At 66.3% G+C, this 57,086-nt stretch carries 52 protein-coding genes (2 of these 52 only partly in view); 24 read left to right on the top strand and 28 right to left on the bottom strand.

Annotation, left to right across the window (positions count from 1 at the left end; translation table 11 throughout):
* From ATJ93_RS14535 to ATJ93_RS14550, 4 genes are all read right to left on the bottom strand, one after another.
* On the bottom strand, positions 1–267 hold the start of the coding sequence (locus ATJ93_RS14535) for a chlorite dismutase family protein (RefSeq protein ID WP_120245385.1). The gene continues 471 nt to the left of window position 1, outside the view; only the first 267 of its 738 coding nucleotides appear in the window; its start codon is at positions 265–267; its stop codon lies off the left edge, out of view.
* A gap of 90 nt (positions 268–357) precedes the next feature.
* On the bottom strand, positions 358–1,509 hold the full coding sequence (locus tag ATJ93_RS14540) for a nicotinate phosphoribosyltransferase (RefSeq protein ID WP_120245386.1): 1,152 nt from the start codon (positions 1,507–1,509) through the stop codon (positions 358–360).
* Between the two features lie 105 nt (positions 1,510–1,614).
* Positions 1,615–3,132: an Hvo_1808 family surface protein gene (locus ATJ93_RS14545; protein ID WP_120245387.1), complete on the bottom strand. Its 1,518-nt coding sequence runs from the start codon at positions 3,130–3,132 to the stop codon at positions 1,615–1,617.
* Between the two features lie 7 nt (positions 3,133–3,139).
* On the bottom strand, positions 3,140–4,957 hold the full coding sequence (locus ATJ93_RS14550; protein ID WP_120245388.1) for an Hvo_1808 family surface protein: 1,818 nt from the start codon (positions 4,955–4,957) through the stop codon (positions 3,140–3,142).
* Positions 4,958–5,125: 168 nt separating this feature from the next.
* On the opposite strand from ATJ93_RS14550, the gene ATJ93_RS14555 reads away from it, so the two are divergent.
* The 3 genes from ATJ93_RS14555 (at position 5,126) to ATJ93_RS23715 (ending at position 6,228) form a co-directional block, all read left to right on the top strand.
* Positions 5,126–5,704 carry a cysteine hydrolase family protein gene (locus ATJ93_RS14555; RefSeq protein WP_120245389.1) on the top strand — a complete coding sequence of 193 codons (579 nt, stop codon included), beginning with the start codon at positions 5,126–5,128 and terminating at the stop codon, positions 5,702–5,704.
* Positions 5,705–5,802: 98 nt separating this feature from the next.
* The gene (locus ATJ93_RS23710) at positions 5,803–5,964 is read left to right on the top strand and encodes a hypothetical protein (protein WP_170155583.1); all 162 of its coding nucleotides are present in this window, start codon (positions 5,803–5,805) and stop codon (positions 5,962–5,964) included.
* A gap of 102 nt (positions 5,965–6,066) precedes the next feature.
* The gene (locus ATJ93_RS23715; RefSeq protein WP_170155587.1) at positions 6,067–6,228 is read left to right on the top strand and encodes a hypothetical protein; all 162 of its coding nucleotides are present in this window, start codon (positions 6,067–6,069) and stop codon (positions 6,226–6,228) included.
* Between the two features lie 67 nt (positions 6,229–6,295).
* Here ATJ93_RS23715 and ATJ93_RS14560 read toward each other — a convergent pair whose 3' ends face one another.
* The 7 genes from ATJ93_RS14560 to ATJ93_RS14590 all read right to left on the bottom strand — a co-directional run bounded on the left by ATJ93_RS14560 (position 6,296) and on the right by ATJ93_RS14590 (position 13,703).
* Complete coding sequence (locus ATJ93_RS14560) at positions 6,296–6,907, bottom strand: nitrous oxide reductase accessory protein NosL (protein WP_120245390.1); 612 nt, start codon at positions 6,905–6,907, stop codon at positions 6,296–6,298.
* Positions 6,904–7,851 carry an ABC transporter permease gene (locus ATJ93_RS14565; RefSeq protein WP_120245391.1) on the bottom strand — a complete coding sequence of 316 codons (948 nt, stop codon included), beginning with the start codon at positions 7,849–7,851 and terminating at the stop codon, positions 6,904–6,906. Before ATJ93_RS14565 ends, ATJ93_RS14560 begins: the two co-directional genes overlap by 4 nt.
* The gene (locus ATJ93_RS14570; RefSeq protein WP_120245392.1) at positions 7,851–8,834 is read right to left on the bottom strand and encodes an ABC transporter ATP-binding protein; all 984 of its coding nucleotides are present in this window, start codon (positions 8,832–8,834) and stop codon (positions 7,851–7,853) included. Before ATJ93_RS14570 ends, ATJ93_RS14565 begins: the two co-directional genes overlap by 1 nt.
* The gene (gene nosD / locus ATJ93_RS14575; RefSeq protein WP_120245393.1) at positions 8,815–10,194 is read right to left on the bottom strand and encodes a nitrous oxide reductase family maturation protein NosD; all 1,380 of its coding nucleotides are present in this window, start codon (positions 10,192–10,194) and stop codon (positions 8,815–8,817) included. Before nosD ends, ATJ93_RS14570 begins: the two co-directional genes overlap by 20 nt.
* On the bottom strand, positions 10,191–11,072 hold the full coding sequence (locus ATJ93_RS14580; protein ID WP_120245394.1) for a hypothetical protein: 882 nt from the start codon (positions 11,070–11,072) through the stop codon (positions 10,191–10,193). The genes nosD and ATJ93_RS14580 overlap by 4 nt, the downstream gene beginning before the upstream one ends.
* Positions 11,073–11,079: 7 nt before the next feature.
* Positions 11,080–12,984, bottom strand: a complete 1,905-nt coding sequence (gene nosZ / locus ATJ93_RS14585) for a TAT-dependent nitrous-oxide reductase (RefSeq protein WP_120245395.1) — start codon at positions 12,982–12,984, stop codon at positions 11,080–11,082.
* A gap of 248 nt (positions 12,985–13,232) precedes the next feature.
* Entirely contained in the window at positions 13,233–13,703 is a 471-nt protein-coding gene (locus tag ATJ93_RS14590) for a PaaI family thioesterase (protein WP_120246013.1), read from the bottom strand.
* A gap of 198 nt (positions 13,704–13,901) precedes the next feature.
* Between ATJ93_RS14590 and ATJ93_RS14595 the strand changes: the two genes are divergently transcribed.
* On the top strand, positions 13,902–15,284 hold the full coding sequence (locus tag ATJ93_RS14595; RefSeq protein WP_120245396.1) for a cytochrome P450: 1,383 nt from the start codon (positions 13,902–13,904) through the stop codon (positions 15,282–15,284).
* Positions 15,285–15,349: 65 nt separating this feature from the next.
* Here ATJ93_RS14595 and ATJ93_RS14600 read toward each other — a convergent pair whose 3' ends face one another.
* Entirely contained in the window at positions 15,350–16,288 is a 939-nt protein-coding gene (locus ATJ93_RS14600) for a hypothetical protein (RefSeq protein ID WP_120246014.1), read from the bottom strand.
* A 63-nt stretch (positions 16,289–16,351) separates the two neighbouring features.
* Between ATJ93_RS14600 and ATJ93_RS14605 the strand changes: the two genes are divergently transcribed.
* Both ATJ93_RS14605 and ATJ93_RS14610 read left to right on the top strand, forming a co-directional pair.
* Positions 16,352–17,083, top strand: coding sequence for a lipoyl protein ligase domain-containing protein (locus ATJ93_RS14605; protein WP_120245397.1), 732 nt, complete (start codon positions 16,352–16,354; stop codon positions 17,081–17,083).
* 139 nt (positions 17,084–17,222) lie between these two features.
* Positions 17,223–17,798 (top strand): DUF7529 family protein, encoded by a 576-nt coding sequence (locus ATJ93_RS14610; protein WP_120245398.1) that lies wholly within the window; start codon positions 17,223–17,225, stop codon positions 17,796–17,798.
* A 30-nt stretch (positions 17,799–17,828) separates the two neighbouring features.
* Here the strand turns inward: ATJ93_RS14610 and ATJ93_RS14615 are convergent, their stop codons facing one another.
* Positions 17,829–18,563 carry a DUF5806 family protein gene (locus tag ATJ93_RS14615; protein WP_120245399.1) on the bottom strand — a complete coding sequence of 245 codons (735 nt, stop codon included), beginning with the start codon at positions 18,561–18,563 and terminating at the stop codon, positions 17,829–17,831.
* A gap of 166 nt (positions 18,564–18,729) precedes the next feature.
* On the opposite strand from ATJ93_RS14615, the gene ATJ93_RS14620 reads away from it, so the two are divergent.
* The 6 genes from ATJ93_RS14620 (at position 18,730) to ATJ93_RS14645 (ending at position 25,045) form a co-directional block, all read left to right on the top strand.
* Complete coding sequence (locus ATJ93_RS14620; RefSeq protein ID WP_120245400.1) at positions 18,730–19,866, top strand: thiolase family protein; 1,137 nt, start codon at positions 18,730–18,732, stop codon at positions 19,864–19,866.
* A gap of 101 nt (positions 19,867–19,967) precedes the next feature.
* Positions 19,968–20,330 (top strand): hypothetical protein, encoded by a 363-nt coding sequence (locus tag ATJ93_RS14625; RefSeq protein WP_120245401.1) that lies wholly within the window; start codon positions 19,968–19,970, stop codon positions 20,328–20,330.
* Positions 20,331–20,635: 305 nt separating this feature from the next.
* Complete coding sequence (locus ATJ93_RS14630) at positions 20,636–21,868, top strand: ABC transporter substrate-binding protein (protein ID WP_211334069.1); 1,233 nt, start codon at positions 20,636–20,638, stop codon at positions 21,866–21,868.
* Positions 21,869–22,178: 310 nt separating this feature from the next.
* Complete coding sequence (locus tag ATJ93_RS14635) at positions 22,179–23,357, top strand: inorganic phosphate transporter (protein ID WP_120245402.1); 1,179 nt, start codon at positions 22,179–22,181, stop codon at positions 23,355–23,357.
* A gap of 38 nt (positions 23,358–23,395) precedes the next feature.
* Positions 23,396–23,824, top strand: coding sequence for a universal stress protein (locus tag ATJ93_RS14640; RefSeq protein WP_120245403.1), 429 nt, complete (start codon positions 23,396–23,398; stop codon positions 23,822–23,824).
* A 648-nt stretch (positions 23,825–24,472) separates the two neighbouring features.
* A complete protein-coding gene (locus ATJ93_RS14645) occupies positions 24,473–25,045 on the top strand; it encodes a DUF2391 domain-containing protein (protein ID WP_120245404.1) in 573 nt (190 codons plus the stop codon).
* A gap of 48 nt (positions 25,046–25,093) precedes the next feature.
* On the opposite strand, the gene ATJ93_RS14650 is transcribed toward ATJ93_RS14645, so the two are convergent.
* Complete coding sequence (locus ATJ93_RS14650) at positions 25,094–25,363, bottom strand: hypothetical protein (protein WP_120245405.1); 270 nt, start codon at positions 25,361–25,363, stop codon at positions 25,094–25,096.
* 138 nt (positions 25,364–25,501) lie between these two features.
* On the opposite strand from ATJ93_RS14650, the gene ATJ93_RS14655 reads away from it, so the two are divergent.
* Both ATJ93_RS14655 and ATJ93_RS14660 read left to right on the top strand, forming a co-directional pair.
* Positions 25,502–26,074 (top strand): magnesium transporter, encoded by a 573-nt coding sequence (locus ATJ93_RS14655; RefSeq protein WP_120245406.1) that lies wholly within the window; start codon positions 25,502–25,504, stop codon positions 26,072–26,074.
* A 2-nt stretch (positions 26,075–26,076) separates the two neighbouring features.
* Complete coding sequence (locus tag ATJ93_RS14660; RefSeq protein WP_120245407.1) at positions 26,077–26,679, top strand: magnesium transporter; 603 nt, start codon at positions 26,077–26,079, stop codon at positions 26,677–26,679.
* A gap of 82 nt (positions 26,680–26,761) precedes the next feature.
* Here ATJ93_RS14660 and ATJ93_RS14665 read toward each other — a convergent pair whose 3' ends face one another.
* The 4 genes from ATJ93_RS14665 to ATJ93_RS14680 form a co-directional block, all read right to left on the bottom strand.
* Positions 26,762–28,645 (bottom strand): cation:proton antiporter domain-containing protein, encoded by a 1,884-nt coding sequence (locus tag ATJ93_RS14665; protein WP_120245408.1) that lies wholly within the window; start codon positions 28,643–28,645, stop codon positions 26,762–26,764.
* Between the two features lie 152 nt (positions 28,646–28,797).
* On the bottom strand, positions 28,798–30,810 hold the full coding sequence (locus tag ATJ93_RS14670; RefSeq protein ID WP_120245409.1) for an AMP-dependent synthetase/ligase: 2,013 nt from the start codon (positions 30,808–30,810) through the stop codon (positions 28,798–28,800).
* 125 nt (positions 30,811–30,935) lie between these two features.
* Positions 30,936–31,886, bottom strand: a complete 951-nt coding sequence (locus ATJ93_RS14675; protein ID WP_120245410.1) for an MBL fold metallo-hydrolase — start codon at positions 31,884–31,886, stop codon at positions 30,936–30,938.
* A gap of 60 nt (positions 31,887–31,946) precedes the next feature.
* Positions 31,947–32,864 (bottom strand): cation diffusion facilitator family transporter, encoded by a 918-nt coding sequence (locus ATJ93_RS14680; RefSeq protein ID WP_120245411.1) that lies wholly within the window; start codon positions 32,862–32,864, stop codon positions 31,947–31,949.
* Positions 32,865–33,155: 291 nt separating this feature from the next.
* On the opposite strand from ATJ93_RS14680, the gene ATJ93_RS14685 reads away from it, so the two are divergent.
* From ATJ93_RS14685 to ATJ93_RS14695, 3 genes are all read left to right on the top strand, one after another.
* Positions 33,156–33,599: a fluoride efflux transporter FluC gene (locus ATJ93_RS14685; protein ID WP_120245412.1), complete on the top strand. Its 444-nt coding sequence runs from the start codon at positions 33,156–33,158 to the stop codon at positions 33,597–33,599.
* Positions 33,596–33,988, top strand: a complete 393-nt coding sequence (locus ATJ93_RS14690; RefSeq protein ID WP_120245413.1) for a fluoride efflux transporter FluC — start codon at positions 33,596–33,598, stop codon at positions 33,986–33,988. Before ATJ93_RS14685 ends, ATJ93_RS14690 begins: the two co-directional genes overlap by 4 nt.
* A gap of 351 nt (positions 33,989–34,339) precedes the next feature.
* A complete protein-coding gene (locus ATJ93_RS14695; RefSeq protein WP_120245414.1) occupies positions 34,340–34,573 on the top strand; it encodes a hypothetical protein in 234 nt (77 codons plus the stop codon).
* Positions 34,574–34,613: 40 nt separating this feature from the next.
* Here the strand turns inward: ATJ93_RS14695 and ATJ93_RS14700 are convergent, their stop codons facing one another.
* A complete protein-coding gene (locus ATJ93_RS14700) occupies positions 34,614–35,822 on the bottom strand; it encodes a potassium channel family protein (protein WP_120245415.1) in 1,209 nt (402 codons plus the stop codon).
* A gap of 161 nt (positions 35,823–35,983) precedes the next feature.
* Positions 35,984–36,433, bottom strand: coding sequence for a hypothetical protein (locus ATJ93_RS14705; protein ID WP_120245416.1), 450 nt, complete (start codon positions 36,431–36,433; stop codon positions 35,984–35,986).
* Between the two features lie 365 nt (positions 36,434–36,798).
* Between ATJ93_RS14705 and serS the strand changes: the two genes are divergently transcribed.
* On the top strand, positions 36,799–38,178 hold the full coding sequence (gene serS / locus ATJ93_RS14710; protein ID WP_120245417.1) for a serine--tRNA ligase: 1,380 nt from the start codon (positions 36,799–36,801) through the stop codon (positions 38,176–38,178).
* A gap of 482 nt (positions 38,179–38,660) precedes the next feature.
* Here serS and ATJ93_RS14715 read toward each other — a convergent pair whose 3' ends face one another.
* Complete coding sequence (locus ATJ93_RS14715; RefSeq protein WP_120245418.1) at positions 38,661–40,847, bottom strand: elongation factor EF-2; 2,187 nt, start codon at positions 40,845–40,847, stop codon at positions 38,661–38,663.
* 224 nt (positions 40,848–41,071) lie between these two features.
* Here ATJ93_RS14715 and ATJ93_RS14720 point away from each other — a divergent pair, with 224 nt between their 5' ends.
* Positions 41,072–41,836 (top strand): DUF5781 family protein, encoded by a 765-nt coding sequence (locus tag ATJ93_RS14720; RefSeq protein ID WP_120245419.1) that lies wholly within the window; start codon positions 41,072–41,074, stop codon positions 41,834–41,836.
* A 162-nt stretch (positions 41,837–41,998) separates the two neighbouring features.
* On the opposite strand, the gene ATJ93_RS14725 is transcribed toward ATJ93_RS14720, so the two are convergent.
* Positions 41,999–42,607, bottom strand: a complete 609-nt coding sequence (locus ATJ93_RS14725; protein ID WP_120245420.1) for a 30S ribosomal protein S7 — start codon at positions 42,605–42,607, stop codon at positions 41,999–42,001.
* Positions 42,608–42,609: 2 nt separating this feature from the next.
* Positions 42,610–43,038: a 30S ribosomal protein S12 gene (locus tag ATJ93_RS14730; RefSeq protein WP_006671958.1), complete on the bottom strand. Its 429-nt coding sequence runs from the start codon at positions 43,036–43,038 to the stop codon at positions 42,610–42,612.
* 311 nt (positions 43,039–43,349) lie between these two features.
* On the opposite strand from ATJ93_RS14730, the gene ATJ93_RS14735 reads away from it, so the two are divergent.
* A complete protein-coding gene (locus ATJ93_RS14735; protein ID WP_120245421.1) occupies positions 43,350–44,000 on the top strand; it encodes a 4-vinyl reductase in 651 nt (216 codons plus the stop codon).
* Positions 44,001–44,072: 72 nt separating this feature from the next.
* Here ATJ93_RS14735 and ATJ93_RS14740 read toward each other — a convergent pair whose 3' ends face one another.
* Positions 44,073–45,590, bottom strand: coding sequence for an aldehyde dehydrogenase family protein (locus ATJ93_RS14740; RefSeq protein ID WP_120245422.1), 1,518 nt, complete (start codon positions 45,588–45,590; stop codon positions 44,073–44,075).
* A 296-nt stretch (positions 45,591–45,886) separates the two neighbouring features.
* Here ATJ93_RS14740 and ATJ93_RS14745 point away from each other — a divergent pair, with 296 nt between their 5' ends.
* From ATJ93_RS14745 to ATJ93_RS14760, 4 genes are all read left to right on the top strand, one after another.
* A complete protein-coding gene (locus ATJ93_RS14745; protein ID WP_120245423.1) occupies positions 45,887–47,092 on the top strand; it encodes a P-loop NTPase in 1,206 nt (401 codons plus the stop codon).
* 294 nt (positions 47,093–47,386) lie between these two features.
* Entirely contained in the window at positions 47,387–50,917 is a 3,531-nt protein-coding gene (locus ATJ93_RS14750; RefSeq protein WP_120245424.1) for a molybdopterin-dependent oxidoreductase, read from the top strand.
* 6 nt (positions 50,918–50,923) lie between these two features.
* Positions 50,924–52,129 (top strand): 4Fe-4S dicluster domain-containing protein, encoded by a 1,206-nt coding sequence (locus tag ATJ93_RS14755; RefSeq protein WP_120245425.1) that lies wholly within the window; start codon positions 50,924–50,926, stop codon positions 52,127–52,129.
* Between the two features lie 2 nt (positions 52,130–52,131).
* Positions 52,132–53,130, top strand: coding sequence for a TorD/DmsD family molecular chaperone (locus tag ATJ93_RS14760; RefSeq protein WP_120245426.1), 999 nt, complete (start codon positions 52,132–52,134; stop codon positions 53,128–53,130).
* 108 nt (positions 53,131–53,238) lie between these two features.
* Here the strand turns inward: ATJ93_RS14760 and ATJ93_RS14765 are convergent, their stop codons facing one another.
* The 4 genes from ATJ93_RS14765 to ATJ93_RS14780 form a co-directional block, all read right to left on the bottom strand.
* Entirely contained in the window at positions 53,239–54,423 is a 1,185-nt protein-coding gene (locus ATJ93_RS14765; RefSeq protein WP_120245427.1) for a lactate 2-monooxygenase, read from the bottom strand.
* 149 nt (positions 54,424–54,572) lie between these two features.
* Complete coding sequence (locus ATJ93_RS14770) at positions 54,573–55,037, bottom strand: NusA-like transcription termination signal-binding factor (protein WP_120245428.1); 465 nt, start codon at positions 55,035–55,037, stop codon at positions 54,573–54,575.
* A gap of 3 nt (positions 55,038–55,040) precedes the next feature.
* The gene (rpoA2, locus tag ATJ93_RS14775; protein WP_120245429.1) at positions 55,041–56,264 is read right to left on the bottom strand and encodes a DNA-directed RNA polymerase subunit A''; all 1,224 of its coding nucleotides are present in this window, start codon (positions 56,262–56,264) and stop codon (positions 55,041–55,043) included.
* On the bottom strand, positions 56,257–57,086 hold the 3' portion of the coding sequence (locus ATJ93_RS14780; RefSeq protein WP_120245430.1) for a DNA-directed RNA polymerase subunit A'. It continues 2,098 nt past the right edge of the window; the window shows 830 of its 2,928 coding nt (coding positions 2,099–2,928); its start codon lies beyond the right edge, outside the window — the gene reads right to left on this strand; the stop codon is at positions 56,257–56,259. The genes rpoA2 and ATJ93_RS14780 overlap by 8 nt, the downstream gene beginning before the upstream one ends.

The raw sequence follows: 57,086 nt of genomic DNA on the forward strand, positions 1-57,086 counted from the left end.
AAACTCGCGCAGTACTTCCTGTGCGGTCGCCAGATCGCGCGCGTGGAGGCGAACGAGGTAATCCACGTCCGGCGTGAGACCCTGCGTGAGATAGGTATCCGCGAGGACCGGTTCCGTCCCGTTCCGATCCTTGAGAACGGCCTCGACGTCGTCGGCGGAGACCGCACTAGCGTCGACAGTTCGGGAGCGATCGAGTTCGAACGCGGCGAACAGTCCGTACGCGCCCGCCGCTTCGAGCGGGTCCGAATCGCGGCTCGGTGTCCCCATGTTGCAACGCGTCTTCGCTCGGCGGGATATATCTACGGCGTGGCAACGTCACGCGCGGTAGTCCGGACCTCGGCACGCGCGACGGTACAGTCACCTAGCGAATCCGACCGCCTCGGCGTCCTCGAGACAGCGCTCGCCGGCGTCCTCGAGGTCGAACTCCCGGACGATCTCGCCGTCGCGGACGAGCGGCTCGAGCAGCGCGTCGCCGTCCTCGGGGCCGTCGCGGTCGGCGAGCGCGACGTGGTGGCCCCCGTCGGGGGTGCGGTAGACCTGCTTGACGCCCGAGAGCTTGCCGCGCTTGGAGATCGGTTCGCCGTCGATTTCGACGATGTCGAGGCTGAAGTCCACCGAGTCGGCGCCCGTGATGTGGCTGCCGACGCCGAACCCGTCGGCGACGTCCCGAAGCTCACGAATAGCGTCGGGGTCGAGCCCGCCGCTGCAGAAGATGTCGACGTCCTCGTGGCCGCGCGCGTCGAGTTCCCAGCGGACCTCGCGGATGATGTGGCGGAAGTTGCCGCGTCGGGATCCGGTGGTGTCGATGCGAACGCCGTCGAGATCGTCGCCCAGCGTCTCGGCGGCTAGCAGGCTCTCGCTTTTCTCGTCCCAGAAGGTGTCGACCAGCGCGATGCGGGGGACCGCTTCGGGGACCGCCTCGTCGAATGCCGTCCACGCCTCGGCCTGGTTCCCCTCGCCGAAGCAGAACATCAGCGCGTGGGGCATCGTCCCGCTCGCCTCCCGGTCGAGGAGTTCGCCCGCGGCAACGTGGGAGAACCCGTCGAGTCCGGCGAGCAGGGCGGCCCGTTCGACCGTCGCGGCGATCGAGGGGTGGACGTGGCGCGCGCCGAAGGAGAGGACGAGCGACTCCGGCGCGGCCAGGCGCGCCTCGAGCGCGGCCGTCGCGAAGCCGCTGGGCTGTGACAGAAAGCCGAGCAGGGAGGTCTCGAGTTCGGCGAACTCGAGGTACGGCCCCTCGATCCGCAGGACGGGGCCGCCGTCGAACAGTTGCCCGTCCGGCAGCGCGTCGACGTCTACGTTGTGCCCCTCGAACAGCGTCGCGACGTCTTTCACGCCGGTGAAGACGTCGAACTCGCCGGTCGGAAACTGGTCGGCGGTCACTTCGGCGACGACGGTCGGGTTCTTCTCCGCGTGCTCGAGCGTCGCCCGGGTGCGCTCGAAGTAGGCGTCGGTCGCGGTCCCCTCGAGAATGGCCTCCGGGGTGACGGTGCCGAACGGGTTTGACATATCGGCGACTTTCGGCGGGACACAAAAAAGCTACCCGTCTGCGGCCGCGTCGGCGGCTGCTTCGGGTCCTCAATCGATGCGAGCAGACGGCCGATCGCCGACCGGCTACGCTGGTGCTGCTGACGGGGGCGACGGGGCCGACGAGCCGCCGGCGACGGCAGCCGACGGCGTCGGCGCCGCGTGTTCGGCGTGAATCGCCTCGAGGGCGTCGACGGTCGGCGCACCGACGATTTCGACGGTATCGCCGGTCACAGTAAGGCGGTACGCACCGGCGAACGGTTCGTCGTCGGAGATGCGGTACATTTCGCCCGCGGTCGCTCCGTCGGATTCGACCCGCTCGCCGCCGTGGGTCTCGAGCAGCGACCGGTAGGCGGTCGCGAACTCGTCGGCGTCGGTCTCGCTCTCCCAGGCGAGGCGCCAGACGTGGCCGGTCCGATTCTCGTCGTTCGCGTCCCGGTAGACGTGGAACGTGTCGCCGGCCCAGCCCGCCGTCGCGGGAGCTGAATAGTTGTACGGCGATCGGTTCGTTCCGCCCTGCGTGAGCGGGCGGTCGATGACGCCGTCGGCCCAGAGGCTCGCGAACAGGGTCGCCTCGCCGACCGTTTCGGCGCGGGGGTCGGCGCTCTCGTTACTGTCACCGTCGCCGCCGCTACCCTCGAGAACCGGCTCCCACGCGTCGCTCGAGCGATCCTCGATTTCGACGTCGACGGGACGGTCGTCGGGGTAGTGGTCGGGGTGGATCAACTGCGCGGTGCTCGCCGGCCGCCGGTCGTGAGCGCGGTCGACGGCGGTCCAGCCGTCGCGCTCGTACAGGGCGTCGACGAACGTCGGCCCCTCCGAGTAGGGCGCGTAGATCGAGAGGAAGAGCCCGACGTTGTACGGTCGCTGCTCGAGGGCGCCGGTCGCAGTCTCGGTCGTCGCGTTCGCGTCCGCATCCGTCGCGGACTCGCCGGGTCGGGAGAGACACTGCCACTCCGCGCCGCAGCGCTCGGCGTACAACTGCGGGAGATAGCTGGCTTCGCCCTCGATCAGCCCGGTCTCGGCGCGCTGTCCGTCGAGCGTCTCGCCGCGGCGCTCGAGGCCGAACCGTTGGTCCTGCAGCGCGTGGACCAACTCGTGGACCAGCGTGCGTCGGTCGATCCGAATGTCGTCGCCGTCCTCGGTGACGATGACGATCCGATCGTTGATGTAGTACCCCTGCACGGACGTTCCGTAGAGGTCGTCCATCGCCCGATTGACGTCCGTCTGCCCGTCGACGACGAACGCGCCGCGCCAGAGTTCGTTCCGGAAGGCGGAGGCCGGGCCGCGGCCGGACCGTTGCTCCCGGAACTCCGAGCGGTCGATCACCTCGAGTTGCACGTCGCGTTCGAACTTCAATCCGCGGAGCACCTCGATCCGCGCCATCGAGCGGTACTTGAGGTCGCGAAGCTCCGATTCGGTGAGTCCGTCGCTGGCGTTGAACGCGAACTCGTCGTCGTGAGCGTAGTCGCCGATCCGGCCGAGTTCGCGGTCGGTGTCGAACTCGTCCGGCGAACTCGGCACCGTACAGCCCGCCAGCAGGACGAGCACAATGACGGCGATCAGTTGGAGCTTCAGCCCGCGTCCGGGTCGGACTCGTCCCATTGGCGGCTTATTCGCGAGCGGGTGCAAAGGCCCGTCGGTTGCCTGACGGCACCGGGTCCGCGACGGTGCCAGTGGTCGCGGCCGCGTTGCGGCTCCGGAGGGTGGCTATCGAGACGCCGATCACGATCAAGAGCCCAACAGCGAACGCGAGCAGCGCCGGCGCCGCGCCGATCCGACCGAGTGCGGCGAGGACGCCGTCGTCACGGTCCGTATTCGTCTCGGCGCTCGCGGGTTCGGCAGTGCTCTCCGACTCCTCGTCACCGAACGCGAGCGTATCCTCCCCGCTCGGGGCGGCACCCGCCTCGAGCGCGTCGAGGTCGTCGACCGAGGGCGCGCGGACGATCGTCACGGTCTCGCCGTCGTGGTCGACGTAGTAGGCGCCGGGGTAGTCGGCCCCGTCGATCGCGTAGGTGTTCCGTCGGTCCTCGACCGGCTCGGCGCCGTACCCCTCGAGCAACTCGAGGTAGGCGTCGGCGAACTCCCGGCCCTCCTCGCTCGAGACCCACTCGCTCCGCCAGACGTAGCCGGCGTGGTCGACGGCCTCCATCGTGGCGTTCGCGTTCACGTCCCGGCTCTCATTGACGTAGGTGACCAGCGTGTCGCCGGCCCAGCCGTCCGTCTGGGGCTGGTCGTAGTCGTAGCCGGGATCGCCCGACTCGAGGAGCGCGTTCCGGTCGATCACCGACGGCTCGCCGGACTCGAAGGCGCCGCCGGCGAACATCGCGACCATGCCCGCCTCGCCGACGGTTTCGGTCGCGGGCTGGCCCTCAACCCGGTACTGCGTCCAGTCGTCGTTCGATCGGTCCGGCACGTCGACGGCGGCCGGTTCGCGCTCCGAGTCGGGATGGATCACCGCGGAACTGGTGGTCGGCGGATCGTCGTAGGCGGCGTTGAGCCGCTCCCAGCCGCCTTCCTCGTAGAGGAAGTCGACGTACTCGGGCCCCTCGTCGTAGGGCAGGTAGATGGAGAGGTAGAGTCCCCAGTTCGGCTCGAGAGCACCGTCGCTGCTCGAGCCGGCGTTCTGCCCGCCGTTCGCGGGGAGCACGCAGTCCCACTCGCTGCCGCACTCGCGCTCGTACCGGGATTCGATCCACGAGGCGTCGCCTTCGATGAGGCCGTTCTTGGCGTTGTCCGCGTCGATGGTCGGGCGCTCGTAGCTCGTCAGATCGAACTGCTGGTCCTGTAGCGCGTGGACCAGTTCGTGGCCCAAGATGACTTCGTTCAGCTCCGGCGTTTCGGGCGTGTTGGAGACGATGACGATCCGATCCTCGGTCGGCTCGTAGTAGCCGCCGACCGAATCGCCGTAGAGGGCCTCGGCCTCGTCGATCGCGTCGGTGTCCCGATCGACGGTAAAGAGCGCCTCGTAGTTGACGTTCTCTTGGAGGCGCTGCTCGGCGGTCACGTTGACGAAGAGGTCGTCGTTCCCCTCCTGAAACTCCGCGCGGGAGACCACGTCGACGGGGACCTCCTCGTCGAAGGTCGTGTTCCGCAGTCGCTCGACGCGGGCCATCGAGCGGTAGACGACCGGCTCGAGTTCGTCCTCCTCGAGGGCGGCGTCGTCGCGGTCGTCGGCGGGGAGGGAGTCGTCGTACCAGTAGCCCTCGACGTAGCCGATCGTGTCGTTCGTCGAGGGATCGTCGGGGCGGTCGTCGGGGGCAGTGGCGTCAGATGTCCCGTTGCGGTCGATCTCGGTCGAGTCAGCGGCGTTGTCGTCGGATAGCGGACCGAAAACGCCGAGTCCGGCTCCGACTGCGAGTCCTGCGACCGTCAAGAGAGCAAGCGCGACGACGACCACACCGGCGGCGCGCGTTCGCGATGGCGTCATTCGAACTGAATACGGAGCCGTACGGAGGCGCCTGCAAAAAGGACGGCGGTCAACGGGACGGGGTGCGACGGGGGCGCGGCACCTTGCGCCGGTCGCGATTCCGAGGCAGCCGCACCGCCTCGCGTCGCTCGCACGAACGTTTTTACTGCCGCCTTCGTAGGATGGCACATGAGCGTCGAACTCGAGCCAGACAGCACCGCGGTCGTGGTCGTGGACATGCAAAACGGCTTCTGCCACCCCGACGGCTCGCTGTACGCGCCGGGCAGCGAGGAAGTTATCGAGCCGATCGCAGCCCTCGTCGAGCGCGCTCGCGAGGCGGGCGCCTCCCTGCTGTTCACGCAGGACGTTCACCCGCCCGAGCAGTTCGAGGACGCCCACTACTACGACGAGTTCGAGCAGTGGGGCGAACACGTCCTCGAGGGCTCGTGGGAGGCCGAAATCGTCGACGAACTCCCCGTCGAGGCCGCCGACAACGTCGTCGAGAAACACACCTACGACGCCTTCCACCAGACGGAACTCGAGGGATGGCTAAATGCTCGCGGCATCAAAGACCTCGTACTCTGTGGCACTCTCGCGAACGTCTGCGTGCTGCATACGGGCGGCAGCGCCGGGCTGCGTGACTTCCGACCGATCCTCGTCGAGGACTGCATCGGCGCGATCGAGGACGACCACAAGGAGTACGCCCTCGAACACGCGGAGTGGCTGTTCGGCGAGGTCGTCGACAGCGACGACCTCGAGTTCGCGTGAAGCGGTCGAGCCGAGAGGATTTTTACGGGCTCCTCCGAAGGGAGGCGTATGCACCGAGATCTGAGCGGAAGTACCGACCGCGCGGCGAGTGATCGCGCGTGAACCAGCAGCACCTTCGCTGGCTGTACGTCGTCGGCATTGCGTTCAACCTCGTCGCGCTGGCGAGTGCGGCCTCGACCGGTGCGATGCTGTACGCCGTCACCTTCGGACTGATCACGGTCTATCTGGGAGCGCGGTACTGGATGATCGCGCGGTCCTGAGTGCAGGCGCTCGAGCACTCGAGAGTCAGGATTCGGCCACCGATTTGAACCGTGAACTAGGACAGCCCGGAGCGTATCCGCTGCGCCCGCAACGTGGCGCGTATGGAACCGGGTGCCATCCCGCCGTACGTCGAGGTCGTCATCTATCTCTACTTCGTGGCGGTCGCCGCGATCGGCTGTTACCTCCACGGTCGGCTCTGGTTCGGCGCTCGCAACGTGGCTGATCGGTCCGGCGACGGCTCGGTCCCGAGGCAAAATCCGTAGTCAGTGGCGTCGCGGTCGTCCTCGGTATCCCATTACGGTACGCTCCTCGGCCTCGAGCCGACCATCGCTACGCCGATTCGCCCGAGGAGAGGGCTTCCCACGTGTCTACCGTCCCACCGTGCTCGTCGGCGAACGCCTCGGCGTCGTCGGCGTTCGAGAACGGGACGATATCCTCGCCCATCGCGCCTTCGATCCCGCTGTCGACGACGAACGACGCCGCCGTCGCGTCGGTGAAGTCCTCGGCTCCTACGTGACTCGAGATGTACGTCGCCCCCTCGCGTTCGTCGAGGTCGTAGTCGACGCGCGAGTAGTCGGTGACGAAGGCCGCACGGAGGTCGCGGCCCCGCCGGTCGTGGTCGGCGCGGGCAGTGACGAGTTCGCGGACGCTGTCGAACCACGCGGGCCCGTCCCGATCCTCGGGGTAGTCCGCGTAGAACAACTGGCCGGCAGGGCCGTAGTGGTCGGCGATGGTCATGCCGCAGGCGTCGCAGGCCTGTCCGTCGGTCAGCGCGATCGCCTCGGCCGGCTCAGTCGCCGTTTCCTCGCTTCCGCCACCGAGGCAGCCGGCGAGTCCGCCGACGGCGGTGAGACCGACGCCGGCGAGGACGCGACGGCGCGAGGGGCGGTCTCGAGGTCGGGGCGACGGTCGAGTACCGGATCGCGGCCGTAGCGGCGTCACAGTCGTCGCCTCCGGATCGCAAGGGCAGCGATCCCGATCGGAACGATGATCCAGGCGAGCAGCGCCCCGATCAGGACGCCCGTCGAGAGTCCCGACTGGGCCAGCACCGACGCGAATCCGGCGTTGCCGCCGGCCCCTAGCGATCCCAGCACGAGCGCCCGGAAGACCCCGGTCGGATTCGCCAGCAACATCGCCGAGACGGCCGTCTCCGAGAGCTCGAGCGCGCCGATCAGCCCGAGCGCGAGCAGGTCGTGGACGAGGACGAACCACGCCCACGCCAGCAGCGAGACCCCGAGCGCGTGGGTCTTCTCGCGGGCCAGCGTCGAGACGAGGACGCCGACCGCGAGGAAGGTCAGGCCGAGTCCGACGGTCCCCAGCATGAAGGTCGCGTAGGCGTCGAACCCGTCAAGGCCGTACTCGCGCAGCAGGAAGCCGCCGGCGACGCCGAAGCCGATGATCGTCGCGCTCGCGAGCACGACGGCGCGGCCGACGGCGGCGCCGACGACGATCCAGGCGCGGTCGACCGGCAGGGAGAACAGGGTGTGGAGCCACCCGCTCTCCTTCCGGCCGACGATGACGTCGTAGCTGAAGGCCAGTGCGACCAGCGGCACGAGGTAGACCGCGAGCACGGCTAGACTCCCGACGGTTCGTTCGAACCCCTCGGGGCTTACGCTCGCGCCGCTGAAGGTCGTCAGCCCGAGCGCGAAGGCGGCGAAGATCGCGGTCAGCGCGATCGCCCAGCGGCCCCGCACCGCGAGGCGGTACTCGGTTTCGGCGACGACCAGCAGCTGGCGGTACCACGCGCCGGACGCGAAGTCGTCGGTCTCTGCCTCGTGGACGGTTTCGGCGTCCGTATCCGGTGCCATCGCGGTGGTGTACCCGCCGTCGGGCGCGGGTTCGGGAGTCGATCGATCCCGGTCGGTGTCGTATTCAGCGTCGGTCATCACGCGCTCACCTCCTCGGTCGCTCGAGTCGGGTCCGAATCCGGCTCCCGATCGGCGTCGTCGGATTCGTCGTCGGTGCCCGCCAGCACGTCCCGGAACACCGCCTCGAGGCCCGGCTCTCGAACCTCGAAACCGTCCAGCAGCGACGAGTCGAGATCACCGCAGAGGTCGAACGCGGCGTCGCGCTCGCAGGCGACCGCGATCGTCTCGCGGGTTTCGGTCACGTCGCCGCGGTCCTGGACCGCCTCGAGCAAGTCCGGTCGAACCCCCTCGCCCGCCGGCCGGAGCGAGACGGTGACGCGGTCGTCCGCGCCCGTTTCCGACCGCAGGTCGTCGATCGGGCCGGCCGCGCGCAGGTGGCCGTCCTCGAGGATCGCGACGTCGTCGCAGAGCCGCTCGACCTCGCTCAGCACGTGCGAGGAGAGGACGATCGTCGTCTCCGTCTCGCGGCCGAGGCGCTCGATGGTCCGGTGGAACGCCGCGACGCCCCGCGGGTCGAGGCCGGCGGTCGGTTCGTCGAGGACGAGCACCGGCGGATCGGCGATCAGCGCCGCCGCGAGGCCGAGCCGGCGGCCCATCCCGTTGGAGTAGCCCTCGACGGCGCGGTCGGCGGCGTCGGTGAGCCCGACGGTCTCGAGGGCTTCGTGGATGCGCCGATCGCGGTCCTCGAGGCCGCGGATGCGGGCGTGGACGTCGAGCACCTCCCGGCCGGTCATCGCCGGCGGGAAGCCGGCGTGTTCGGGCAAGAAGGCGACGCGCTCGCGGACGCGGTGGCCGGCCTCGGCGACGTCGATGCCGCCGACTTCGATCCGCCCCTCGTCGGGCCGGTCGTGGCCGACCAGCAGTTCGAAGAGCGTCGTCTTTCCCGCACCGTTCGTCCCGAGGACGCCGAACGTCGATCCGGACGGAATCTCGAAGGATGGGCCGTCCAGGGCGACGACGTCGCCGTAGCGTTTGTGTACGTCAGTGATCGTGATCTGCATAGTAGTCCCTCCAGTTGTCGTGGGCCGGTTCGGCGAGCGGTCGGTGATCGACGATGCCGGGCGATTCGACGACCGGGAACGAGCTCTCGGCCATCCGGACGGCGTCGAAGGCGGGGCTCTCGGCGAAGGCCGCCGCCTGCGGTCGTTCGTGAACCAACTGCTCGACGGCGCCGGCGGGCTGGTGGCGAAGCTCGCTGATGCCGTCCTCGTCGAGGTCGGTCGTGCGGGCGTCCGCCCAGTAGTTGCCCCGGTCGGTGGCGTTCCAGTGGGCCTGCGAGGTCGTCTCCGCGAACGCCGCCTGGTCGTTGGCGACGAAGCTGTTGCCCGCCACGACGGCGTTGGTGCTGCCGGCCGTGACGTGGACGCCGACCTCGTTCTCGAGGACGAGGTTGTCCGCCAAGCGGTTGTCCTGCGCGTTGGTGACGTACAGGCCGTTCCCGTTGCCGACGAGTTCGTTGCCGACGACCGCGCTGTCCTCGACGTCTTTGAGCAGGACGCCGTGGCCGCTCGTGCCGTCGTTGTTCACCGCGGTGTTGTTCTCGAGGGTCAACCCCTTCGAGACCATCAGCGCGAAGCCGACGTCGTTGTCGAAGGCGGTGTTGTTCTCGAGGTGGTTGTCGTTCGAGTACATGTAGTGGACGCCGTAGCGCATGTCCCACATCCGGTTGCCCTCGGCGTGGACGCCCTCGGCCCACTGGTAGTAGATGCCGTCGCGGACGGTCGTGATCGAGTTGTTGCGGATCTCGGCGTCCGTCGACTCCCAGAGGTGGATCCCGTTGCCGCGCTGGACCGTCTGGACGTCCTCCCGTCCCGCGATCAGACTGTCCTCGACGGTCACGTCGTCGACGCTCCCGATCCAGATCCCGAAGGCGTTCTCCGTCAGCCGAAGCTCCGAGAGCGTCGCGCTCGAGCCGTTTACGAGCACGCCGCTGTCGTCGGTGTTCTTGTCGAGTCCGGAGTTGCGGACCCAGACGCCCTCGAGGGTCACGTCGTCCGCGGTGATCTCGACGACCGTTCCCTCCTCGCCGCCGTCGATCACGGCCGCGTCGCGCTCGACGGCCGCGACGGTCACGTTCGGCGTGTCGACGGTGACGCGCTCGTCGAAGCGGCCCTCGAGCAGGATCTCGTCGCCGGGTTCGGCGGCGTCGACGGCTGCTTGCAGGGAGTCGTATTCCTGGCCCTCGAGCGTCGCCGTGCCGTCGGCTTCGGGGGCGTCGGCGTCGTGGACGTCCGGCACGTCCGCGCGCCAGTCGTCGACGCTCTCGTCGCTGCTCGAGCCGTCCGTCGCGGCGACGGCGGCACCGGCCAGCGAGGCGACGAGCACGACCGCAGCGAGGACGGCGAAGTAGCGCTCGGTCACGGTCCATCACCGTCCGGTCGAGTATCGCCGTCAGTTCGGGCACGGGGACCGCCGTCCGTCCGCGGGCTGTGGCCGTCAGTTGCGACCGACTCGGTCGTCTGGCCGGTCGCGCCGGGCTGCTCGCCGGTCGGCTGGTCGTCTGTCGGGTGGTTGCCGTCGCTCGAGTCCTCGCGCTCGCCTCGATCGCCGATTCGATCCCGGAACCGCTCCCAACCGCCGCGGACGAGCGCCGGCGCGTCGTCGATCGTCGCCTGGGAGTGTCGCAACACGGCGGCGACCGCCAGCAGGGCGACCGCGACGACCAGCAGGTAGCCGCCGGGGCCGAGCCAGGCGGTGCCGTCGATGTTGGCGACCGCGTAGTCGCCAAGCAGCGGCGGGGTAAAGCCGTCGACGCCGTTGAGCGGCGCCGCCGGATCGAGGGTGTGGCCGGCCTGGTAGAGCCGGTACTGGATGATCGCGGCCATCGTCCCGAAGATGGCAACCGTCCCGCCCAGCAACGCGACCAGTCCGCGCTCGAGTTTCCCGCTCGGGAGCAGGGAGACGACCGCGGACGCACCGGCCAACCCGACGAACGCGACCGGGCCGAGGATCCACTCGGGGGCGGCGATCGCCTTCTCGTGGACGTCGTAGTTGGGGTCGACGTACACCGGGTCCGGGTAGTAGAACCCGACGTACTTGTTGAGCGCGTGGACCTCCTGGAAGTCGCCGCCGATCCGCGGGTAGGCGTACAGTTCGACGACGAGCGTCTCGACGTACTGTGGCGCCTCGAACGTGATCCGCCACACTGGCAACGCCAGTGCGAGCAGGAACAGCCCCGCCGCTGTCAACGGGAGGGCGCGCCGGAGTTCGGTCAGTCGCGTGAGGCGGGACGTAGTCATGGGTGGATCACTCCGCGGGTTCGACGATCAGTCGCGAGCGCATCTCGAGGTGCAGTGCGCTACAGAAGAACGCACAGTACATCCAGTAGACGCCGGGCTCGTCGGCGGTGAAGGTGACCTCGCGGGTTTCCTGTGGCGCGAGCTTCAGGTTGATGTCGTGTTCGGGGATCGCCAGCGAGTGGAGGATGTCGGGCGTCTGCTCGATGTTGGTGACGGTCATCGTCACCTCGTCGCCCTCCTGGACGGTCACCTCCTGGAAGCCGAACTCGTTGCGCGTCGAGTACATCTTCACGTGGACCTGCCCGTCCTCGCGGACGATGTCGGACTCGCCGTGGTCGACGAACTCCTCGTCGTAGTCTTCGGGGTCGTAGATGTCCGCGGGTTCGATCTTGTCCGCGCTGACGATCGAGGCGTCGTGGGGCTCGGCGTAGGACGGCGTGTCCTTCACGAGTTGCATCCCCGCCTCGTCGTCGCCGATGTAGATCAGCTGGTCGTTTTCGGGCTTCATCGGCCCGACGTTGAGGAACCGATCCTTCGAGAGCTTGTTCAGCGAGATCAGCCAGTCGCCCTGCGGATCGGCGGTGTACGACTCGGCGGCGATCAGGTGGCCGGGGTTGTAGTGGACGTCGATCTTCTCGACGACCGGATCCTCGGACTGAGCCTCCGCCTCGACGGCGGCTTCGATGTCCCACTTGACGACCTGCGAGTCGATGAACAGCGTCGTGTAGGCGTGGCCGCGGCCGTCGTAGGCGGTGTGCAGCGGCCCCATCCCGAGGCTCGGCCGGCCGACGATCGCGTCGTTGGGGTCGTCGACCTCGGCGAGTTGCTCGATGTCGATCACTGAGGCGGTCGGGTCGAGCTTCCCGCTGGCGATCGCGTACTGGTTGTCCGGTGTGACGCTGACCCCGTGGGGGCTCTTGGCCACGTCGATGTAGCGGACGATCGGCCGGTCGCCGCCGTTCAGGTCGCTGTCGCGGGTACCGTCGACGACCGGGACGCCGCCGATCTCCTCGTACTGGCCGTTCTCGACGGCCTCCTCGATGGCGGGCACGTCGAAGGCCTTCAGCCAGTCGGTGTCGGTCGAGGACATCTCGCTCTCGGTGGTGGCGTGCTCGCTGTTGTAGCCGGTCGCGAAGAACCACCGGCCCTCCTTGCTGCCGTCGCCGTTGTCCATGTTGCCGTCGACCAGCACCTCCCACTCGACGTTCATCGTCTCGGGGTCGATCGCGGCGATGGTCGACGTGTAGCTGTCGGGGTCGGTGAGGTCCTGTCCGTCGTTTGGCATCGGGACGCGGAACTCGCCGACGCCGAAGACGTACTTCGTGTCCGGCAGCAGACAGCAGGCGCCGTGGGTCCCCTGCTGGTTGGGAATGTCGACGATGGCGTCCGTCTCGAAGTATTTGAGGTTGATCCGGGCCATCCGGCCGTTCGCCTTGTCGTTGACGAACGCCCAGCGGCCGTCGTAGTCGTTGTCGGTCTGGCTCACGCGCGGGTGGTGCGTGTCACCCCACGAGTAGCCGCCCGACTCATCTAACATCTCGCTCGTACGATCGTCGTAGCCGTAGCCGCGGGCGCTCTCCCGGCCGAACACCGGGATTCGCATCAGCTGACGCATCGACGGCACGCCGTAGACGCGGATCTCGCCGGAGTGACCCCCGGAGAGGAACGCGTAGTAGTCGTCGTGCTCGCCCGGCGGGACGCTCGCATCGACGTCGCCGGCCGCGGCGAGCCCGTCGTCCTGATCGTTGAGCAGGCCCGTACAGCCGGCCAGCGAGCCCATCGCACCGGCGGCTGCACCCGCCTTCATGAAGTCGCGGCGCGGAATGCGATCGAACAGCGGTTCTCGCTCGGTGCCCGCGTCGATCTCGCTCTCGCTCGAGTCCTGCGTCGGGGAAGTGGATTCGTCGGTCATGGTCCTGAACGATGTCGGGGTGGCGCCCGACGGTGGGCGCCCCCGATCATCACAGATGATTCTCGGAACTCCGGGGTATTAGAGCAGGAGAGCTATTCCTACGGGGTGAGAGCAATTCCTACCGCGTAGGAAGTCACGCGAACCGGTTCGGCACAACAGTGGTTACGGGACGATGAGTCTCGGTTGCGGGTACTGTTCCGGGCAGCCCGGACCGGCCACCGGACCGTCACTGAACCGTCGACCGCCGCTCAGACGTCCCGGAAGATCCGGTACGCGCCCTGGCCGATCGCCACCTCGCGCGTCTCGCCGTCGGGCGTCGTACTCTCGACGAGGATCTCGCTGACGCCGACGCTCGAGCCGGCTCGGACCACGTTCGCCGTCGCCGCCAGATCCCCCGTCGCGGGCCGCAGGTAGTTGACGTTGAGGTTGATCGTCGCGATGCTCGCGGCGAAGGGGTCCTCGAGTTCGGTCCGCAGCGCCAGGCCGCCGGCCGTATCGAGCAGGGTGGCGGCGATACCGCCGTGGATGTCCGCCCGGCGGCCGTCCGGGCCGTGCGGGCGCGTGTTGGTCAGTTTCTCGTCGTAGGGCACCGAGAGCGTCATCGTTCCCGGGCCCACGTTGTCGACGCTGGTACCGATCCACGAGAGGAACTCCTGGTGTTCGTCGATGAAGTGCTGGACGAACCCCTCGAGGTCGCCGGTCGACTCGAACTCGTCCATCGCCGCGCTGAACTCGTCGGCGTCGGCGTCGGCGTCGGTGTCGGTGTCGGTCATGCACCCCCGTCCGACGGGGACGCCCTTTATCGCTGCGTTTCACGGTCGTTCGGTTGTCGTGCGTTTGTTTCCGGATCGGGTCTCGAGTGCGGGGCGAGCCGTTTCACGCGTACAACGAAGTGCCCGACGACCGTACGATCGCGTATGGCCGACCGATCGACTCCCCGAACTCGAGCGCGATCTCTACCCGCCCACGAGGCGGATCCGCCGACGCACGAGGGCCTGCCCGTCATCGGCAACACGCACCAACTCGTTCGCGAGCAAGGCGGGCTGTACGAGGACGCAGCCGAGCGCGGCGACGTCGTGGAGCTTCGGATTCTCGGCTTCGGCGAGTTCTACCAGGTGAACCACCCCGACTTGGCCGAGCGGATCCTCGTCGACGACCGCGACCGGTTCCGGAAGGCCAGCCTGAGCCGAGACGACCTCGGCGACCTCCTCGGGCAGGGACTGGTCTTGAGCGAGGGCGACCTGTGGGAGCGACAGCGCGCGCGGATCCAGCCGGCCTTCTACATGGATCAGATCGCGGACTACGCCGACGTGATGACCGCGGAGACTCGGGCAGTAGCCGACCAGTGGGCCGAGAAGCCGATCGTGAACGTCGAGCGCGAGATGAAAGCGCTCACGCTGCGGATCCTCGTGAAAGCGATGTTTGGATCCGAGATCGACTACGAGGCCGCGGGAATCCCCGAGACCGTGCGCAAGCTCCAGGAACCCGGCAAGCCGACCAAGCAGCCCATCGCGCGGCTGGTACCGAAGTGGGTCCCGATCCCGATGTGGCGCCGGTACAAGGAGGGGATCCGCGAGATGGAGACGCTCATCGAGACGTTCGTCGAACGGCGCCGGGAGGCGGGCCTCGAGGGGCGCGACGACCTCCTCTCGAGGCTCCTGACCGCCACCGACGAGTCGGGTGAGACGATGTCCGAACGGTTGCTCCGGGACGAACTGATGACGTTCCTGTTCGCCGGCCACGAGACGACGGCGACGGCGCTGACCTTTACTTGGCTGTTACTCGCTCAGCATCCGGCCGTCGAACGGCGACTCGTCGACGAACTCGAGGCGGTGCTGGACGGCGACCGCGCGACCTTCGCGGACGTTCCCGAACTCGAGTACACCGAGGCGGTGCTACGCGAAGCGATGCGGCTCTATCCGCCCGTACCGTCGATTCCGCGGGAGACGACGGAAGCGCTCACCCTCGGCGGGTACTCGATCCCCGAGGGCGCGACTGTGGCGCCGATGCAGTGGACGATCCACCGCGACGACCGCTTCTGGGACGAGCCGCTGACGTTCGATCCCGGACGGTTCCTGGGAGACGAGGCCGAGCGGCCGGACCTGGCGTACTTCCCGTTCGGCGCCGGCCCGCGGCGGTGTATCGGCCAGCAGTTCGCGCTCGTGGAGGGCACGCTGATCCTCGCGACGCTGGCCCGGCGGTACCACCCCGAGCTCGTCTCCGATCCGGACGTCGACCTCTCCGTGAGCATCACGACGCGGCCGCTCGAGCCGATCGAGTTGCGCGTCGAACCGCGCTGATAGACGTCACCGTCCGTCGTTGACGGGCGCATTCCTCGCGGCCGCCGCCGTGCGAGCGACCGCGCTCACTCGCTCGGTTCGCCGCGCTCGACCCGGTCGCGGGCCCGCACTCGCACCCGAACGCGCTCGCCGAGCGCGAACGACCGATCGGGACAGATCAGCTTGGCGCCGAACTCCGCGTCTCGAGCGCAAAACAGCGACAGCCCGGTGATCGGGTCCCCGTCGACGGTTACGACCACGTCGTCCCATTCGATCGTTCGCGTTCGCCCCTCGAGCCGCCCGAGCCGATCGCCGTTCAACGAGACGGTGTCGCGTCCGTTCTCGCCAAGATCGCCGGCAGCCAGCAGGCCGCCGCCGTCGTAGTGCGGCAAACCGCCGTCGAGGATACCCCCGTCGTCGGCCCCGATCCCGACGAACGCTTTTCCGGGCGCCGGATGGACCGGCGAGTCCAGGACCGCGTACGTCTCGCCCGTCGCGACGACGGTGCCGGTCCCGTCCCACTCGAGCGGTCGGAGTTCGGCGCCGACCTCGAGCGGCAGCGATCCCGACGCGCGGTAGGGGTTCTGCTCGGGCCCGCGGAAGCCCAGGTGGAGGTGGTTGTCGACCCAGGGGGCGAAAAAGCCCGCCCGGACGAGCCGACCCAGCGACTCGCCGCGCTCGACGCGGTCGCCGGCCTCGACGGCGGGGTCGACGTGGAGGATGCGGGCCGTAAGCCCGTCGAACGCGGGTGCGTCGGGCTCGAGGAGGATCAGATGGTCGTGCTCGGGCGCGTAGGGCTTCGGCGGCGCGCGGACGGTCCGTGTGTCGCGGACGACGCCGGCGAAGGGACTGGGTGCAGCGGTCGTCCGGCCGTCCCGAAGCGTGCCGGGATACAGGTCGACGGCACAACCCGCGTCGTGGGCCGGGTACGGCGAGTTGTACAGCGAGAACCGGGCGTACTGCGAGAGCAGCGACTCGGAAAGCGTGACGCGCTCGGGTTCGGGCGTGGTATCGGAGCCGGCCATCGATTCGCCTCGCATCCGTCTGTGCGGCGGGAGCGTTTAGGTCCGTCGCCACGAACCCCGGCTATGCGCGTGTTCCGCGGCCGCGCGTCGACGATCGACGCCGACCGCGCGGCCAGCGAGCGACTGCTCGAGGTCGCCGCCGACGGCGAGCCCGCGGTACGGGTCTGGCGCCCGCACCGCCAGATCGCGTTCGGCCGTCGCGACGCGAGACGCGAAGGGTACGACCGCGCTCGCGAGGCCGCCCGCGCGGCGGGGTTTCCGCCGGTCGAGCGCGACGTCGGCGGGCGAGCAGTGGCCTACGACGGCGCGACGACGGTCGCCTTCGCCCGCGCCGAGCCAGTTGCGGACTTCCGACGCGGGACGACCGCCCGCTACGAGCGTCTGACCGGCGACGTCGAACGCGCGCTCGCGGATCTAGGCGTCGCGACCGAGCGCGGCGAACCGGACGACGCGTTTTGTCCCGGGACGCACTCGCTGTCAGTCGACAGCGAGGGAGGCGAGCGGCGAAAGCTCGTCGGCATCGCCCAGCGCGTTCGACAGGACGCCGCGGTCGGCGCCGGGATCGTCCTCGTCGACGGCCGCGAGGAACTCGCGACCGTTCTCGAGACTGTCTACAACGCACTCTCGGTGCCGCTCGATCCCGCGACCGTCGGAACGATCGCAGCGGCCGGCGGACCAGCGGATTCGGACCGCGTTCGGGCGGCGCTCGAGCGGGCGCTCGTCGGGGACGCGGATGCGGCGATCGAACCGATCTCGGCGCTGGCGGACGACGGCGAGGGCGGGAACGAGCAATAGCGGTTCAGTTCGGTACGGTCGTCGATCGGTTCTGGGAGAACAGTCGAAACCGCGCGTGCAACGCGGAGGTACTATTTTGCCGTTCGACGGTGTCCGACTCGAGCATGGCGCGGCTACTTGCCGATCCGGAGGCGGTTCGATGACCGACGAGACTGACGCCGATACGGCTACCGATACGGCTGACGACGCCCCCACCGACGACCCCCGCTGGACCGAACTGCTCGAGGACGCGGCGGCGATCGCCGCGGAGTACGGCGACGACGGCTGGGATACCGTCGTCCTCGAACCCGCTGGAATCGACGCCGTTCCGCGCGAGGGCAACGAACGAGGCGGCCTCGAGGCGATCGTTTCAGAGACGGAGCACGGGCTCCTCGAGGCGCTCGTCGAGCGCGACGACGTCACCGTCGACGAGGCCGAAGTGTACTACCGGCCCTCGGAGGGCGACGACCGCCGGTTCGCGCTGGCGGTCGAGCGCGATACGGAGAGCGGAATCGCGGTCTGTCTGCCGCTGACCTACCGACTTACCGAGGCCGAGACGAACGCCGTCTTCGAAACCGCGCTCGCCGACGGCGAACTGCTGGTTCACGTGCGCTCGCGCGACGCCGCTGCGGACGCCGACCAGCGAGTTACCTTCTCGCACGACGATCCGTTGCTGTTCCTCGAGGACGCAGACGTTCAAGCGAACGGTGAAACGGGCGCCGAAGGCGACGCGTAACGGCCGGCCGATACCGGACGTCTCAGTGTCTCAGTCTTCGCTCGTGCTCTCGGCTTCGTCCTGCTCGCGCAACTCCTCGCTGGCCTCGCGGACCTCTCGCATCACACTCGAGATGCGCTCTTCGGCCTCGAGTTCCTCCTCGACGGAGAGGTCGACGCCCTCGACCTCGAGCAGGAACTTGGCGACCTCGGTCGACTCGTACATGACGTCGTCGAGTTCCTCGGCGGTGAAGAAGTCACACATCGCGCCGTAGAGGAAGGTCGCGCCGGCCTTGCGGACCTTTTCCTCGAAGGAGGCTCGCGCCTGGTTGACCGCTTGGGGCGTGTAGGTGTCGGTCATGAAGGGGACGAGTTCGGGCAGGTTCTCGCCGATCTTGGTCATCTCGACGCCGGTTTCGGTCCGGAAATCCGAACAGAGGCGGGCGATGGCCCACTCGCGGGCCGTGATGTAGGTTCGATCGCGGAGGAACTCGTTGACGCGGTCGTACTGCGCGCCGTCCATCTTCTTGAACCGGGCGTACTTCTGGACATCCTCGGGGACGTCGGACTCCTCGGGTTCGGGGTCGGGGACGCCGGGCATCGACGACTCGTCGGCCCCGTCAGCCCCGTCGGTCTCATCGGTCCCGTCGGCCTCTGTAGATGCCGTATCGGCATCGGAAGCGGCGTCAGCGTCGCTCTCGGCGCCGACGCTCGAGTCCGGTCCGGCGGCTGAATCGGTAGCGGGGTCGGCATCGGAATCGGGTACGTTCAGTCCGTCCTCGTCCATGCCCGCTTATTCCGACACGCGCGAGATAAGGGTTGTTCTCGAGTGCTCGTGTCGGCGCCGGGCGACGGTAGAGATCAGGGAGACTGCGAGGACGGGACGATAAACTCCGCGCGAATCCCCCGGAGTTCTCCCCCAATTTAAGTCCGTGAACGCTGTTCGGTACTGTATGACACAGACGCCAGTCGTCGCAGCCGCGGTTCGAACGCCACAGGGGAAAGAAGACGGCGTGTTCGCCGACGTTCGCAGCGAGGATCTCTCGGTGCCGCTGATCGACGAGATTCTCGCCGAGACCGGCCTCTCGGGCGACGAAATCGATGATCTGATGTGGGGATGTGCCCAGCAGCGAAGCGAGCAAGGGAACAACGTCGCCCGCGTCATCGCCTTGCTCTCCGAGTTGGGCGAAAACGTGCCGGCGACGACGATCAACCGCTGGTGTGCCTCCTCGATGCAGGCGGTCATGTCGGCGGCTGACGCGATCGCGGCCGGCAACCGCGACGCGATCCTCGCCGGCGGCGTCGAGAACATGAGCCGCGTCCAGATGGGCGAGAACATGGGCAGCGTCCACCCGCGGATGGCCGAACTGTACAACGTCGGCGAACTCCAGATGGGGATGACCGCCGAGAAGGTCGCCGAGGAGTACGGTATCAGCCGCGAGGAGCAAGACGAGTACGCCGCACGGAGCCAGCAGCGGGCCGTCGAGGCGACCGAGGACGGCCGCTTCGCCGACGAGATCGTCCCGATCGAGACCGAGGACGGCACCGTCGAGGAGGACGAGGGCCTCCGGCCCGGCACGACCAAAGAGAAGCTCGCCGAACTGCCGACCGTCTTCAAATCCGACGGTACCGTCACGCCCGGCAACGCCTCCCAGATCTCCGACGGCGCCTCGGCGCTGCTGGTCACGAGTGAAGCCTTCGCCGAGGACCACGACCTCGAGATCCTCGCCGAGGTCGGCCAGAACAACGTCGCCGGCGTCGATCCGACCGTCATGGGGATCGGCCCGGTGCCCGCGACGCGGGGCCTGCTCGAGCGCAACGGCCGCGAGATCGACGACTACGATCAGGTGGAACTCAACGAGGCCTTCGCCAGCCAGACGCTCTACTGCCGCGACGAACTCGGCGTCGATCCCGAGATCTTCAACGTCAACGGCGGCGCGATCGCGATCGGGCATCCGCTTGGCGCCTCGGGCGCGCGGCTGCCGGTGACGCTGATCCACGAACTCCGGCGCCGGGGCGGCGGCCTCGGGCTGGCGACGCTCTGCGTCGGCTTCGGCCAGGGTGCGGCGATCGAGTTCGACGTTCGCTGATCCCTCCGGCTGTTCTCTCGCTGGGCCGCCGCGCAGCCGTTCGGGAGCCGTCCACCCTAAATTCGGCGGGCCGTTTAGTACGCTCGAGCCGTACGACCGGTATGAGCTGGCACCTCCTGGCGATCATCGTGGGGATCCCGGTGGCGTGGCACCTCGCGCTCACGGCGGTCACCTACTACGACGCCGGCCGCGTCGGCCTCGAGCCCCGAGAAAAGTGGACGGCGATCACCTTCCTGATCCCGCTGTTCGGCTTCTTCATCTACCTGTTCGAGCGCAGCGAACTCGACTACGATCCCGACGAAGACCCCTACCGCGGGCAAAACTTCAACATCCACCCCTCGCGGGCCGACGATTCGCCGCTGCCGTCTCGCGGCGACGACCGGCTGTCGTCCGAATCCGGCGCCGAGGCCGACGCCGACGACCGGACGGACGACGGGCGGAATCGAGACGGCCGGCGCGACTAAACGGGATCGGACGCCTCGAGGGAGTGGCAGTTCCCGGAGATTCGACGCAAGGAGGTACCACGATACAGTTTCGGGTGGTGCCTCGAGTCGATAACTCGATACCGTGACCGGTCTCGGGACGCCGACGACGCGGGCGGCATGGGGAACGTTCACCGTCTCGGTGTGTCTGGTCTACGTCGGTTTCCGCTCGCTCCGCCTTGTTGAAACCCTCAAATAGTGATAGCTCGGATATCCACGATGGACACCTCGTGTGAAAAGGACAAAATACCGAAAAGACTAACGCTATTTAGGCTGGCCTAAAACATGTGGCAGACGATTCCAGCAACCACACGGCACCGACGCGCAGAGGCTACATAAAACACGGCGGCGCAGTCGTTGGCGGCGGACTGCTTGCCGGCTGTGCCAGCGACTCCGGGTCAGAGAACACTACTACCGGGACGACTACTGGGGAGGAGGCGACTCCCAAGGGCAGTTCGTACTCGGCGACGCTCGCGCCAGCAGACAAGGTCACGCTCGAGTCGGAACCTGAAGACATCTTCACGATGCTAGGCCACCACGCCGACATGGTGCTGGCGCTCGGTCGGGGCGACGATATGAACGCGATGTTCGCGCCAGAATACCACCAAGGGTTGTACCGGAAGTTAACACACCACTTCGACGGGGTTTCTATCGACTGGGAGGGGTTGTACAACTCGTGGCCACCGAAGAAGGAGAAACTGTACGAACTCGACAGCAACGTCCACATCGCTGACCCGGCGAAAGTTGCGACTGCCGATGGATGGGACAACAGCGACGTACAAGAGATTGAGGAGAACGTCGCGCCGTGGTTCGGAAACACGCTCAGTGGCACCAACCGGACGCCGCCAGCGGGCTGGAAGGACCAGTACGAGTACTACACGTTGTGGGAGATCTTCGGCAAGGTCGCACAGTTGCTCGGAGCGGACGAACGGTACCGGGCTCTCGCGTCCGTCCGTGACTCGATGGTTCAGACCATCGAGGAGAACCGCCCACCGGAGAGCGAGCGACCGACCGCGGCGCTGGTGTTGTTCTCGTCGTCGGAAGATCACAAGGGATGGGGCTACAAGATGAACCATCCGGGCTACTACGCCGCACACACGCGTCCGATGGGGGTCACCGACGCGCTGTCCGAGGCCTTCGGAGAGGGATACGGCGAGAGCGGGCGAAACATGCCGTTCGACTACGAACTGCTCCTCGAAGCGGACCCGGACGTGTTGCTCGTCCTCGGTTCGATGACGGCGTATTTCAACCCTGACGAGATTCGGAAGACCCTCGAAAACCATGAGGTAGCCAGCGACCTCACCGCCGTCAAGGAGGGCAACGTCTACGCGCAGGGTGCGCGACGACAGGGTCCGATTCTCAACCTGTTCCAGCTCGAGATGACTGCGAAGCAGCTCTACCCCAACCAGTTCGGCGAGTGGCCCGGCTACCAGAACGGTAAACCGTATCCACAGATTCCTGAAGAGGAGCAACTGTTCGACCGCCAGCGTGTCGCGAATATCATCAACGGAGACCTCTAACAGCGGAATTGCCCTTCTTTTCTCGACATACTCCCCACGTATCGGCGGATTCTGTGCGAAGCGGTTGGGACAAACGAAAGAGAATTTGGCCCTGTTAAGCCCTTCAATTGGTGATAGGCTGTCGAAGCCGTACTGAATACATAGCGCGAATGTCGCACGACATCTGGCTTAATCTACGAAGAGAGAGAGAGAGTGGTCGATTATTACAGGTCAAACAGTTATCCGAGAAGCGACCGATCATCCGATTGCTGTCAAAGAGCAGTACAATCCCATACAATTTATTTCACTATCTCACGTGTAATATCGCCTGATGATTGAGACCATTCTTCTCATTGGTATTGTCGCCTCAATTTTTGTCGGGTTTAATATCGGCGGTTCATCGACCGGGATTGCGTGGGGTCCGGCCGTTGGTGCTGGAGTCGTGAAGAAGACGACGGCAGCAGCAATCATGACGGTTTTCGTCTTTCTCGGCGGTTGGACCGTTGGTCGCAACGTGATGGAGACGCTCAGTGAGGGCATCATCACTATCGATCTCAATCTGGCGGCAGGCGTTGCCGTCCTCTTTTTCATCGGGTTAGGAATTCTCGTCGCCAACATCTTCGGCGTCCCCGTCCCGACATCAATGACGACCGTCGGGGCGATTGCTGGACTCGGACTGGCGACTGACACCCTCAACTATGCGTCAATGGCAGAAATCATGACATGGTGGTTCGTCACGCCGTTCATCGGGTTCTGGATCGGCGGGGTTATCGGACGCTACATTTATCCCGAGGTCAACCGTCGGGTCCAGATTGAGAAGTCCGACGGACCATTGCTCGTTGTTGACCGGAGGGGACCGATTCCGACACCGGCTCTCGGCCCAAACACGACCCGGTCGGAACTCGTCAGTACGACAGTCGTTTTGCTCATCGGATGCTATATGGCGTTCAGTGCCGGAGCGAGCAACGTCCCAAACGCGGCTGCACCGTTAGTTGGTGAGGCCGGCGGCTTGGACACGGACATCGCAATCGTCATCGCCACACTCGCTATCGGTCTCGGCGGGTTTACCATTGCTCGTCGCACGATGGAGTCAGTTGGCGGTGAACTGAGCGACATCCCGCTGCTGGCAGCCCTGTTCGTCATGGTAATCGCATCGACGATCACGACCCTGCTCTCTTGGATTGGCATTCCGATTAGCCTCGTGATGGGGACGGTGATGACAATCGTCGGCATTGGCTGGGGCCGTGCAACCCGTCCGATTACAGTCCGTGAGGCAGTGACACGCGATGTCGAAGACGCCGAGATCGTCCCCGGCGCGATTACTATCGGAGAGATTGAAGACGACCCGGTAGCCCCAATCGGTGAAGAGGAACCCGTGGAAGTCCTCGAAACGGGTACTCTCTTTAACCCCCAAGCGGTCATCAAATACGTCTCGATGTGGATTATCGGTCCAGCGATGTCTACGATCTTGGCCTACGGATTCTTTCGCCTTATCCCGGGAGTCGCCTGACGAGGGGGCTTAGGTAGCTGGATAACGTTGTTGGGAATATGCTCTCCCGAATTCTCGTTCCGATGGATGACTCCGAACATGCCAGTCACGCTCTTGAGTACGCTCTCGACAATCACCCCGAAGCGGAGATTACAGTCTTACACGTCGTCGGCGTCCCGTCGATGATGATGGGAGAGGCAGTCAGTCTCGCTCTCGACGACAATATCAATGAAGCTGCTGCCGACCACGCTGAACCCGTTTTTGAACGTGCCCGCGAAATTGCCAACGAGCGTGATCGAGAGATCGATACAAGTATCGGAATCGGCCATCCAGCCCGGGATATTCTGGACCGAGCCGAAGATTACGATACGATTGTACTTGGAGCTCACGGCGAGGACTGGAACCGAGCGACACGCCGGTTTCTCGTCGGGAACATCACGGAGACCGTGTCCAAACGAGCACCGATTCCTGTTATCATTGTCCGTTGAGTCGCTCGTGACATTACCCTGTTGGGCGGAAGTGGTAGCGGATTGACCGTTGAATAAATATCAGAATTTCACTGCACCATTCATGATTATATTGATTTGATAGTAGATGCTCGTTCCTCTTCCTTCGGTTCGTTATAACCGTATCAAACTGGCGGTCGAACTTAGAGACCACCGGACAGTGAGTACCGAAACAGGTGACCGGCGCATGACCTTTTCGACGTGCTTCTAAGCAAAAGATGCGATTGCAAATCACATCCGTAGGTTCCGATCACGATGAGAGTAAACTCATGTCGATCTGTCTTTTCAGAACGACCTCACTAATGTCATAAATAGGTGATAGCAATGCAGCACAACGTTCATACGTGGAGTGAGCAGATAATCCACTGATTTCGGCGTAAGACAAACGAAGTCATCGTGCTGAACTCACCCTCTGTATCTCGCACGCCGTTCCTGTCAACCCCTGAGTGTTTCAACAGAGCCGCTCGCTCGTAACCCGCGATCAGCTGTACGGCGTTTTGATGGGCCTCGTCGGCCGGGTCGGAACGGTAGCCGTCACCGCGATCGCGGTCGGCGCGTGGCGGCGGCTACGAGCGATCGGCGAGCGACGAGCGTACTGACACTTATCACGCCGCAGCGTCGACACGAGGTATGTCGCTGTCAGCGGACGAACCACCCGAGGAAACCACCCTCGAGGATCTCTACGAACAACTCGAGACCTTAGAGGAGACGGTCGACACGTCCGACGAGCGCACGGAGGTGCGCCGGACGATGCGACTCGTGAGTCGACTGTCCCACAACCGGGCGATGAACAGCGTGATTACGCGGTTTACGGGCAAGGACAAGGCCGAAGCGTTCGTCGGCAGCGTCGTCATCGGGCTGCCGATGCTCGTGGAGGGCGGCGTGATGGAGATCGGCGCGTTTCTCGCGACGAGGCCGGCGTTTTTCGTCGCGAACCTCGCGATGGCAGTCGCGCTCGTCGTCGGAATCCTCTACGTCGCCGACTTTCGCGAGATCCAGATCCACAACCCCTACTTCGGCGTGGTTCCGCGGCGACCGGTCTGGGTACTGGGGATCGCGTTCGCGACGGCGGCGGCCCTGATGACGCTGTGGGGACGCGTGTCGTGGGACGAGCCGTGGCTCGATCTCTGTCAGGTGTCGGTCGTCTTCACGGCGATGGCGATCGGCGGCTCGCTGGGCGACATTCTGCCCGGCGAGAGCTGACGTTGATCCCCAGGACGCCTCGAGTCGACAGCACCGGCGAACCGGCGATTACTCGAGCACAGGGCGCTCGTCGTCATCCGAGGGGACGTGGCGCTCGTCGTCGAGGACGACCTCGAGACGGCCGTCCTCGAACAGGCGGTCGATCTGGTCGCGGGTGAACTTGCCGTCGCAGTCCTCGCCGATGAAGGTCACGAAACGGTCGGTACACTCGACGACGGTCGCCAGCGAGTCGCCGGTACGGTAGTAGTAGCGAACGGTCGTCCCGGGAAAGAGGGCGTCCGCGGTCGTCGACAGGGAGATAACGCGGTGGAGGACCATACCTCGACACTCGAGGAAGCGGGTATATCTCTTGTGGACGCCGACAGGCGACCGTCATCACAGGGGTCCAAAGCCACGGCCGAGACCGGGACGAGCGAAGACGAGAATTTAATGTCTCCGCTGAGCACTTTCGGATAGATGGTGCGCCACGATTCCGCCGTCGACGTCTACAGACAGGCGTTGCCGGTTATCCTCGTCAGTCTCGTGGCGGGGCTGTTCGCGGGGACGCTGCTCGGTACCGAAACGATGCGAGACGGGATCGAGAGCGTCCCCGGCTTGTTGCTGTTACTGCCGGCGTTTCTCGCGACGCGGGGCGGCGTCTACGGCTCGCTCGGGGCGCGCCTCTCGAGCGGCCTTCACCAGGGGATCATCGACCCCCACTTCGAGTGGAACGGGCCGCTCAGGAACGCGATCATCGCGTCGTTCCTGAACGGCATGATCGTCTCCGTGTTCATCGCGGTGCTGGCCTGGGTCGTCTTGCTCGTGCTCGGGCGGAGCGGGAGCCTCCTCGAGCTCGTCATCATTCTGTTCGTCGCCGCGTTACTCTCGGCGTTCGCCATGCTCGGCGTCCTGCTGACGGTGATCTTCAAGGGCTATCGTCGCGGGCTCGACCCTGACAACGTCATCGGACCGGTCGTCACGACCGTCGGCGACGTCTTCGGCGTCGTCTTCCTGCTGGTTGGCGTCAGCGTTGCGGGGGTGCTCCTGTAGCGATGAGCGGGAACCCCGAGGCCAGCGTCGACGAGGATCACGACGACGGCCTGCTCGAGGACTGGTCGGTCCGAAACATCGTGACGACGCTCGTCCCGCTACTGATCGCGATGTCGGTGTTGCAGATGGTGTCGGGAACCGTCCTCGAGAGCTTCGAGGAGGAACTGCTCGAGAATCCCTCGCTCCTCATCCTGGTCCCGGTGATGATCGGCACCGCGGGCAACCTCGGGTCGATCATGTGCGCGCGCCTCTCGACCCAGTTGCACCTGGGGACGCTCGAGTTCTCGCCGTCGAATCCCGGGATGCGGGCGAACGTCGCCGCCGTGCTGGGACTGGCGGCGACGGTGTTCGTGTTGCTCGGCATCGCCTCGTGGGCGATCGGCGCGTTCCTCGGAGGGACCCTGGGGCTGGGAACGCTGCTGGTGATCACGATGGTCAGCGGGATGCTGCTTGCCGTCTGGGTGGTGATCGTCAGCACCGTCTCGGTGTACGTCTCCTACCAGTTGGGGTACGATCCCGACGACACGACGATTCCGGTCGTCACCAACGTCTGTGATATCACGGGCGTGTTGATCCTCTTCGCAGTGGTCTGGGTCGTGCTCTGAGCGAGAAAAGCGTCCGCCACCTCGAGCGCGCCACGTTCCGCGTCCCGCGTCCCGCGTCCCGCATCACGGCTCGAGACCGGGCCTACACCGGTTTGCCGCAGCGCTCGATCGCCTCGCGGACCGCTTCGGTCCGGCCAATGAGCGTGACGTGGTCTCCCGTCTGCAGTTCGACGTCCGGGGTCGGTACCTCGCTCGTGCCGTTGCGACTCACCAGCGCGATGAGGACGCCGTTGGGCAGTTCGCTGCCGACGTCGGCGATCCGCTTGCCGGCCAGTTCGCCGTCGGTCACTTCGATCTCTTGGACGTCGCCCGAGCGGCCGAGTTCGGACATCCAGTCCGAGAGGGCCGGCCGCTCGATCTGATTGTCGATCGCCCACGCGGTCGACTCGGCCGCCGAAATCGTCTCGACGCCCAGTTCCTCGAACGCCGGCGCGTTCGAGGGCTCGTTCGCGCGAGCGATCACCTTCTGGACGTCGAAGCTCGATTTCGCGAGCTGGGCGACGAGGAGGTTCGCGTCGTCGTCGCCGGTCGCCGCGACGACCGTCTTGGCGTTCTCCGCGCCGGCACCGCGCAACACCTCGACGTCGGTTCCGTTGCCCTGTCGGGCCGTGAATCCGTCGTTGCGGAGCCGTTCGAGGACCGGCTTGTCCTCCTCGATGATGACGACGTTTTCACCGCGCTCTTCGAGTCGTTCTGCCAGCGAGCGGCCGACGCGGCCGCCGCCGACGATGAGTACACGCATCGGTATCACATCCAGGTATTCGGCGATCTGTCTGGCGAAGCCGCCCTCGAGGACGACCGTGACGAGGATGACGAGAAAGACCGTGCCGACGAGCAGATCCGCGCCCGCCGCGTTGGTCGGAGCCGCCTCGGTTTGGAGCCGGATGGCGAACAGCGTCGCCACCGACGCCGGAATGATTCCCCGCGGGCCGACGAAACTCATGAACAGACGTTCCCGGTTCGTAAAGCGGCCGCCGCGGGTCGAGATGAAGACCAGCAGCGGGCGGAGGACGAGCATGACGGTCAAGACGACGGCGACACCACCCAACCCGAGCGCGAACAGTTGGTCGAACTCGAGCAGGGCCGCGAGCGTGATGAAGACAAAGGAGAGGACGAGCAGCGTCACGTCGCCCTTGAACGCCGCGATCTCCTCCTCGTAGGGGAGGCTGGCGTTGCCGAGGATGAGTCCGGCCGTCGCCGCGGCCGCCACCCCCGCCTCGGCGAAGACGTAGTCAGCCGCGCCGAAGGCGACGATCGCCCCCGCCAGCGTCAACAGCCGCGCATTCCGCGGGGCGTCGTCCGGCGAGATATCGACGTACTGGAGCACCGCCCAGACGACCGCGGCGACGATGACGCCGATCAACAGCCCCGTGCCGAGCCGCTCGGCGAACAGCTGCAGGTAGACGTCGGCCGTCAGTTCCCGGACCGTCATCGCCTTGAACAGCACGACCGCGACGATCGCCGCGGTCACGTCGTTGACGATCCCCTCCGTCTCGAGGGTCGCCGCGACCCGATCGCGGACGGGGACGACCTTCAGGATCGGCGTGACCACCGTCGGGCCGGTCGCGACCAGCAGCGCGCCGATCAGCAGGGCGATATCCCAGTCGGCCCCGAGGAAGAACCGGACCGCGCCCGCGGTTCCCAGGAACGCGATCGCCGCCCCGACCGTCGTCAATCGGAAGACGGCCGCCGGCGCTTCCCGGATCTTCTCGACCTTGAGGTGGAACGCCCCTTCGAAGACGATGATCGCGACGCTCAACCCCACGATCGTCGAGAGGCCGCTACTCCCGCCGAACGAGTCGACGGTCAGGATGCCAAATACTTCGGGCCCGACGACGACGCCCGAGACGATGAGAAAGAGCACGCTCGGAATCCGAAATCGAGCCGAAAGGAGTTGCGAGGCAACCCCGAGTCCGACGATCGTCGCGACGAGAACCAGCAGGTTCCCGCCTTCCGCGGCCGTCATCGTCCACGCCGCTCGCCGCCGAACGGTCGTCGTTCCGGTACCGTAACACCGTCACCGAACATTCGCATCGACACAGTCACTCCAGGCGGTTAACTCCTCGGAGGGCGGCGACGGCAGCCGCTTGTCCCGGCCACTGCCCCAGAAGCGCGTCGTCAGGCGTCCTCGTAGATACGATCGACGCGATCGGCGAACCGATCGAGGATTGCGCGGCGCTTCTTCTTCATCGTCGGCGTCAACATCTCGTTTTCCTCGGTGAACTCCTGTGGGACCAGTTCGAACCGCTTGATCGTCTCGTAGCCGTCTAACCCCTCGTTGACCCGGTCGACTTCCCGCTGGACGTACTCGCGGACGCGCTCGTCGTCGCACATCGCTTCGGGATCGGCCGGCAGGTCGATACCCTCACGCTCGGCCCACTCGCGAACGTGATCCGTATTGGGAACGATCAGCGCACCGACGAACTTCTCGCCGTCGCCGACGACCATCGCCTGCTCGACGACCTCGCTCGAGACGAACTTGTCCTCGATCGGCGCCGGCGCGACGTTCTTCCCCGTCGAGAGGACGAGGATCTGTTTCGCCCGGTCGCGGAACTCGAGGTAGTCGTCGGGGCGGCGGTGGACGATGTCGCCGGTGCGGAACCACTGGCCCGACGCCTCGCGCTTGCCCTCGCCGTCGGCCATGACGGTCGCTTCGCTCTCGTCGATATCGTCGGTAAAGGATCGATCCGTCGCGCCGGGTTTGTTCCAGTAGCCGCGCGTGACGTTCGGCCCGCGGACGAGGAGTTCGCCGACCTCGCCGGGGTCGTCGGCGAAGGCGGCCTGATCGGCGACGCTCTCGTCGATCGCGATCTCGACGTCGACGACGGGCGGGCCGATGGTGCCGATCTTCACCTCGCCCGGCGGGTTCACCGAGATGACCGGCGACGTCTCGGTCAGGCCGTACCCCTCGTGGATCGGCAGCCCCATCGCGTGATAGAGCTGGCACAGCTCCGGCGAGAGGCTCCCGCCGCCGCTGATCAGGAGTTCGATCTCGCCGCCCAGCGCCTCGCGGACCGTCGAGAAGACGAGTTTGTCCGCGAGCGCTCGCTTCGCGCGCAGCAGCGGGCCCGGATCGTCGGCCTCCTGGTACGCGACGCCGACGTCGGTGGCCCACTCGAAGATGCGCTTCTTGGCGGCAGACTCGCTCGCCTGCTCTCGAATCCGGTCGTAGATCTTCTCGTAGACCCGCGGGACGCTCGTGGCGGTCGTCGGCTCGACGAGCGAGAAATCCTCCTGCAGCGTGTCCGGGCTCTCGGCGTACGCGACGGAGGCGCCGGTCGCGAACAGCACGAAGTGCCCGGCCGTGCGCTCGAAGACGTGGGCCAGCGGGAGATAGGAGACGGCCCGGGAGGTCTCGTCCAGCGTCGGCACGTCGTCGTCCCTGTCGGGACGGGATGCGAACCGCCTGTGGACCTGGTTGACGTTCGACCGGAAGTTCCGGTGGGTCAGGCGGACGCCCTTCGGTTTCCCCGTCGTCCCGCTCGTGTAGATCAGACTCGCCAGATCGTCCATCGCCGGCGCGTCGACCCACGTCTGGTAGGTCGCGAGGTCGAAGACCTCGTCGCCGCGCTCGTAGAGGTCCGCGAGCGTGAACACGTCGTCGCGCTCGGCGGCGTCGTGGCCCTCGAGGTCGTCCATCGAGACGATAAATTCCAGATCGAGATCGTCCTCGACGGCGAGGACGCGCTCGAGTAGTTCGCGGTTCTCGACGACGACGCCGCTCGCGTCGGGGTCGTCGAGCAGGTACTCGACTTTCTCTTCCGACGATCCGGTGTAGACGGTCGTCACGACCGCGCCGGCACCGAGCAGGGCGAAGTCACACTGGGCCCACTCCATCCGGGTATTCGCGAAGATGCCGATCCGGTCGCCGCGCTCGACGCCGAGGTCGCGAAAGCCGGCCGCGAGCCGGCGGACGATATCGCGCATCTCGGCGTAGGAGATCGTGCGAAACTCGCCGGGCGTCGCCGCGGGGAGGACCGAATCGGTCAGCGAGCGATCGTAGATGCCGCCCTTGTACTGCTGGGCCGGCCGGTTGGCGTTGCGTTCGGCCGAGGCCTCGAACATCCGTCCTAAGGTGGTCTCGTCGATCACCTCGTCCTCGTACTCGCGTTCGGCGTCCCGCCAGTGCATAGCGTATGCCACAATCTCGCATACGATAAAACGTGAGGAAACTGATTGCATCCGCGAGAAGGTTTATTCAGTCGTCGACGCTCGACCGAAATTGGAGCCACGACGGCTGTCAGGCCGCAGATTCGTTACTCGTCGCGAGCGTCTAGGTAGCCGAGCACGCCGCGGACGTTCATCGCGGCCTCGGCTCGCGCCTTCCGCTCGCTCCAGGCGTCGAACAGCGATTCGTCGGCCGTCTCCGCGAAGTGTTCGACGACCGCCTCGTCGTCCTCGAGTTCCGCGCGCTTCGTCTCGACGGCGTCGACCCACGCCGAGAGGACGTCCCCGTACTCGTCGAGCGCCCCCCCGAGGTCGTCGCTGACGTCCCGCGGGCCGAAGTGCGTGTAGAGCAGGACGTCCGGGTCGATTTCGGCGATCGTCTCGAGGTCCGCGAGGCACTGCTCGAGGTCGAAATCGGAGGGCGGCGAAGTTTCGACTGTCCGTTCCCGCTCGGGGACCCAGATACCGGCGGCGTCACCGGTGAAGACCGCATCGTTCGCGGGGTCCTCGAAGATCACCTGGTGGAAGGCGTGGCCGGGAGCCTCGTGGACGCGCAGTTCGTGGGTTCCGAGGTCGATAGTATCGCCGTCCTCGATGCCGACGATCCGATCCTTCGGGATCGGCTCGGGTTCGACGTAGAACTCCCACTGATCGCCGACGGCGTTTTTCGTCCCCGCGACGAGTTTCTCCGGATCGGCCAGCAGGCTCGCGCCGACCTCGGGGACGTAGACGTCCGCGTTCGGGCACTTCTCGGCGAGAAAGCCCGCGCCGCCGGCGTGGTCCAGGTGGATATGGGTTACTGCGACGGCTGCGAGTTCCTCGCGGTCGATGCCGAGTTCCTCGAGGGCCGCGAGGATGCGCTCGTGGTTGGTGCCGATGCCGCTCTCGACGACCGCCGGTCGGTCGGCGTCGAGAATGTACGCGGCGCCGTAGCCGCTGGTGTCGTACATGCCGGTGTCGAGGTAGTAGAGATCCGAGCAGTCGCCGGTCGTGACTTCGCGGACGGCTCCAGCATTCGCGTCCGTATCCGTATCGGCCATACCGATACCCCGTCGCGAAGCGGGATAAAAATCATGTTAACAGCAGGCAAGCCCGCGACTTCAGTCGTCGGACTGCTCCTTCCACTCGCCGATCCCCGACGGATCGAGGTGGACGTGCGCGTCGCCGACGTCGTCGATCGATCGCAGTCGGTCGACTAGCTCCGACTCGATATCGTGGGCCTCCCGAAACGGCATGTCGCCGTCGACCTCGACGTGAACCTCGACCTCGAGGACGACCCCGTCGTAGAAGACCGTCAGGTCGTGGACGCCCTCGACGTCGGGGTGGCTCCGCAGCGCCTCGGTGATCTCCGCGCGCTGTGCCGGGCTGGCCGCGGCGCCGATGAGGTAGTCGACGTTCTCGCGCCCGATCTCGATTCCCTGGTAGATGACCAGCAGGCTGACGAGGCCGCCGGCGATCGGATCGAGCAGTGGGACCCCGAACAGGACCCCGCAGACGCCGACGACGGCCGCAAAGGAGGTGTAGATATCGTTCAGACAGTCCGTCGCGAGGGCGGCCAGCGAGGTCGACTCGAGCCGTTGGTTGACCAGTTCCGTGTAGCGGTAGACGAGGTACATGTCGACGATCGAAAAGCCGAGCGCAGCGAGCAGCAGGAAGTTGAACTCGACCTCGACGCCGTGGAGGATCCCCTGCGCGGAGTCGTAGAGCAGATTCAGCCCGAGCAGTGCAATGACGGCGCCGACGAACAGCGCCGTCAGCGGCTCGATCCGGGCGTGACCGTGCGGGTGGGTCGCGTCGGGTTCCTCGAACGAACTCCGCCCCCAGACCAGGACGACGACGCTCGCGACCAGATCCGCGACCGAGTGGGCCGCGTCCGCGAGCAGGGCGACGCTCCCGAAGGTCAGCCCCACGACCCCCTCGAAGAGGATCTTCACCGCGTTGCCGAGGACGTTCACCCCCGACGCGCGGACGAACGCCCGCCTGTCATCGGTCGCATCGCCGGTCGCGTCGCCGGTCATAACTCGTTTTAGAGACAGTCTAAACTTGGGTCTTCCGGTGCCCGCGAGCCCTGGCAATCGTTCACGACGTGCAGTTCGGTCACTGCCGCGGCAGTTCCAGAATTCTCATGTAGCCGCCGTCGAAAGCTGACGGCGAATCGTTCGTCGAAGCAGCGCTCGCGTCGAAATCCGGGCGATGGGGCCCGCCCGATCCAACCGTCGGCTGCACAACGGTGCTCGCGACCGCGTACCCGTGACTGCGACTGCGATCACGACCGCAGCCGGCTGACGGTCCCTGCCAGTCCACCGATCATGGTAGCCGACCGCACACAGTCACATCCCCTCGTCCGACTCGAGACGCTCGCACTGATCGCCGTCGGTGGCTTCGCCGGCTCGAACCTCCGGTACTTCGTCGACGGCGTACTCCCCGCGATTCCCGCCGTGATAGTCGTCAACGCTGCGGGGAGTTTTCTCCTCGGCCTGTTCGCCTACGAGGCGCAGTCTCTCGACCTCCTCGAGCGCCGCACGCGGCTCGTCTTCACGACCGGCTTTCTCTCCTCGCTGACGACCTACAGCACGTTCGCGATCCAAACCGCGCTCGAGGCGGGGCCCGCCGAGCCGCTGTTGCTCGCCGCGATCGTCGTCGCCAACTACGGGCTCGGGTTCGCGGGCGTGCTGGCGAGCCGCGCGCTGGTCCGGCACTTCACCGAGGATACCGAAGCGGCGGTCGACTCCGAGGAAGGTGAGACGGCGTGATCGAAGCGCTCGTCCCGGCAATCGCGATCGACCTCGAGCCGGCCCACGTCGTCGGCACCGGCGGCGCGATCGGCGCCGTCCTCCGCCATCAAGTGTCGCTGCGGCTCTCGAGCGAACGGTTCCCGTGGCCGACGCTCGTAGTGAACGTCCTCGGGAGCTTCGTCTTCGCGCTGGCGATCTTCGCCGGCGCCGGTGACTCTGCGCTCCGATTGCTCGGGACCGGGATCTGCGGCTCGTTTACGACGTTTTCGTCATTTTCCGTCGAAACGGTCCAGCTCTACGAACGCGGCGAGCGGTGGCTCGCAGTTGCCAACGCCGCTGGGAATCTCGTCCTCTCGCTGGCGGGAATCGGCCTCGCGCGGATAGTCGTCGCCGGCACCCCGCTGTGAGACGTGGTGCCGCCGCGGCCGCCGAAACCGCGAGGATCGCGGCGAGCACGCCGTCCCGGTGCGTTTAAGATTGGGAATCGGAATGCTCATCTTCACCGGCATCTCGACGGTCGTACTCGGCCTGTGATCCGGCACGCGAACAGAATATATTTCGGCGTTTCAAAGCGTCTCGAGGCGACTCGAGGCGGCGTCAGCGCCGCGTCGGTCGAGCGTCTGACTGAACTTCAAGTGTCGGGATGTGGCCCTCGACGGTATGGCAGTCGACGCCCCCACCCCCACACCAACGACGACCCCCCAGCAACCCCGACCGTTCGTCGACACGACTGCGACGCGCGAACGGAGGGCAGCCCGATGACGACGCTGACGATTGCGATGACGACGGCGATAACGCTGCTCAAAGTCCTCCGAACCCTCGGAATCGGCACTGAAACGCGGAACCAACGACACCTCACGCAGCGGTTCCGTGGCAGTTTGCGCGAGCGCTTCCGCACGCTCGTGCCGGTCGTCCTCGCACTCGCCGTGATCGGGATCGGCACGATCGTCTACGCGGAACTCGTGTTCGTGCTCCTCGAGTACGCCGAATAACGCGCCGGTGACCCGCTCGTTTTTGACCGACCTCGCCGTCCTACGCCGTCGCCAACTCCTCGAACGCCGCTGCCGCCGTCCGGGTCCCCTTCGAGATCAGCACGTCGCCGCCCTGAATCTCGGCGTCGGCGTCGCCGACGAGCAGCCAGCCGTCCTCGGGACGGCGGATCGCGATGATCGACATCGTCGACTCGGTGTCCGGAACGCCGGCGGCGATCTCGGTCCCGTCGAGGTCGCTCCCTTCGTCGACCGCGACGCGCACGATGATCTCGTCGCTCTCCTCGACCGCCATCTGGACGACCGGGTGAACGTCGATATCGCGCAGCACGCCCTCGCTGATATCGATCGCCGCGTCGCTGATGACCTCCGTGGCGCTGCCGAGGTGAATCAGCCCTCGGAGCGCGACCGGATCGGAGGCGTCCGCGGCCGCCCGCAGCGTCCACGCCTCGAAGCGCGACTCTAAGGCGTCGACCTCGACCTCGAGGTTGCGAACCTCCTCGGCCAGCGCCTCGCTGTCGAAGAGGACGGCGCTGTAGGCCAGATCGACCGCCAGCTCCGAGAGGTTCTTCATGTGGACGATCGTGTCGACGGCCCGCTCTAAGTCCGGGATGTCGGGGACGTCCGCCGACGGGCGCTCGTAGGCGGCGCCGGTCATCGTCTCGCAGACGTCGCCGATCGCGACCTCGGGGCCCCGCAAGAGCGCGACGTCGTTCGCCCGGATGGCGGTCTCGGGACCGGGATTCAGCAGCCACTCGTCACCGCGACGCAGGGCGATCACGCGCACGCCCGTCTCCGACTCGAGGTCGATATCCGCGAGCGTCCGATCCACGTAGACCGAGTCGGGATCGACGACGCCGCGGACGAGCGTTTCGACGGCCTCGGGCAGGGCCGCCCGCATCGCCTCCGGGAGCCCGATATCCTCGAGGACGACCTTCGCAATGTCGCCGGCCGCGTCGCTGATGTCGTCGGCCGCGGTGACGATACCGATGACGGGCGCGAGCTTCTCGGCGTCGTCGGGGCTCCGCGTCGCCATCATCAACCCCATCCGCGCGCGCATCTCGAGGACGTCCATCCGCTCCTCTAGACGAAGCACCTCCGTCGCGATGTCCTCGCTCGAGTGGAGTACCGCGGAGTAGGAGAGATCGATCAGCAGCTCCGCCGTGTCCTTCATCTCGACGAGCACGTCCTTGACGTTGACCGGCTCGTACTCGATCGGTGCCGACGACGTCTCGCCCTCGAGCGGGTCCATACGTCGAACCAGCCTCCCCACCGAAAAAAGCGTTTCCCGCCGGGAAATCCACCCGACGGCTCGCGTGGCGACGTTCTCCGCCCCGAGACGAACCGTGCAACCGATTGTCCCAGCGAGGATCGGCACCCGTCCGGTCAGCGCAGGCGAGGTTCGATAGCCCTCTACTCCCGAACGAACGGAATCGCCGCGGTTGCCTCGGCCCGGTTTCGCTTGTCGCGAATCGCCTCGACGTAGGCCTCGACATCGGCCGCCGAACAGCCGAGCGGTTCGGCAGCCCGCTCGGCGTCCATGTCGAACCAGCCGTACAACACGAAGACGCGCATCTCCGGTTCGGTAAGCAGCGTTCGTTCGCGGAGAACGTCGAGGAGGTCGGCGAACTCGGTCTCCTCGAATCCGTTCGCGAACCGCCGGTACAGCCGATCCTCGACCGCGGAGAGGAGGATCTTTCCCTCCTCCTCGTAGAGCCCGACGTCGACGACCGAGATGAACTCGGTGGGAAACGTTCCGAATCGCCGCTCCGACGAGTTGACGTACCCGAACGTCCGGTCCGGCTCGTCGACCGGCGTCGCCGTCGTCCCGTATCGGAGCCACACCTCCTCGTCGTTACTCACGCCGTCTCACCTCGAGGCGGCGCGACTCGCGACCGCGACGCTCACCCGAGATCGAGACGGGACGCGTCCTCGAGCGGCGTCGTCTCATACCCGGGTGTTGTCACAAATGGGATATAAATATACTTTTTAAATACAAATACGTATGACATAAAGAGAGCGGCTCGCAGCTATTGTGTCAACAACACGCAATGCGAAACTGCGCGTCTGAAGCCGACGGTAGTAGTCGTGCTCTGTTCGATACTCCAATTACGGAAGGCGGTCCGCTGGTGCGTAGCGCGCACGATCGGCCGTGTGGAGTACGACTCTCGGATCGAAACCTTCCGACACGGTTTTGGACGGCCGCACTGAACCCACGAGCAATACCAATGCTCGACCGGACCTACCTACGCGAGAATCCCGACGAGGTGCGCGAGGCCCTCGACAACCGGGGCGCCGACGTCGACCTCGACGAGATCCTCGAGCTCGACGAACGGTGGCGAGAACTGAAGGCCCGCGGCGACGAGCTGCGCCACGAGCGAAACGAGATCACCTCGAAGATCGGCAAGTTAGTCGCCGAGAACAAGGAGGAAGAGCGCGAGGCGGCCATCCAGGAGTCGCGAGAACTCAAGGCCGAGATCGAGGACGTCGAGAGCGAGGCCGACGAGATCCGGGAGGAGCTCAACCAGCGCATGCTCGAGATCCCCAACGTCCCCCACGAGAGCGTGCCGCTGGGGGTCGACGAGCGCCACAACGTCGAGGATCGGCGCTGGGGCTTCGACGACCTGCGCGACGTCCCCGAGGACGTCACGCCCCACTACGAACTCGGCGAGGAGATGGACATCATCGACGAGGAGCGCGCCGCCAAGGTCACCGGCTCCGGCTTCTACTTCCTCAAGGGTGACGGCGCACGTCTCGAGCACGCCCTGATCCAGTTCATGCTGGACGTCCACCGCGAACAGGGCTACGTCGATATCTTCCCGCCGATCCCGATCAAAAGCGCGTCGATGCGCGGCACCGGCCAACTGCCGAAGTTCGCCGACGACGCCTACCGCCTCGGCGGCAGCAACGAGGAGGAGTACGACGAGGAGGATCTCTGGCTCTGTCCGACCGCCGAAGTGCCGGTCACCAACATGTACGCCAACGACATCCTCCTGCAGGACGACCTCCCGCTGAAACACCAGGCGTACACGCCCAACTTCCGCCGCGAAGCCGGCGAACACGGCACCGAAACCCGGGGTATCGTCCGCGTCCACCAGTTCAACAAGGTCGAACTGGTCAACTTCGTCGAACCCGAGAACAGCTACGACCGCCTCGAGGAACTGCTCCGGGAAGCCGAAGAGGTCCTGCGACGGCTGGAGCTTCCCTATCGCGTGCTCGAACTCTGCACCGGCGACCTCGGATTCAAGGCCACGAAGCAGATCGACCTCGAGGTGTGGGCGCCCGCCGACGACATGGAAGACGGGCCCGAACAGGGCGGCCGCTGGCTCGAGGTCTCAACCGCCTCGAACTTCGAGGACTTCCAGGCGCGCCGCTCGGGCCTGCGCTACCGGCCCGAGCGCCACGAGTCGGCCGAGTACCTCCACACCCTGAACGCGTCGGGACTCGCCATCCCGCGCGTGATGGTCGCTATCCTCGAGTACTACCAGAACGAGGACGGGACCGTCACGATCCCCGAACCGCTCCGACCGTACATGGGCGGCCAGGAGCTCATCGAGGGCCACGAGAAGGTCGGCGAGGCCGCGCTCGGCGCCGGCGAGCGCGAGTAGCGAGGACGATACGAGTACCGCCGCGATCCCGATCGCTCGACACCTGGTTCGTTCGTCCCGATTCGGGCGCCTCGATCCGTGTTACGTATCGCTGAAATTCAGCTTTCGACTACCGTTTGAAATTCATTACCGTACTCCGAATACGACCGTCTCTCCGGGGAGAAATACACGCTATGTGTACTTTCTTTCGTCTGTCGAATGGACTTATTAATCACAGTGTAATAAGTTGACTTGCAAGCCAGTCGCCAGGGGCTTGCCGTACGCGTGAACGTATCGTCGATGGCTGGCCTGATTCACCAGCCATTTTCGCCAGGGAAACCGACGAGAGCCGCGGGTCTGGATCTGTTCTCGAGTCCTCGGTAGTGTCGTGTGGCGCTACAACGCAGCAACGGACGGACGACGGGCTACGCAGTGAGACGCTCGAGCGGGGCAAAAATCGAAACGCGAAAACCGAAACCGCGAACGGCGAGTCGCGACGCCGCTTAGATGTAGTCGATGTGTTCGGGCAGTTCGAGCTTCATGCCCTTGCGTTCGCGGATCTCCATGATCTTCTCGCGCTGGAGCGAGTCGGACATGACCTCGAAGCCGGCGTTTTCGGTGTTCCAGGACGCACGACCTTCGGTCGCGGAGCGGATGTCCGACGCGAAGCCGATCATCTCGCCGACGGGCGCGATACCCTCGACGACCATGAGGTCACCCTCCTGGTACATGTCGTCGACGCGGCCACGACGGCCCTGAATCTCACCCGAGGCGGCGCCCATGTGGTCGTTGGGCACGTCGATGCGGACGTCCTGCATCGGCTCGAGCATCTTGATCTTGCCGTCGATCAGGGCGTTGTGGACCGCTTCGCGGACCGCAGGGATGACCTGGGCCGGACCGCGGTGGATGGTGTCCTCGTGGAGGCGGGCGTCGTGCAGGCGGATGAGGGTCCCCTGGACCGGCTCGTTCGCGAGCGGACCGTTGTCCAGGGCCTCCTCGAGCCCTTCGACGACCAGTTCCATCGTCTCGTTCAGGTGCTGGATACCCTTCGTGTCGTCGATGAGGATGTTCGTCCCGTGGATCGTCTCGACGTTCTGGGACGTGTCCTTGTCCATGCCGGCCTCCTGCAGGGCCTCGCGGCGTTCCTGCTCGGGCATGTCCATCGACGCCTCGCCGAGCTGGATCGTCTCGACGAGTTCGTCGTTCATCGGTTCGATGGAGATGTAGAAACGGTTGTGGCGGTTCGGCGAGATACCCTCGACTTCCGCGCTTGCCTCCTGGGGCTGCTCGCGGTAGACGACGATCGGTTCACCGGTGTTGACCGGAATGCCCTGGTTCTTCTCGATACGCTGGGTGATGACCTCGAGGTGAAGCTCACCCTGCCCGGAGATCAGGTGCTCGCCGGTGTCCTCGTTGATGTTGATCTGGATCGTCGGGTCCTCCTTGGAGACCTGGCGCAGCGTCTCGATCAGCTTCGGCAGGTCGTCCATGTTCTGGGCCTCGACGGACTTCGTAATGACCGGCTCCGAGATGTGCTCGATCGACTCGAACGGCGTCATCTCGACGCTCGAGACGGTCGAGCCGGCGATGGCGTCCTTGAGGCCGGTGAGGGCGGCGATGTTCCCCGCCGGTACCTCGTCGACTTCCTCGCGTTCACCGCCCATGAAGATCCCGACGGACTGGACGCGGTTCTTGCCCGCGGTCCCGGAGACGTACAGCTCCTGACCTTTCTCGAGGGTGCCCGAGAAAACGCGGCCCGACGCGATTTCGCCCGCGTGGGGGTCCATCGAGATGTCGGTGACCATGAAGACGACCTCGCCGTCCTCGTCGACCAGGCGCATGCCCTCCGCGAGTTCGGTCTCGTCGTCGCCGCGCCAGATGCGCGGGATACGGCGGGGCTGTGCGTCGACCGGGTTCGGGAAGTGCTCACAGACCATGTCGAGCACGACGTCCGACAGCGGCGTCTTCTCGTGGAGTTTCTGGCGCTCGTCGTTGCGCTCGAGTTCCATGATCTCGGCGAAGTCCATGCCGGTGCGCTGCATCGACGGCATCGAGACGCCCCACTTGTACAGTGCGGAACCGAAGCCGACGGTACCGTCCTCGACGGAGACGGTCCAGTCGTCGATGTCGTCCATGTCCTCGGTCATGCCGCGGATGAGCTCGTTGACGTCGCGGATGACCGACAGGAGTCGCTCCTGCATCTCCTCGGGTCCTTCCTGCAGCTCGGAGATCAGGCGGTCGACCTTGTTGATGAACAGGGTCGGCTTGACGCCCTCGCGCAGCGCCTGTCGGAGGACGGTCTCGGTCTGGGGCATCGCGCCCTCGACGGCGTCGACGACGACCAGCGCACCGTCGACGGCGCGCATCGCACGGGTCACGTCGCCACCGAAGTCGACGTGGCCCGGCGTGTCGATGAGGTTGATGAGGTGGTTCTCGCCCTCGTACTCGTGGGTCATCGACACGTTTGCTGCGTCGATGGTAATCCCACGTTCCTGCTCGTCCTCCTCCGTGTCCATCGCCAGCTGCTCGCCGGCGGTCTCGTCGGAGATCATGCCGGCACCAGCCAGCAGGTTGTCCGAAAGGGTCGTTTTTCCGTGGTCGACGTGAGCGGCGATGGCGATGTTCCGGATGTTCTCCGGTTCGTCCATCAGCCGTTCACACTCTTGGACGATCTTCTTGCGTCGGCCCATATACCCCCCATTACCGCCAGCGGGGTCAAAAGGGTAGTGTTTCGTCGGCGCCGGAATCCGCCGCGTTTCCCGGCCGGCCGGCGTGAATATCCAGTTTGCGTGAGTGAATACCACGCAACGATTGCCCGGCCGCGAGGGGCCCTCTGCCCCCGAGGCACGGTCGGTCGCCGTCAGCGAGACCGGGCGTAAGAGACATACAGCAACAGCCCTTGGTATCGGTACGCATGGATATACGAGTACAGGGATCCGGTCCGACCGCACCCTTTCTCAGTGCCCGCGACCTCTTCGAGACGGAACACGACCTCACCCTCCCGGTCCACGTCCGACTCCGCGACGATCCCGACGAGCGGACCTGGGCCGGCCACTACGACGATCGCCACGTCCTGAACATCTCCCGGCAGGCCGCCTCGAGCGCGATGGCGCGCGAACTCGCCCTCCACGAGTTCGCCCACATGGCTCGCCACGAGGAGGACCACCCCTCCCACACCCAGTCCACCGAGGAAGTGCTCTACCTCGCGCTGGCCGGCAAGAGCGTCGAACGGCGCAAGCTCTCGCACTGCTATCAGATCGCCAACCACATGAAAGACATCTACGCCGACGACATCACGCTCGCCGTCGGCCCCGGCGAGAAACTCCTCTCGTACCTCGAGTCGAGCCTGGCCGCCGCCGTCGCGGACCGGCCCGACACGCCGCTTCGGCCGGGACTCCAACGACTGTCCGCCAGCGCGGATCCCGAGATCACGGCGGTCAACGCGGCCTTCGCGCTCGCGCTCGGCGAGCGCCACGGCCTCATCGACGACGACCACCGGCTGTACGACCTCGCGCACGCGGCCGCGCTCGACGCTCCCGAGGTCGACTTCGAGGGGTTCAAGCGCCGCTTCCGGGAACTCGCCCGCGAACCCGACTCGAGTTCCTACCGGCAGGTGCTCGTCGACGCGACGCGGTCGTACGTCGACGGCGGCGGTAACGGCGGAATGGCTGCCGACTAAGCGACGCCGGACGGGACGGGGACAGAACGGATACGGACTCGAGTTCCGTTTTCTCGAGTGACCTGCCGCCTCGCACACCAACAGAAGACGAAATCGACGCCGGCGTCGCCACTGCGAACGAAATCGATGCCGAGAAACGAATAGAGAACCGCTATAGGGCGGTTAGCGTGCAGCCGCCGCGACGCGCTCTTTCTCTTCCTTCTGGCTGACCGCGTAGGTCTGGACGTCGTAGTTGGCCGCGCCGATGAGCTGGCTGGCGATGGCCTCCTCGACGGGCGTCGCCGTCTTGAACGAGTCGTTGTAGACGCCTTCGGCGAGGAACTTCAGGGCCTGGTCGACGCGTCGCTGGGGGGCGACGTCGACGGCCTTCGGGACCGAGATGCCGCCGTACTTCAGGCGGACGGTCTCCTCGCGCGGAGCCGCGTTCTCGACGGCGGTGACCAGCACCTGAATCGGGTTCTCCTCGGTGCGCTCGTGGATGATGTCGAACGCCTCGCGGACGTAGTTGAGCGTCTTCTGCTTCTTGCCCGTGTTCTCCTCGGTCTGCATGAGACGGTTGATGAACCGCTCGACGATGGAGATCTGGGACTTCTTGAACTGCTTGCTGGCGTGGCGACCGGCGGTGTGTGCGACCGGGGTCACCGTGATGTAGCGCTCGGTCGAGGGGTCGGCGTACTCGATTTCGCCGAGTTCCCACTCACCGAACAGCTTCGCCGACACGTCTGCGCCGCCCGCAGGGGCGTCCGGATCGGGTTGGTCTTCGACAGCCATGGTTAGCGCACCGGTTTCTCCGCGTTACCGCGAACGAGTTCCTTCAGTGCGACGCCGTTGACCTTGTCAACCTTGTAGTTGACACCGGAGAGGTCACCCATCGCGCGACCCTTTGCGCCACCGATCCCGGCGATGGTGACTTCGTCGTGTTCGTCGATGAACGAGATGGCGCCGTCACCGGGGCAGAACGCGGTGACCTGCTTCCCGTTCTTGATCAGCTGCACTCGAACGCACTTTCGGATCGCCGAGTTGGGCTGCTTGGCCTCGATGCCGACCTTCTCCAGAACGATGCCTCGACCCTGGGGCGCTCCCTCGAGGGGGTCGGACTTCTCGCGAAGTCCACGGGCGCGGCGCGCGTAGTCCGAGTCGGACCACCGCTGCTCCTGGCGGTCCTTCTTGAGCTTGCGCGCGGCGTACTTGCCGTTTGCCATAGTACCCGTCGCTATCCGACGAAGGCACTTAAACGGCCCGTTTCGAATCGGCGTTACGCCTCGAGAGCGCTCGATCGGGGTCGACGAAGGAATCTGAGCGCGTTTCGGCTCCGGATAACAGCTCTCGGGCGGTCCGCTACGGTTTTCCCTCCGTCCTTCTGCGCCAGTGACAAGTGCCGATTCCGATCCGTCTCCGTCCTCGAGCGCTCTCACCTCGCCGTCCGACCGCGAAACGGCGGTTCGAATCGGCGGTATCAGATCGTATAATTAACTAGCCGTTTTAGTTAAATGAGTTGCATTCTGTACCCGTCATGGCGACGATTAATACGGTACTTGTCACTACCTCGTGGCTCGGACGGCTCCTCGGGCTCGCGGACGAAGGGGCCGAATCGGACGAACCGCCGGCGGTCGACGATCGAACCGGGTTCGAGGGATCGCTCGAGGGATCGGAAGTAATCGGTCGAAGCCCCCAGTCGTACGTCGCCGCGGGTGACTCCATCTCGTCGTTCGTGGGGAAAGAGGTCTCGAACAAGCTCGCGAAATACGGGCTCGAGGACATCGATCCCGAGGAGTGGTACCCGCTAGAGATTCCGCTGGCCATGCTGTACGATATGCGCGACGAGTACGGCGGCGTCAGAATGCGGAATATGGGCCAGAACGTCCCCGAGCACGTCAAGTTTCCCCCGGAGCTGTCCGAGGTCGACGACGCGTTGCATGCGATCGATCGAGCGTACCACCAGAACCACCGCGGCGGCGACCTCGGCTCGTACGAGTTCCACCAGGAGGGGCCGAACGAGGGGCGGATGGTCTGCGAGAACCCCTACCCCTGCGAGTTCGATAAGGGCCTCATCAAGGGCGTCGCCAGGAAGTTCGCCGACAATCCCGTCAAGGTCGAGGAGGTCGGCGACCACTGTCGCTCGGACGGCGACGCCCGCTGCGAGTATCGCGTCGACTGGATCTGATCGGAGCGGTCCGTTCGTTACGGCCTATCGAACGACTCGAACAGTTCGGACGACGCGGAGCCGTCGCGTCCGTCAGTACGGGTACTCGCGGGGCTCGCGCTGGACCGAAATCCACTTCACCGTCGTCAAGGTCTCTAAGATCCACTCGTCGTTGTACCGTCCCATCCCCGACGCGCCGACGCCGCCGAAGGCGACGTGCGGTTCGTCGTTCAGCGGCTGATCGTTGATGTGAACCATCCCCGTCTCCATCGCGTCGGCCACGTCGCGCGCTCGAGCCACGTCCGTCGAGTGCACCGATCCCGACAGGCCGTACTCGGTGTCGTTGGCGAGCCGAACCGCTTCGTCGTCGGTCTCGAAGGGGATGACCGGCGCGACCGGCCCGAAGTGCTCGTTACACGCCGCCGGCATGTCGTTGGTCACGCCCGAGAGCACCGTGGGCTCGACGAACAGGCCGTCGTGACCCCCGCCGGCTTCGACCGTCGCGCCGCGGTCGATCGACTCCTCGACGAACCCGACGATCTTGTCGCGCTGACTCTCGTTGATGACCGGGCCGACGAGCGCCCCCTCCGCGAGCGGGTCGCCGATGGGGAGCTGCTCGGCGCGGTCGGCCAGCCCCGCCACGTACTCGTCGTACAGCGATTCGTGGACCAGGTGGCGGTTGATCGAGATGCACTCCTGACCCTGGTGGGTGAACGAGCCGAACGCGCCGGCGTCGATCGCGCGCTCCAGGTCGGCGTCCTCGAGCACGATGTGGGCGTTGTTCCCGCCGAGTTCGAGCGCGGGTTCCGTGTACGAGCCGACGGCGCGCTGGCCGACGCCGCGGCCGACTTCGGAGGAGCCGGTAAAGGACATCACCGACGGCACCTCGTGTCCCGAGAAGTGGTCGCCGATCTCGTGGCCGTAACCGGGGACGACGTTCAGCACGCCCTCGGGCAGCCCGGCTTCCTCGAAGACCTTCGCGAGCACGAGCCCGCCCGTCAGCGGAGTATGTTCGTCTGGCTTCAAGACGACGCTGTTGCCCAGCGCGATGGCGGGCGCGACGACGCGACTCGAGAGGTACAGCGGGAAGTTCCACGGCGTGATCACGCCGACGACGCCGGCCGGTTCGCGCACGAGCAGGTTCTCCTTGCCGGGCGTGACCGAGTCCTTGCGACGGCCGCCGTCGCGCATCGCCAGCCCGGCGCCGACCTCCATCGTCCCCTGCGCGAGTTGCGTCTCGAAGCCGGCTTTCAGTTGCACGCCGCCGCACTCGAGCGCGAACAGCGTCTCGAGGTCGTCGGCGTACTCGCCGAGCAGTTCGCAGGCCTCGGTCACGATCGCGGCCCGCTCCTGGGGAGGCCGCTTCGCCCAGGCCGTCTGGGCGTCGTCCGCGATCGCGTACGCCTCGTCGACGTCGGCCTCGGTTCCCGAGGGCACCCTCGTCAGGGTCGTCCGCGTCGCGGGGTCCTCGACCTCGATCGAGTCTCGGTCCCCGCCGGGGACCCACTCCCCGTCGAGGTACAGGGCGTTCCACCCGCGTTCCGGCGCGATGTCGAGCGCGTCCACGTCCACGTCTCGCGGTCCAACAGTCACGTCGATCGTATCCGTCATACGGCCCCGTACTGGCCGTCCGCGCTTATTGGTTTGGTGACGAAAATCAGGTCTGATAACGATCTCCCGGACTCGACCGAGCGGATCGACGGCGCGCTCGAGGGGCCGATTCCCGGAATCCGACGGCGTTTCGGGGCCGGCGTTACCGGCGGAGCGCGGGGTAGCGCGTCTCGACGGGCGGAAGATTCCCGAACGGGTTCCCGGTAGTTGCAAACGGTGTGGACGAGTGGAGGCGGGTTACCACGGGCTGGGAACCGGATTCGATTTTTACGCGTCCGTTCGGGGAAGCGTCCGACATGGCAGCGAATACCGACGCCGTCGACCCGTTTCGGGCGATCGAGCTGCCCGACGGGAGCGATCCCGTCTCGAAGGGGATCGTTCGCCGGATTCGGTCCGCCGACGGCACGATCACGGTCGAGGTCGCGATCGACGGGCTCGGCGAGGACCTCGCGGAGCGCATCGTCGAACAGATCCGCGGCGCGGCGCTGGCGCTGCCCGACGCCGATCACGTCCGGATCCGGCCGGTCCGGGACGCCGACAAAGACATCGACCTGCCGTCGGTCGATCACGTCCTCGCGGTCGCGAGCGCGAAGGGTGGCGTGGGGAAGACGACCGTCGCGGTCGCGCTCGCCCGGACGCTCTCGGTCCGGGGCCACGACGTCGGGCTGTTCGACGCCGACATTTACGGCCCGAACGTTCCCCACTTGCTCTCGGACGTCGAGGGGCCGGTGCTGACGAACGACCACGGGCAGCCGGTGCCCCTCGAGACCGACGACGGACTACAGGTGCTCAGTCCGGGCGTGGTCGGCGGCGAGGCCCCGACCGCCCGGCGGGGTGCGATCGCCTACGGCGCGGTCGAGAACCTGCTCGGACAGGGCGCCTGGGACGATCGAGACGTCCTCATCATCGACATGCCCGCGGGCACGGACGACGTCGCGGGCGCGGCGCTGGAACACGTGCCGGTCGACGGCGCCGTCTTCGTGACGACGCCGTTCGACGCGAGCGTCGACGACACCCACAGGACCGTCGACCTGTTCGAGGAGCACGGCGTCGCGCCGGTCGCCGCCGTCGTGAACATGAACGGCTTCGACTGCGAGTGCTGCGGGGCGCGCAACCGGCTGTTCGAGGATCCCGTCGACCTCGAGGTCCCGGCGGTTCACGAACTCCCGTTCGATCGGGACTTCCAGTCCGATCCGGGCGGCGAGGACGCGCCTGCAGAGATCACGGCACTGGCCGACGGCGTCGAGAGCTTCGTCGACGACGTCCTCGAGGCGGTCCCGGAGGGAACGCTCGATCTCCGGGGCCTGCCGCCGGCCAGCCAGGTGCGGCAGTTGAGCGACGAACTGGCGGCAGTCGAGGACGGTGCCACCGTCAGCGCGGTGGTCGAAGATCCGACGCAGGTTCGCGACGCCGTGCGAGCGGACGCAGCCCCGCTGCTCGCGGCAACCGAACGCAAGGGCCTGAACACTACCGGCGGGTTGCTCGAGCTAACCCGGGCCTGAGACCGGGCCCTGCCGGCTCGACTGGACTCGAGCGCTCGTCGGCCCATCACGTGTTTCTCCGGGTAGATTCGGAATCGCAGCGCCACACCGCTCGGTAGACGAGTATCGCGTCCAGTTCCGTCGCCGAACCCGTCGTATGACGATGCCGACCTGCACATGTGAACCCCGTTCCCACTGCTCAGGAGCCGGCTCCTACCCCTTACAGGATCGCTGACCCGGGTTCACCTATGCGGCCGAAACAGCACGCGCGGCACCGACCGTCGAGTGCGAGCCGCACTGTGAGGTGGTGCCACGATGTCTGAACGTGAATCGACCGGCGGCGGAGCGGGTGACCGACCGTCGATCTCACGCCGGGACCTCCTCGGCGGTGCCGGAGCAGCCGGTATCGCCGGTTTCGCAGGTTGCTCCCGGCTGTTCGACGACGGCGGCAGCGCGACCCAGGAGCCGTCCGAGACCGGCGCGGAGTTCCCGAACCCGCTGACGGAGTACCCCAACCGCGAGTGGGAGGACCACTACCGCGACGTCTGGGACGTCGACGACACGTACTACCTGGCGTGTCGCCCCAACGACACCCACAACTGCTACCTCGAGGCGAACGTCAAGAACGGCGTCGTCACGAGGCTCGGGCCGTCGATGAACTACGGCGACGCCGAGGACCTGTACGGCAACCAGGCCTCGGATCGCTGGGACCCCCGGGTCTGCCAGAAGGGCCTGTCGATGGTCGAGCGGTTCTACGGCGAGCGCCGCGTCACGTCGCCGATGATCCGGCAGGGGTTCAAAGACTGGGTCGACGAGGGCTTCCCGCGCGACGACGACGGCTCCATGCCCGCGGAGTACGCCCAGCGCGGCGAGGATAGCTGGTACGAGGCCTCCTGGGACGAAGCCTACGAGTACGCCGCGGCGGCGTTCGTCGAGATCGCCGACCACTACAGCGGCGAAGCGGGCCAGGAGATGCTGCTCGAGCAGGGCTACGACGAGCGGGTCGTCGAGGAGATGCAGGGGGTCGGCACGCGCACGATGAAGTTCCGCGGCGGGATGCCGATGCTGAGCACGCTCGGCCTGTTCGGCGAGTACCGCTTCGCCAACTCGCTGGCGCTGTTGGACCACCACGTCCGGGACGTCCCGGAGGACGAGGCGCTGGGCGGCGTCGGCGGCGACAACTACTCGTTCCACACCGACCTGCCGCCGGGCCATCCGATGGTGACCGGCCAGCAGACCGTCGACTTCGACCTGGCGAACGTCGAGTACGCCGACCACATCGTGATGGCCGGGATGAACTGGATCTGCACCAAGATGGCCGACTCCCACTGGCTGACCGAGGCCAAGATGCGCGGGGCCAAGATCACGGGCATCTACACCGACTACAACGCCACGGCCTCGAAGTGCGACGAGCTGGTCATCATCCGGCCGGCGACCGACACGGCGCTGTTCCTCGGCGTCTCCCAGCAGATCATCGCAAACGGCGACTACGACGAGGAGTTCGTCCGGTCGAACACGGACCTCCCCCTGCTGGTCCGCATGGACACCGGCGAACACCTCCGGGCCAGCGACGTCTTCCCGGACTACGACCCTGCAGACCTCGAGAAGACGCGGGTCGCGCCGGCCGAGGAACACCCCGCGCCGACGACCGTCGACACCGACCAGCAGTGGATCACGCCCGAGCAGCGCGAGGAGTGGGACGACTTCGTCGTCTACGACCGCGAGGCCGGCGGCGTCACGCCGATCGACCGCGAGCAGGTCGGCGACGAGTTCGACGTCGACGCCGCCCTCGAGGGCAGTTGGGAGCTCGAGCTGGCGAACGGCGAGACGGTCGAGGTGCGACCGGTCTTCGACCTGATCTCCGAGTACCTGGGCGAGACCTGGGACGCCGAGTCGACGGCCGAGGTCACCGGCACCGACCCCGAAGCGGTCCGGAACCTCGCCGCGGAGTTCGCCGACAACAAGGAGGAGACGCTCATCCTCACCGGGATGGGGCCCAACCAGTACTTCAACGGCGATCTGAAGGACCGCGCCGCCTTCCTGCTGGCGTCGCTGACCAGCAATATCGGGACCCACAGCGGCAACATCGGCAGCTACGCGGGGAACTACCGCGCGGCCATGCTCAACGGGATTCCCCACTACCACCTCGAGGATCCGTTCGACCCCGAGCTCGACCCCGAGGCCGACTCCACCGTCGACGGCCGCATCACGATGGAGTCGATGCACTTCTACTCGAACCTCGACAAGCCGCTGAAGATCGACGGGGAGTACCACATGGGCGACTCCCACATGAACACGCCCTCGAAGTCGTTCTGGGTCGCCGGCTCGAACTCCATCCTCGGCAACGCGAAGGGGTCCTACAAGATCATCGAGGACATGCTCCGCGAGGGGCAGATCGAGGCGTTCTTCTGCAACGAGTGGTGGTGGACGATGACCTGCGAGTATTCGGACATCGTCTTCCCCGTCGACTCGTGGGCAGAGCAGAAGATCCACGACGTCACCGCCTCGGTCACGAACCCGTTCCTGATGGTGTTCCCCGAGTCGGACCTCGAGCGCATCTACGACACCCGCCACGACTGTCAGGTCTACAAGGGCGTCGCCGAGAAACTCGCCGAGGAGTTCGACGAACCCCGCTTCGAGGACATGTGGGCGTTCATCGACGAGGACGAGTACCGGGCCAAGCCGTACCTCCAGCGCATCCTCGACAACTCCAACATGACGAAGGGGTACGACGTCGAGGACCTGCTCGAGCGCGCGAGACGCGGCGAGCCGGCCCTGATGATGGGGACGACCTACCCCTCGAAGGTCGGTACCCGTCAGGTGGAGGACGACGAACCCTGGTACACTCGAACCGGTCGCCTCGAGTTCTTCCGCGAGGAGGAGACCTGGTCCGAGGTCGGCGAGAACCTCCCGGTCCACCGCGAGGCGATCGACGGCACGGTCTACAAGCCGAACGTCATCGTCGACGACAGCGACCACCCGCTGATCGACCCCGAGACGCCCGCGGACCTCGGATGGGACGACGACATGGTCGACGACCCCGACGCCAGGCAGGTCCGCAACGAGGTGCTGAGCACCGACGAACTGCTCGAGTCGAACCACCCCTTACAGGACGTCGATCCGGGATTCAAGTACTCCTACATGACGCCGAAGTACCGCCACGGGGCCCACACGTTCTGTAACGCCCTGCCGAACATCGCGGTCTGGTGGGGCCCCTTCGGCGACCGGGACCGCGAGGACGAGCGCAAGCCCTACTTCGGCGAGGGGTTCGTCGAGATGAATCCCGAAGACGCCCGCGAGGAGGGCTTCGAGGACGGCGACTACGTCTGGGTCGACGCCGATCCGAGCGACCGTCCCTACCCCAGCGCGGACGGCGACCCAGAGGAGTACACGCGTGCGTTGATGCGCGTGCGCTACCAGCCGGCGATGCCCCGCAGCGTGACTCGAACCTGGTTCAACCTCAACCAGACCAGCCACGCCACCGCAGAAGCGACGCCGGACCGGGAGGGACTGGCGAAAAACGAGGAGACCGACTACGTCTCCCTCTATCGGCGCGGCGGCCACCAGAGCATGACCCGCTCGTGGCTCCGGCCGACCCTCCTGACCGACGAGATGAACCGCAAGGGCCTGATGGGCCAGACGATCGGGACGGGCTTCGCCCCGGACGTCCACTGCGCCAACGGCGCGCCCCGCGAGTCCTTCGTCAAGTTCGAGAAGGAAGGCGACGCCGGCGAGGACGGCGAGGGCCTGTGGCGCCCCGCCGAGATGGGGCTTCGACCCGGCTACGAGACCGACGCGATGGAGCGGTACCTGAACGGCGACTTCACGAGCACGTCAACGGAGTGATTTCAAATGGCAACAGTAGACAACTGGCAACTCGGCCGCGAGGTGGAATACCCCTACGAGGGGGCCCGGCCCGACGATCAGTGGGCGGCCGTCTTCGACCTGAACAAGTGTATCGCGTGCCAGACGTGTACCCTGGCCTGCAAGACCACGTGGACCCACGAGGAGGGCCAGGAGCACATGTTCTGGAACAACGTCGAAACCAAACCCTACGGCTCCCACCCCGTCGGCTGGGACCAGCGCACCCTCGAGGAGCTCGGAGCCGGCGAGTGGGCCGACGACGGCACCTACGAGGGCGATACGATCTTCGAAGCGGAAGACGTCGACTGGGACGACCCCGAGAACCACCCGCAGGAGAGCCAGAGCGCGCGCGACGACATCGCGGGGTTCATGCCGGGCCCCGACGACTGGCGCTACCCGAACTTGGGCGAGGACGAGATCGCGGGCGACACGATGGAGTCGATCGACCACTTCGACGAGGAGACCCACCCGGTGTGGTTCTTCTACCTCCCGCGGATCTGTAACCACTGTACGTACGCCGCCTGCGCCGGCTCCTGTCCGGTGCCGGCCATCTACAAGCGCGAGGAGGACGGGGTCGTCCTCATCGACGAGGACTCCTGCCAAGCGTTCCAGCAGTGTAACGAGGCCTGCCCGTACAAGAAGTCGATCTTCAACCTCGCCGAGAGCGTCTCCCAGAAGTGCATCGGCTGTTACACCAAAACCGAGCAGGGGAAAGTCCCGCAGTGCTTCGAGAACTGCCTCGGGAAGATCCGCCTCCACGGCTACATCAACCCGCCCGAGGAAGCCGACGACACCGATCCGACCGAAGAGCCGACGAACCCGCTCGACTTCGTCGTCCACCAGAAGGAACTGGCGAAGCCGCTGTACCCGCAGTTCGGCCTCGAGCCGAACGTCTACTACGTGCCGCCGATCACGGCCGCGACGGACTACCTCACTCAGCTGTTCGGCCCCGGCGTCGAGGACGCCATCGAGACCTACCGGGCGATGCGCAACGGCGAGGAACCCGAACTCGAGGGACTGTTCAAGCTGATGGGGTCGACCGAGTGGTCGCTGACGGCCTTCGAGATCGACGGCGACGAGGCGGTCGGGTACTACGAGGGCGACGAGGTCGGCCGCGTGCCGATCACCGAGCCGACGGCCGAACGGAACCGCTACGACGAGGACCAGGAGGTCTACCGACTCGACATCACGTAACTATGAGCGAACACGCCAACACCATCCTCGGCGGTCCGCCGAGTGCGGGCGGCGCAGACGGTTCCGACGACGGGACCGACGAGTCGCCGCCAGCGGACGATCGGTCACCGGCAGTAGCGACCGAACCGCCCGGCGACCTCGAGACCGCGGTCCACCGCAGCCGGCTCTACTCGCTGTGCTCGCTGGGCTTCGACCGTCCCGGTGACGACTTCGCGGCCGCCCGCGAGGCGGGCGCCTACGACGAGGATCTCTGCGAGTCCGCCGCTGCGATCGGCGAGGACGTTGCGGCCGCCGCCGCGGCCGTCGCCGACGCGCTCGAGGACGCCGACCACCGGACCCTCCACGATCAGTGGGCTTCCCTGTTCGGCGTCGAGGAGGGCGTGACGGTCTCGCCGTACGAACTCACCTACCTGCCCGGCCCGCTGATGACCAACGTGCGCCGGCTGGCCGACATCAGCGGCTTCTACGAGGCCTTCGACCTCGACATCGCCGAGGGGAAGACCGACCGGGGCGATCACGTCTGCTTCCTCGCGGAGTTTCTGAGCCACCTCAGCCACCGGGAAGCGGCGCTCCGGCTCGAGGGCGACGACGAGGGCGTCGCGGTCGTCGTCGACGCGCGCCGGTCGTTCCTCGAGGACCACCTCGGGCGCTGGTACTGGCGGTTCGCCGACGAGGTCGGCGCTCACGACGACGGCGAACCGGCCGTCTACGCCGCGCTCGCGGAACTGCTCGCAGCGCTGGTCGAACGCGAGGTCGAGCGACTGGATCTCGAGCCCGACTGGGTGCCCGACGATCCGCAGGTGACGGAGTGGAACGAGGACGTCTTCGGCGACACCGGGCGGGGCTGTGGCGGCTGCGGCGTCGACGCCGGTGGTCCGGGTCCGAGCCCGAGTCCGAGCGACGTCGAATCCGATCGCGTTCTCGGAAAAGGTTCCAACCCCGATCTCGATCCCGGTCCTGTCTCCGACGTCGGAAAACCGGGTGACGCCGACGGGAGCTAACGCCCGCCGAACCGAGCCGATTTTTCTTTTCGCTCGTCCTTTCGTCGGCTGCTTCGGGATCGAGTGACTCGAGCTTCCGGTAGGCCACGTACGCCGAACGCCGTCGATTCAGCGCTCGACCAGCAGCGATCGATCGAGGTCGTCGACCGACGCCTGCCCCGACAGCCCCATCGTCAGATCGAGATCGGCGAGGAAGTTCCGACAGACCTCGCGGACGCCGTCCTCGCCGTCGACCGCGAGCCCGTAGACGTAGGGCCGGCCGAGCAGCACCATCTCGGCGCCGAGCGCCAGCGCGACGACCGCATCCGCGCCGCGTCTGATCCCGCTGTCGAACAACACCGGAACGTCGCCGTATCCCTCGTCCGCGAGGCGATCGACAACCTGCGGCAGCGCCTCGATGGCAGGGAGCGCGTTGTCGACCTGTCGGCCGCCGTGGTTCGAGACGATCACGCCGTCCGCGCCGGCGTCGACGGCGAGCGCGGCGTCCTCGGGATGGACGATCCCCTTAACCAGGATCGGCAGGTCGGTCACGCCGCGGAGCCACTCGAGGTCGGCCCAGGTGAGCGAGGCGTCGCCGAAGACGTCGACGAACTGCATGACTGCGGCGTCCCGGTTTTCTTCGGGCGGCGCGCCCAGCAACTCCTCGAACACCGGATCCGTGAAGTAGTTCCCGACGCCCTCGCCGTCAAGGAACGGCAGGTACCCGTGCTCGACGTCGCGTTCGCGCCAGCTAATCACCGGCGTGTCGACGGTCACGACCAGCGCCTCGTACCCCGCCGCCTCGGCGCGCTCGACGAAACTCCGCGTAAGCTCGCGGTTCGAGCTCCAGTAGAGCTGGAACCACGCCGGGCCGTCGGCAGCCGCGGCGACGTCCTCGAGCGGTTCGGTCGCGGCCGAACTCTGGACGAAGGGGAGCCCGAGGTCGGCCGCGGCGCGGGCCGAACCCAGCTCCGCGTCTTCGTGGAGGATCGACTGGACGCCGATCGGCGCCAGCGCGACCGGCGCGGGGTAGCGCTCGCCGAACAGCTCGACGGAGCAGTCGCGCTCGTCGACATCGCGTAACATCCGCGGGACGATGCGCCACCGAGAGAACGCCTCCTGATTCTCGCGATCGGTCCGTTCCGCGCCCGCGCTTCCCGCGACGTAGGCGTAGGCCGCCGGCTCGAGCGCCTCGCGGGCGGCCGCCTCGAGGTCCTCGAAGCGCGGCGGCACCGTGGGGCGCCGGTCGGCCAGCATCCCTTCCGTGTAGACGTCGACGAGTCGCTCGCGCCCGTAAGACGGGTCATCAGCCATAGCTACCCGTTTGCAACCCAACAGAAAATATCTTGGTACTTGTTCACAGTGATGGGGTGAAGCACACGCACACGCAGCACAAACAGCGTGTAACAGCGTGTGACGGCGAGAAAAGCGGTCGCGGTTCGATCGGGGGAAGCCCCCTCGAACTACAGCAACTGGATGTCTTCGATGTCGAAGTGTCGCTTCGCGAGCCGCCGCGCCGCCTCGATCGTGCGGCCGTTCGATCCGATCGCGACGCCGCGGTCCTCGGTCGCGACCTCGACGTAGGCGACGGTGTCGCCGTTCTCGCTGATCGTTACGTTGTACACGGCCGCGGGCGCGAGCGCGTTTGCGACGAACGCCTCCGGATCGTCGGCGTCTTCGACCAGTCGGACCGACGCGTCGACCTGGTCCTCGAACCGCTTGACCGTGCGGCCGTCGGGGCCGATCGCCTCGCCCAACTGGTCGCTCGAGACGACGACGATCAGCCGGTCGTCTGCGGCGTCGGTGTTGGCGGTGGCGTCGCCGACGTCGTCTACGGCCTGCCGAATGCAGTCTTTGCCGTCAACGCCCGTCACGTCCTCGAAGGCCGCGAGATACTGACGGGCTTCGTCGTCGAGGGTAACGCCCATCGATTAGTCGGCCTGCGTCTCGCTGCCGCTGCCGCTGCCGGTCCCGCTCTTGGGCGCGGTCGACCCCATCCGGAGGTCGACGTCGCCGGTCCCGAGCTTGATCGGTTTGCCGACGATGACGTTCTCGGTGACACCCTCGAGTTTGTCGACTTCGCCGTGGATGGCGGCGTTGAGCAGGTGGTTGACCGTGACCTCGAACGCGGCGCGTGCGAGGACGGAGTCCTTCGAGCCGGAGATGCCGTGGCGGCCGATCGACTCGATCTCGCCGCGGTTGGTCATGATGTCCGCGACCAGCATCAGGTGGCGGACGTTGACGTCGTCGAGCCCCTGCTCGGCCAGCGTGTTGTTGGTCTCCTCGATGATGGCCTCGCGGGCGGCCTCGATGCCGAGGTTGCGGTGGATCTCGTGGATGTTGTTACACGTGGTCCGGGAGGCGTCGACGCCCTCGATCTCGAGGACGTCGCCGAAGGCAGACCCCTCGGTGTAGAGGACGAACTCCTCGCTGCCGTCGTCCATCTCCTCGCGGCGGATGACGACCCGCGAGATGTCCTCGATGCCCTTGAACGTGATGTCGCGCAGTTCCTCCACGAGTTGCAGGAGGTCGCGGTAAGACGGTTCTTCGGGGCCGAACTGGATCTCGGTGCCCTGCTGGACCGTCTGGACGCCGAGGTTGTCCTCGATGATCTCGGCGACCTCCTCGGGTTCGATCATGCGCTCGCGCAGCGTGTCCTGGTTGAGCGAGATCTGGACGCGCATGTCCGCGACGTTGGTCGAAACGTCACCCAGCGCGAGGATCTTCGTCGCCTCGATGTTCCAGACGACCTCGTGGGCTTTCTCGCGCTCGGTGGCGTACTCGTCCTCGAGGTAGACCGTCATCATCGGCGTGTCCGGGGTTTTCCGGGCGTCGACCAGTTCGATCAGCCGCGGCAGCCCCTGAGTCACGTCGATCTCCGCGACACCCGCGTAGTGGAACGTGTTCATCGTCAGCTGGGTGCCGGGTTCGCCGATCGACTGGGCCGAGACGGTGCCGACGGGGTCGAGCGGGTCGACGCGCGTGTCGACGTAGCGAGACTCGACCGCCTTCGCGAGTTCGTCGGCGTCCTCGACGGTCGCGTCCGTGCGTCCCTCGAGTTCCTCGTAGACGTTGTCCTTGAGCCGGCGGGGGAGGTCGGTGTCCTCGACGACGGCGATCATGTCGTCGCTGACGTCGTAGTCGACCTCAGTCATCGGAGCTCACCCCCTTGCTCTGGCCCTCGGAAAGGCGACTGTCCGCGTGCTCCGAAAGGTTGGTCGGCCGCGGCTTGCTGCCGAGGAACTCCGCTCGCTCCTCTTCGGAGTCGAACTCCGAGTCGAGGACGCGGTCCGCGATCTGGGCGACGTCGATGTTGTTCTCGTCGCCCGAGGAGACTTTGACCGGCGAGGTGCCGTCCTCGCCGAACTCGAACTGGACGATGGTGTCCGACGTGTCGCGGACGGTGCCGTCGTACTGGGTCTCGAGTTCGGACAGCGCGTTGATCAGGCGACGCTGCAGGTACCCGGACTTCGAGGTACGGACTGCCGTGTCGACCAGGCCCTCGCGGCCACCCATGGCGTGGAAGAAGAACTCCCGCGGCGTCAGGCCGCTCGTGTAGGAGTTCTCGACGAAGCCGTGGGCCTCCGCGGAGAGGTCGTTCGGCTCGTAGTGGGAGAGGGTGCGGTCCTCGTAACCGCGGTTGATGCGCTCGCCGCGAACCGCCTGCTGGCCGACGGCGCCGGCCATCTGGGTCAGGTTGAGCATCGACCCGCGAGCACCGGAGTTTGCCATGACGACGGCCGGATTGTCGTCGTCGAAGTGCTCGTCGGCGATGTTCCCCGCGTTGTCACGAGCCCGCGAGAGCGTCTGCATGATCTTCATCTCGAGGGTCTCGTCGATCGTTCGACCGGGCAGACTCTCGAGTTCGTTGTTCTCGTAGGCCTCGATGAGTTCCTGGACGCGGTCGTAGGCGTCGTCGATGGTCTCGTCGATGCGCTCCTGGGCCTCCTCCGGGATGGTTTCGTCGTCGATCCCGA

It is taken from the genome of Halopiger aswanensis, assembly GCF_003610195.1.
Lineage (GTDB): Archaea > Halobacteriota > Halobacteria > Halobacteriales > Natrialbaceae > Halopiger > Halopiger aswanensis.

Bases quoted from the DNA above. Each gene is read 5' to 3' on its own strand.
- ATJ93_RS14540 (WP_120245386.1), bottom strand. From the start codon at position 1,509: ATGTCAAACCCGTTCGGCACCGTCACCCCGGAGGCCATTCTCGAGGGG.
- ATJ93_RS14545 (WP_120245387.1), bottom strand. From the start codon at position 3,132: ATGGGACGAGTCCGACCCGGACGCGGGCTGAAGCTCCAACTGATCGCC.
- ATJ93_RS14550 (WP_120245388.1), bottom strand. From the start codon at position 4,957: ATGACGCCATCGCGAACGCGCGCCGCCGGTGTGGTCGTCGTCGCGCTT.
- ATJ93_RS14555 (WP_120245389.1), top strand. From the start codon at position 5,126: ATGAGCGTCGAACTCGAGCCAGACAGCACCGCGGTCGTGGTCGTGGAC.
- ATJ93_RS23715 (WP_170155587.1), top strand. From the start codon at position 6,067: ATGGAACCGGGTGCCATCCCGCCGTACGTCGAGGTCGTCATCTATCTC.
- ATJ93_RS14565 (WP_120245391.1), bottom strand. From the start codon at position 7,851: ATGACCGACGCTGAATACGACACCGACCGGGATCGATCGACTCCCGAA.
- ATJ93_RS14570 (WP_120245392.1), bottom strand. From the start codon at position 8,834: ATGCAGATCACGATCACTGACGTACACAAACGCTACGGCGACGTCGTC.
- ATJ93_RS14580 (WP_120245394.1), bottom strand. From the start codon at position 11,072: ATGACTACGTCCCGCCTCACGCGACTGACCGAACTCCGGCGCGCCCTC.
- nosZ (WP_120245395.1), bottom strand. From the start codon at position 12,984: ATGACCGACGAATCCACTTCCCCGACGCAGGACTCGAGCGAGAGCGAG.
- ATJ93_RS14590 (WP_120246013.1), bottom strand. From the start codon at position 13,703: ATGGACGAGTTCGAGTCGACCGGCGACCTCGAGGGGTTCGTCCAGCAC.
- ATJ93_RS14595 (WP_120245396.1), top strand. From the start codon at position 13,902: ATGGCCGACCGATCGACTCCCCGAACTCGAGCGCGATCTCTACCCGCC.
- ATJ93_RS14600 (WP_120246014.1), bottom strand. From the start codon at position 16,288: ATGGCCGGCTCCGATACCACGCCCGAACCCGAGCGCGTCACGCTTTCC.
- ATJ93_RS14605 (WP_120245397.1), top strand. From the start codon at position 16,352: ATGCGCGTGTTCCGCGGCCGCGCGTCGACGATCGACGCCGACCGCGCG.
- ATJ93_RS14610 (WP_120245398.1), top strand. From the start codon at position 17,223: ATGACCGACGAGACTGACGCCGATACGGCTACCGATACGGCTGACGAC.
- ATJ93_RS14615 (WP_120245399.1), bottom strand. From the start codon at position 18,563: ATGGACGAGGACGGACTGAACGTACCCGATTCCGATGCCGACCCCGCT.
- ATJ93_RS14620 (WP_120245400.1), top strand. From the start codon at position 18,730: ATGACACAGACGCCAGTCGTCGCAGCCGCGGTTCGAACGCCACAGGGG.
- ATJ93_RS14625 (WP_120245401.1), top strand. From the start codon at position 19,968: ATGAGCTGGCACCTCCTGGCGATCATCGTGGGGATCCCGGTGGCGTGG.
- ATJ93_RS14635 (WP_120245402.1), top strand. From the start codon at position 22,179: ATGATTGAGACCATTCTTCTCATTGGTATTGTCGCCTCAATTTTTGTC.
- ATJ93_RS14640 (WP_120245403.1), top strand. From the start codon at position 23,396: ATGCTCTCCCGAATTCTCGTTCCGATGGATGACTCCGAACATGCCAGT.
- ATJ93_RS14645 (WP_120245404.1), top strand. From the start codon at position 24,473: ATGTCGCTGTCAGCGGACGAACCACCCGAGGAAACCACCCTCGAGGAT.
- ATJ93_RS14650 (WP_120245405.1), bottom strand. From the start codon at position 25,363: ATGGTCCTCCACCGCGTTATCTCCCTGTCGACGACCGCGGACGCCCTC.
- ATJ93_RS14655 (WP_120245406.1), top strand. From the start codon at position 25,502: ATGGTGCGCCACGATTCCGCCGTCGACGTCTACAGACAGGCGTTGCCG.
- ATJ93_RS14660 (WP_120245407.1), top strand. From the start codon at position 26,077: ATGAGCGGGAACCCCGAGGCCAGCGTCGACGAGGATCACGACGACGGC.
- ATJ93_RS14665 (WP_120245408.1), bottom strand. From the start codon at position 28,645: ATGACGGCCGCGGAAGGCGGGAACCTGCTGGTTCTCGTCGCGACGATC.
- ATJ93_RS14670 (WP_120245409.1), bottom strand. From the start codon at position 30,810: ATGCACTGGCGGGACGCCGAACGCGAGTACGAGGACGAGGTGATCGAC.
- ATJ93_RS14675 (WP_120245410.1), bottom strand. From the start codon at position 31,886: ATGGCCGATACGGATACGGACGCGAATGCTGGAGCCGTCCGCGAAGTC.
- ATJ93_RS14680 (WP_120245411.1), bottom strand. From the start codon at position 32,864: ATGACCGGCGACGCGACCGGCGATGCGACCGATGACAGGCGGGCGTTC.
- ATJ93_RS14685 (WP_120245412.1), top strand. From the start codon at position 33,156: ATGGTAGCCGACCGCACACAGTCACATCCCCTCGTCCGACTCGAGACG.
- ATJ93_RS14695 (WP_120245414.1), top strand. From the start codon at position 34,340: ATGACGACGCTGACGATTGCGATGACGACGGCGATAACGCTGCTCAAA.
- ATJ93_RS14700 (WP_120245415.1), bottom strand. From the start codon at position 35,822: ATGGACCCGCTCGAGGGCGAGACGTCGTCGGCACCGATCGAGTACGAG.
- serS (WP_120245417.1), top strand. From the start codon at position 36,799: ATGCTCGACCGGACCTACCTACGCGAGAATCCCGACGAGGTGCGCGAG.
- ATJ93_RS14715 (WP_120245418.1), bottom strand. From the start codon at position 40,847: ATGGGCCGACGCAAGAAGATCGTCCAAGAGTGTGAACGGCTGATGGAC.
- ATJ93_RS14720 (WP_120245419.1), top strand. From the start codon at position 41,072: ATGGATATACGAGTACAGGGATCCGGTCCGACCGCACCCTTTCTCAGT.
- ATJ93_RS14725 (WP_120245420.1), bottom strand. From the start codon at position 42,607: ATGGCTGTCGAAGACCAACCCGATCCGGACGCCCCTGCGGGCGGCGCA.
- ATJ93_RS14730 (WP_006671958.1), bottom strand. From the start codon at position 43,038: ATGGCAAACGGCAAGTACGCCGCGCGCAAGCTCAAGAAGGACCGCCAG.
- ATJ93_RS14735 (WP_120245421.1), top strand. From the start codon at position 43,350: ATGGCGACGATTAATACGGTACTTGTCACTACCTCGTGGCTCGGACGG.
- ATJ93_RS14740 (WP_120245422.1), bottom strand. From the start codon at position 45,590: ATGACGGATACGATCGACGTGACTGTTGGACCGCGAGACGTGGACGTG.
- ATJ93_RS14745 (WP_120245423.1), top strand. From the start codon at position 45,887: ATGGCAGCGAATACCGACGCCGTCGACCCGTTTCGGGCGATCGAGCTG.
- ATJ93_RS14750 (WP_120245424.1), top strand. From the start codon at position 47,387: ATGTCTGAACGTGAATCGACCGGCGGCGGAGCGGGTGACCGACCGTCG.
- ATJ93_RS14755 (WP_120245425.1), top strand. From the start codon at position 50,924: ATGGCAACAGTAGACAACTGGCAACTCGGCCGCGAGGTGGAATACCCC.
- ATJ93_RS14760 (WP_120245426.1), top strand. From the start codon at position 52,132: ATGAGCGAACACGCCAACACCATCCTCGGCGGTCCGCCGAGTGCGGGC.
- ATJ93_RS14765 (WP_120245427.1), bottom strand. From the start codon at position 54,423: ATGGCTGATGACCCGTCTTACGGGCGCGAGCGACTCGTCGACGTCTAC.
- ATJ93_RS14770 (WP_120245428.1), bottom strand. From the start codon at position 55,037: ATGGGCGTTACCCTCGACGACGAAGCCCGTCAGTATCTCGCGGCCTTC.
- rpoA2 (WP_120245429.1), bottom strand. From the start codon at position 56,264: ATGACTGAGGTCGACTACGACGTCAGCGACGACATGATCGCCGTCGTC.